Origin of the sequence: Pleomorphovibrio marinus, assembly GCF_003347495.1 — a bacterium.
Taxonomy (GTDB): domain Bacteria; phylum Bacteroidota; class Bacteroidia; order Cytophagales; family Cyclobacteriaceae; genus Pleomorphovibrio; species Pleomorphovibrio marinus.
The window spans coordinates 346,030-403,700 of record NZ_QCXY01000004.1; the positions used below are offsets into that span (position 1 = coordinate 346,030).

Sequence of the window (57,671 nt, forward strand, 5' to 3'; positions counted from 1 at the left end):
CTCCATGCATCCTTCCTGTGTACCAAACTTGTTCAATATTCTTCCTGTTTTCATCGGGTTTTTCCCTGAATTCCGCACAATCCCCAATGGCAAACACATTGGGGATATTTGTCCTAAAATAGGGATCCACGAGAACTCCGGTCTCTATCTCCAAAGAGGTGTTTTGGAAGAGGGCAACATTCGGGGTCACCCCAATAGCCAATCCCACAAATTGGGTGTTTATGGTTTCTCCCTTATCGGTTTTGATGCGGGAAACCTTGCCATTTCCCTCACCTTCCATTGCTTCCATAGTGGTGGACAAACGAAGATCAACCCCATGTTCTCTAATGTGCCTGTCCACTAAACTTCCTTCTTCTTCCGGCAACACAGAGCCCCAAAAATGCTTGTCCTTCACCAAAAAGGTTACAGATATATCCCTGCTATGAAGCATTTCACATAATTCAATCCCAATCAACCCGCCACCCACTACCGTCGCATGCTTTATGTCCTTGGTATTGACTTCCATTTCATTCAAATCCTGTAGCCCATAAAAGCCCTGTACTCCGGACAATTCCTCTCCCTTCCAGCCAAATTTCTTGGGTATGGAGCCAGTGGCTATTATTAATATATCGTAAGTAATGTCTGTGGATTGCTTAAAAAAAAGTTTCTTTTCAGCCAGGTCAACTTTTGTCACCCAGTCATGAATAAGGGAAAACCTGTTTTTTTCCCAGAAAAAATCCTCATAGGGTTTGACGTTTTCATATCTCATGTGACCCATATACAGATACATAAGGGCAGTTCGGGAATAGAAATGCTGGGACTCCCCCGAAATGATGGTGATTTTGGCGTGATGATCCCTTTTTCTGATGGTTCTGGCACAGGTGATCCCGGAAATACCGTTGCCAATTATGACTATATGCCTGTCCCTGGAATGATTGCAATAGTTGGCTGCTTCGATCATTGTATTAAGGTTTCCCAAACAATGTTAAGCAATAATAACAGAAAATCCTTTGTTACCGTAAATAAACTCAGCAAATAGTAATGGAGGGTTCTTTTAGGAGTGGCTCATTTCGGAAGAGTCAATAAAGTATCGGCTTAAAACGGAAGAGAGTGCGTTGATTTGAATGGGTTTAACCAAAAAGTCCTGCATTCCAGCCTTCAAACATTTTTCTCTTTCCTCCTTCAAGGCCCCTGCAGTTAGGGCTATAATTGGAAGGTCCCTAATTTCCTCTTTACCCATATTTCGGATTGAACGGGTGGCTTCCACTCCATCCATCTCGGGCATTTGTATATCCATTAGGATCAAATCCACTTTTTCTCTCCCAACTATCTCCGCAGCCTGCAATCCCGTGTTTGCTTCTAGGATCTTTGCCTGGGGTATAAGCTGGCCAATCAGTGTTTTAACCAACATCATATTCAAGGGCACATCTTCGGCCACCAAAATGGTAACCCTTTTACGAACCTTTAGGGGCTGAAGTGATTTATGTTCGAACTTCTTCTTGGAAATTGGCTTATTGGTTTTTGTTTTTTGGTAGAGATAATGGGTAGATATCGCAAATGAAAAAGTTGAACCCACTCCTACCTCACTCTCCAAATGAATGTGCCCTCCCATTTTTTCAGCGAGTAAGTTAGAAATCACCAATCCGAGTCCAGAACCCCCAAATTTTCGTGTGGTGGATCCATCCGCTTGAGAAAAGGCCTTAAAAAGGTTTTTTCGCTGATCCAGGGAAATTCCAATCCCCGTATCCCTTACCACAAATACGAATTTAGCAAAAGTGTCCTTATAGGGATAAAACCTAATTTCCAGCTCTACCCGGCCCTTAGGTGTAAACTTTATGGCATTGGTCAAAAGGTTCATTAGGATTTGCTTTAACCTAACGGGGTCCACCTTGACAATATCTGGTAGGTCATCAGGTAGGGACAATTCAAGTTGCAACCCTTTTTCCTTGGCCTGGAAGTTGATGATTTCTATGGTTTCATTCAGTAGGACCTTAATGTCGGTATCAATAAGTTCCAAGTCTAATTTCCCTGCTTCGATCTTTGAAAAATCAAGAATGTCGTTGATAATCTCCAGCAAGGCTTTGCCTGAAGTATTGGCATTCTCCACGTATTTTCGCTGTACATCATCCATAGGGGTTTTCATCAATAAATCGGTGAACCCTATCACCCCGTTTAGTGGAGTGCGGATTTCATGACTCATATTGGCCAAAAACTGCGACTTGGACTTGCTAGCGGATTCCGCCTTGATCTTTGCCTTCTGTAATTCCTGTACATTCAGCTTTCTTTCCGTAATGTCCTGTATCGTGCCAAAGACACGGACACAAAGCCCCCATTTACGCTCCGTTTTCCCCATTACCCTTACCCACTTTTCCTCCTTTTCCTTGGGCTTTAGCAACAACTCCAGGTCAAACTCACTCCCGAAATTTACGGCCTGCTCAATTGCCGTTTTGAGCTTTCTGCGATGGCTCTTTCCTTTCAAGCAGGCAATGGCGAAATCAAGACTTGGCACGAAGTTCTCCTCTACTGCATAAATCTCTTTGGTAACCCTGGACCATACTTGTGTGAAATCAAAGGGATTTAATTCCCAGGCACCTACTTTGGCCAGGCTGCCGGCCTGCTCCAGAAGATCCTTGGTTCTTAGCAGTTCCTCCCTTGCCAATTGGGCATCAGTGATGTCCTGGGCAGCCGCATAGATTAGCCCCTCTTTCTGACAAGCGTTCCATTCAATGTGCCTAAATTCCCCATCTGCCCTTCTAAACCTGTTGCAAAAAAAGACCACTTTTTGACCAGAAGATAGCATTTTCATAGCTTTCTGGGTGGCGACATAATCGCTGGGATGGACTAAATCCATAAAAGGTTTTCCAACCAGCATTTCTAAAGAATGACCCAAGGTCATTTCCCACTTGGAATTTAGCTTGATAAATCTACCATCTGCACTTGCTACACATAAAAGACTCTGGGCTACTTCAAAAAAATGGGCCAGTTCTTCATTTTTTGACTGCAATTGCTGGTTGAGGCGATGCAGGGTTTCGGTTTTTTTCCTTAACTCCAGCATGCCCGCAACTTGTCTGGCAAGCACTTTCAAGCCTTCCAGTTGAACCTCTGATAGTTTTCTGGGAATACGGTCCATCACACATAGAGCACCTAAAGAATGCCCAGCTTCAGTGACCAGAGGTGCCCCTGCATAAAACACCACCTTCGGATCCTTATGGACCATAATGGTATCCTTGAACCTTTCGTCCTTCCTCGCATCAGATACCTCAAAAACTTGCCCACCAAAGTCAAGAGTATATGCACAGAAGGATTGATCTCTACCCATTTCCATGGGTGACATCCCTTGTGGCTGAAATAAATTTTGGGTATTATCGTCTAGAATAGAAATGACGGAAATGCTGGTTTGACAAAGTGTCTGCGCCATTTTCGTCAGGTCATTTAACTCTTTATCTTCCTTTACAAGCAAACTCTTATAGGATTCCGTTACTTTCCTAAGGCTAAGCTCCGATTCCTCCAACCACAGATCCTCCATAACACATTAATAAAACAATAATCAGAAAGCCAGCATCTGAAAAATAATATACCTGCGGCTACAAATGTAAGAATTTTTTATTCTTATTATAAATCATTTATATCACAATTTTATTTTTGACTATCAAATACATAAAACAAAATTTGAAATTAATAAACCTGATTAAATCATATGTTTTTCACCCTTATGGAGTTCCCAATTGCTAGAAGTGCTACTCCTACATCGGCAAAAATAGCCTCCCAAAGAGAAGCCATTCCGGAGGCGCCCAAGGCCAATACCAACAGTTTGACACCTAAAGCCAAGAGAATGTTTTGCCAAACAATAACCCTGGTTTTTCTTCCAATCCCAATGGCCAGAGGAATTTTCTCCAGACTATCATCTTGGATCACCACATCGGCCGCCTCCACTGCGATATCCGTACCTGACTGCCCCATGGCAATCCCAACATCGGCCAGTGTGAGAACTGGTGCATCATTGATGCCGTCACCAACATAAGCCAAGGTTTTGGAGGTCTTCTTTTCTTTTTCCAACAGCCGTAGCTTATCCTCAGGCAACAAGCCTCCAAAAGCTTGATCCATTTCCAGTGCATTTCTCATCCACTCCACCTTGGAGGGGGAATCTCCAGAAAGAATCATACTTTTTTGCACTCCCAATTCTCTTAATTTTAGGAGGGTGGCAAACGCCTCCTTTTTAATTTTCTCATTAACGGAAAAATATCCCATCCAAACGCCATCTACTGCCACACCGGTCCATGAATTTTCCTTTAGCTCCATATGCTCAGGAATAGTTACGCCCTCCCTTTGCAGCAACTTTGTGTTACCCAGCAAAAAGACCTTTTCTCCTAAAGTAGCACGCAATCCCAATCCAGCAACCTCGGTAATCCCTACCTTTCCATCTGAATTACCTTTGTCCAATCTTTTAGCAATGGCTTGGGAAATGGGATGAGAGGAATGAGAGGCAATGGTAAACACACCTTTCTCCACCTCTTCAGATGAAAGCGGCCCCTCGTTAAAGCTAATATGACTGATTTCAAATTTCTTTTCTGTCAAAGTGCCCGTCTTGTCAAAAAGCATGGTGTCTACCTTGGCCAAAACATCCAGGTAATTAGCACCCTTCAAGAAAATACCATTTTTTGCAGCAGCCCCAAGCCCCCCAAAATACCCTAATGGAATGGAAATCACCAGTGCACAGGGGCAAGAAATCACCAAAAATACCATCGCCCTGTATAGCCAAAGCTCAAAATCATAATAATCCAGCAACAAGGAGGGAAGAAAAACAAGACATATGGCAGCCATCACCACGATAGGGGTATAAACCCTGGCAAAAGCCCGAATAAAACGTTGAGATTTGGACTTGCGTTCGGCGGCAGTTTCCACCATTTTCACGATTTTGGCGGTGGCACTTTCATCCCATTTATGGGTAACTTCCACATGTATGGATTTATCCAACACTAGAAATCCGGCAGATACAGAATCTCCTGGTGAAATACGTTTGGGCATTGATTCCCCAGTACTACTGGAGGTATCAAAGGCAGCCTCCTCTCCCATTAAAATACCATCCAAGGCCACCTTTTCTCCAGGTCGGTATACTACCGTTTCTCCTATACTCACCTGCTTTGCAGGCTTACTTATAGTGCCTTCATCATGCAGCAGTGTCAATTCCTCCGGGCCTTGGTCCAATAGGTCCTTGATGTTTTTTCTGGCACGGTGTACAGCCCTATGTTGAATCTGCTCTCCGACTGTATAAAATAGCATGACAGCTACTGCCTCTGCATACTCCCCAAGATACAATGCCCCAAAAGTGGCTAAAGACATTAGGAAAAATTCGTTAAATACACCTCCTTTAAATAAAAGTTTAATCGCAGATAGTACTACATCTTTCCCAACAATAAAGTATGCCAATAAATACCAAAAAAGCCTAAGCTCAGCTACAAACCAAGACACCTCAAAATAATCCAGCAATAACCCGGCAAATAGCAAGAAAGAGCAGGTTAAAGTTGCCCAATACGTAATCAAAAAGACTCTTAAATCCCTGCTTTTTCCCATACCCTACAATATAACCATTACCCTTAGAATTTCCATTTGATTAGAATAAAGAAACTGAAAATTAGTAAAGAAAACACAAACTTGGATACTCTTACATTTATTATTTAATATGAGCTCATTGTGTCAATGCAACAGCTAGGCTTTTACTTTTAACCTCACACCTAAACTGAATAAAGGATATAGAATTGGTTTTAACTTTTTAATGAAATTAATCAAATATATTTTAACAAATTATTTGTATTGCTTAATACATTAGTATACATTTGTATAAACAAAGTGTGTTTTAATTTCACCAACTAAATTAACTATAATGAGCACAATCAAAGATTTTATCAAAGATTACAGTCATTTATCCAGTGTCGAATCACCCTTCGTATATGAAGATGCAGATGGTAAAAGGTATAAGTCTGTAGAAGATGCGTACAAAAGTGGGAAAGAAGTAAAAGTGAAAAACATTAACGATTCAGCACTGGAAGACCTCAAGCAGTTAGGTGTGGAATCTAAAGGAGATGCTAACAAATTAATAGAACTAGTAAGCAGCCTTTACGGAATAGAGGGTTCCACAAAAAAACCTGGAACCCGAACAAGAAAAACCTATTCTGATGCTGAAAAATCCAGTATTCTAGAGAAATGGTTCAAGGCAGAAAAGCAAAATGTAAGCAAAGCCGATTTTGCTAGACAGGAAGATTTAACCTATCAAACCCTGATTAAATGGATTAAAGATGGGAAGTAATTCCTAAAATGCTATAAAAAAATCCAACCTGTCAACAGGTTGGATTTTTTATTTAATAAAAGTTAATAGTAATTATAGAATAATAGATCACCCTGAAAATGAATGTATTAAAGCATTTTTCTTCTTATATTAAAGAATTATAACTCAGTATAAAGTCTGCTTTTTTATTTAGTTAAATCTATCATCAGGTTTTCCCTAGAAGAATGGTAGATACCTAATATTAATGCCAGGGACCTTCTTGCATCCCCTCCCGTCACCATTGGGTCTTTCCCCTCAAGAATAGCATCAACCATGTCTTGGACTTGTCCTAAATGAAGTCTATAGTCAATAGCCATTGGATCTGAAGCTCCGGATCCCCCTATCTTGTTATCTACAGATTCAGGTTTCAATCCTTTCACGTTCCAGGTGGTAATTTCACCAGCCTCCAAGACCACATTACCCTTTTCCCCATAGATCTCCAACCTTTCTGGACTTCCCGGATAAAGGGAGGTGCCCCCTGTAATGGTTCCCAAGGCACCACTTTCAAAGTTTACCACTGCAACCCCCAGGTCTTCTCCTTCTATATCGTGCACCATCGTTCTTACCTGACCAAAAACAGAATTAGGCTGACCCATAATATCCAACAATAAATCAATGGTATGAACCCCTTGGTTGATCAATGCAGCTCCTCCATCTCCGGAGATTGTCCCCTTCCAGGCACTGCTGTTGTAATAATCCGGATCTCTATACCAGTTAATAGCGGCAGTTCCCAATAATAACTTGCCTAAATGACCTTCTTTTACAGCTTTCTTCAAATGGAGGTAGCCAGGCTTAAGGCGATTTTGAAAGATTACCCCAAGTTTAACCCCGGCCTCTTCACAAGCTGCAATTAATTCATCTGCCCTGGCCAAGCTGACTTCAATGGGCTTTTCCAACAAAATATGTTTACCCGCCTTGGCAGCCTCCAATGCCGGTTCCAGGTGATTTCCACTGTGTGTGCAAATTGCCACTACATCTATGTTACCATTGGCCAAAAACTCCTTTACACTTGAATAGGCAGGTACTGAAAATTTTTCTTCGGCCAGTTTTGCCCTATCCACCGAGCTACTGCAAACTCCTACTAGCTCGCTGCCCTCACATGCCTCTATTGCCTTTGCATGCATTCCTGCTATGGCTCCTGTACCGATTATCCCAAAACGTAGTTTCTTCTTTTCCATGAAATAAGATCTGTTTATAGTTTTATGGTTGATAGGTTTTAGTCATTTCCTCCATTACCCAGTTCGTCCTGGCGGCGCTTTGCCCGGTACTTGGGCAATCTCCCCTCCCCAAAAGTGTCTCTACCACCCGTTCAATGAGGGGGTATTGGATATGATCTGGCATCTCAAAGTTAAGTTTCTGCTCACCAAACCTGTCGGTTTTCATTTCTATAAAGGATCCATCAAAAGTAGGAAAGGATATCTCTCCTTCTGAGCCAATAATTTGAGTCTGATCGATTCTGGAAGTTTTGGAACTGGTGAAACACCATGAACCCGTGCCCACAATTCCATTTTGAAAACCGAATACTCCTGTCACAAAATCCTCAGCAGGATATTGCCCTGCCTGGTTCCTCGCAATCCCATCCACAGACTCAATAGGGCCAAATAGGTAATCCAGTAGATCCAGTTGATGAGAGGCCAGGTCGTAAAAATACCCACCTCCTGAAAGGTCCGGATCCACTCTCCAATTGTCCTGGACCTGAGCCACCACATCCGGATGCAAGGGCTGGCGCATGGTGACCTGCACATGTCGGATTTCTCCAATAGCACCTTCCATGATCCATGATTTGAGCTTTAGGAAATTAGGTAGCATTCTACGATAATAGGCCACAAAGAGGGGGACGCCAGCCTGCTCACAGACTTCAATCATTTCCCTACACTCAGCATATGTTCTGGCCATTGGCTTCTCCACATAAATGGCCTTCCCAACAGCGGCGGCCTTTTTTACATAAGAAAGATGTGCGTATGGGGGAGTTGCTATGTAAATGGCATTGATTTCCGGGTCTTGGATCAAAAGATCCGCATCATCATACCACTTAGGGACATTATGTCTATTTGCGTAATCCCTGGCCTTTTCCCCATCCCTGCGCATGACAGCCAACAGCTCGGAGTTTTTAATCTTCTGCATGGCAGGAGCGCTTTTTTTCTCGCAAACATCACCAACACCGATAACTCCCCATTTTACTTTTGTTAATTTATGCTCTTTTAGATTCATTTTAAAAAGGTTAGCGTATAGGCTGTAGAATTATTTCTTTAAGGTCAAGAAGTGCACCTTCACTTCCAAAATCCTCTTTGGGCTTAAAAATCAATTTATTATATCCTTTCCTTAAATATAGTTCTCCAATGTTAACGGTCTTAAAGGTCTCCCAACTTCCGGAAGGTTTAATTATCCCCTCGAGCTGCTGACCCTGGGTTTCAAAAACAAAGGTTTTTCCTGCTTCTTCATCGGATACAGACCATTCGAGGATAGCCTGGTATTTGCCGAAATTGGGTGCTTCAATTTCCCACTCCACCTGGTCTTTTCCCGTGAACCATCCAAATGCTTTCCAATCCGCCATGTATTCTATCCTTGGACCAACCCCTCTTCCCTTTTCGGCGGTCAATACGAATCGACCATTCTCATCGGGCCTTACTAAAGAAGGTATATTAACCGTATCCTCCATGGCTTTGCGTGTTTCAGCTACATATTCTGCTACCTCACCCATTGGTGCAAGCCAGATTCCATTTTCCTCCTCCCGCACATATTCCATTAACTGCCTAAGCATTTGTAGGTAGGTGGTTTGCCTGCCTTCATCCCCTATATCATGACCAGCCAAAATGAGCCATTGGCCATTTTCTTTGGCCGAGTTAATATGGGTGAGTATTTCATCAAAATCCTTATTGTCCATTTCCATGCCATTCAATAACCCCAAATCTCCATAAAAGGGGTCAATCGGAGCCTCATTCAACCAGTTCCTTCCTGCCAAAAAATGCTTTGCCACAAGTGGCACATAACTCTGCTGATGCAGACCCGCACCTACATATGGCTGTCCACAGGGATAGGCAAAAACCCTTGGTTTTGTCCCAAGGTTTTCCTCCAGCCATTCACTGGCTTTAAGTAATTCGGCTTCCATCTTTCCCAAGGTGTAATTCTCCAATGCTTTGTGTCTCGACCAAGGGAAATTTCCACTGCAGGGATGCTCAAAAGTATGGTTGCCCATTTCATGACCATGCTCTGCGGCAGCCTTCCAAGCTGCCAATTCCTTCTCCACTGCATTGGGCACCAGAAAAAATGTGGCCTTCACATCAAATTCGTCAAAAAGGGGTATGCCATTTAGGATATTACTCCCCCTCGCATCATCAAAGGTTAGGCTCAAAGCCATATTCTTGCCATCCGGCCAAGGAAAATCAGGGGTTTGTGCATGGGAAGTGAAAATATGGGAAGTCGCACTAAAAAGGAGTGCCATGCAAATCAGTCTTGCGTTCATTTTGGGCAATTAAACATTGAAAATAAAACCAGCAAATTTTTTACGATGTATAAACTTAGCTAAATTAGGAGTAAGGCGCAATGAAAAAATGATCAATATGAATGAGGGGCAGGCCACTGGTTATGGTTAAATTGCAAGAATGGAAAACCTGACTTTTAAAGTATCATCCACAAACAAGGAAAATAATATCCCCTCTTACTTTTCCTCGTGAAAAAAGTTTTCTGTTGAAAAAAAAATTACATCCTAAGAGACACTATGAAAAACATCAATGCAAGCTGGAAAATTACCATCACGTGTAATCCTTCCTTGAAAAAAAAGACAATATCATGCCTATTTATATGGATAGGTTTAGCATGGTTGTTCCCCAATGTTTGTGTTTTTGGGCAAGCAGGTCAAGAGGATATATATATTCCACCCATTAAAGCCAATACCACGCTCGAATTCCCTGCCGCAGTACCCACTCATGATAATGTACGTGAGCTTATTGAATTTAGCAGAAGCACACAGATCAGTTATGAAAAGGATGTCGAATACATCAATAGAGAGGATAACCCACTGCATTTGCAGGTAATTCGAGCAAGGGACATGAATAATAGGAAAATGCCGGCCTTGGTGTTTGTCCCTGGTTCTGCCTGGAAAAAACAAAATGTATATGCGTCTATACCAAAATTGAGTGCTTTTGCGGAAAGGGGATTCACCGTGTTTATCGTGGAATACCGGGCCACGGACATTCCTCCATATCATCCTTTTCCGGCCCAAGTTCAAGATGTCAAAACCGCAATTCGATTTATTAGGAAAAATTCAGAAAGATTTGACATCGACCCTGATCAGCTGTTTCTCTGGGGCACCTCTTCTGGAGGGCATACAGCAGTAATGGTAGGAGTCACTGAAGATAAAGAGGACTTGGATACGGATGATTACAGTGACTACTCCTCAAAAGTGAATGCAATTGTAAATTATTTTGGTCCCACGGACATAGCCAAAATGAATGCCGTACCTTCTACAATGGATCACGTGTCACCAGAAAGTCCGGAAGGATTACTTATCGGAGGTAAAAATGTTATGGGACATCCGGAATTGGTAAAAGCAAGTAATCCAATCACCTATCTCGATGAAGCAAAAAGTATCCCTCCCCTACTAATCATGCACGGCAATAGGGATAGGTTGGTTCCTTTTAATCAAAGTGAGTTGCTTGCCGACGCTATGAAGGATTTGGGTAAAGAATATACTTTTTATATGCTGAAAGATGCCGACCATGGATCCTATGAATTTTGGACAGAAGGAACACTGGATATTGTTGAGGCTTTTTTAAGAAGCCACTTTAAATAGCCCTACGGCTTTCCCTTCGGCTTCAGATAGGTTTAAATGCCAGGGCGCCTTTTTTTTATCCTGCAGGTGGTATGTGGGGCATTGCCCCGATAGCCCGATAGCTATCGGTGGAGCCTCCCAATGTGTAAGGTTTTCGCCATGCTCGATTTCATTTAGATATAAATTGAGTAACTTAGTTGGTGAGTTAAACAGAAATTGATGGAATAATGGCAAAAAATGTTTTTGGAGAACAAATGTTGGTATGCAGCAAATCCCCAATTACCGGGTATTTCAGGGATGGATGCTGTGAAACCGGTGAGGATGATTTTGGTACCCATACGGTTTGTGCGGTGATGACAGATGAATTCCTTAATTTTAGTAAAAGTATGGGCAATGACCTAATCACCCCAAATCCTGTTTTCCAGTTTCCAGGACTTAAGTCTGGGGACAGGTGGTGTCTCTGTGCCAGCAGATGGCTGGAGGCCTATCAGGCAGGAGTTGCTCCAAAGGTGGTATTGGAGGCCACCCATGAAAAAACTCTGAGTTACGTTCCTCTTGAGGAATTGGTCAAATATGCAGTAAAAGAAAAGGATTCAAAGGATATTGAGTAACTGCTCTTTGATTTTTTCCAATTCGTCCTTCATTTGAATCACTTCTTGCTGGATTTTCACATCATTGGCCTTGGAGCCAATGGTATTTATCTCCCTGCCCATTTCTTGGCTGATAAATCCCAGCTTTTTTCCTTGTCCCTGTCCGGAATCCAAAACCTTTTTGAAATAGTTCAGGTGAGTTTCTAGCCTGACAATTTCTTCCGTAATATCCAGTTTTTCAAAGTAATAGATTAATTCCTGCTCAAACCTGTTTTGGTCTATCTCGAGGTCATCCAACCATTCTTTGAAGTGGTTTTTGATTTTGTCTTTTATCTTTTCTTTTCGCCTTGGTTCCTCCACTTTGATCGTTTCCAGCCTGGCGATAATTTCTTGGGTATTTTCTTCCAGCTTCACCAATAGGGAGCTGCCCTCATCCTCCCTGAACTCATTGCACTTTTGCATTGCAATAAGTAGTTGATTCTTCAGGGCTTCCCATTCCTCCGGATGTTGGGATTTTTCTGGATTAGTAACGGATACATTTGGGGACTGCAGTGCCAACTTGAAAATCTCCGTTTCCGCCTCTCCAATTTGCTCCGCCAGGTTTTTATAGGTTTTTACATAAGCATTGAACAACCCCTGGTTAATGGTTACCGGAAGTTCATTGCTATCTTTAGTGGTAAAATCTATGGAAAGACTTACCTTACCTCTCACCAGGTGTTCGGCTATCAGGTTACGGATTTCAATTTCCTTATCCGAAAATTGCTTCGGATATTTCATGTTTAGGTCTAAAAATTTCGAATTAAGAGTCTTGATTTCCACGTGAATAATGTTGAAATCATCCTCAAAATTGGCCATCCCGTAGCCCGTCATTGATTTTATCATGCCGCAATATACCTATTGACCATTAAAAGTTGTAACCTAAGGTCACATAAAACCGGGTTTTCTCCGTGGTATAGTTCCTAATAGGTCTAGCCGCGTCAAATTTTACATAATAGTTTAGAAGCACAGTCCTCAAGCCTGCACCATAACTTTGAAGCCAAGGGTTATTAAAGTTATTAAGTGTAATCAAAAAGGGTGAACCCTCTGTACTGATTACCTCCGTATTCTGGTCATTTACCCTTTCCCAAGGTGGATTGTTGGTCCAAGAAGATCCCGCATCATAAAAGCCTACGAGTTGGAAATTTCTAATGAAGTTTGAGGTTATATTACCCCTGGATAAGTAGGAGAATAGGGGTATTCTCAATTCGGAAGTGAAGGTGATCACGTTACTCCCCCGTATCTCGTCATAATTATAACCCCTCAAGTCAACAAATTCGGCAAAAAGAATATTGGTGTTCTCCACTCCAGCCTGGTTCCTGACAGGGGAAACCTCTGGTCGGTTGCTGGGAGGTTGATGAAATTCATTGAAAAGCCAATTGTCCATTCCTCCTACAAGATATCTTTGTGGGTTTTGCCCAAAAAAGCTTCCGGCAAAAACCCTGGTTGCCAAGGTAATATTCTTGTGGATCTTTTGGTAATTCCTCAAGTCCACAAATGCATTACTAAAGGATCTCTCAGAATGGTTCAAGCCTTGATAATGCACCATGCCGATTTTACCCTTAAACCCTTGTTCCATGTACAAGCCCAAAAGGCGGGTTTTATCTACAATAATTTCTGCCCTGCCCCCAGCATAATTTACGTCAAAACGGTTTTGGGGGCCGTCAGACCCTCTTAGCACAGAATCTGGATTCAGGTTGAAAAATTGGGTTTTAGCCACAAAAGGACTAAGGGAAAAGCGGGTGCTTACGGAGAAGGGATAAGAAATTCCCAGTTCTGATTTGGTAAGAACATATCGCTGGCGATTCTGGTCTCCCTCATCCCTTCTAATGGATCTACGGTCAAACCTTCCCCGCAAATCAATCCTGCTCTTACGGTATTCGTATTCAAAATAAACATCACTTCCAGATTGGAAATCCAATGAGGCCATGATACCTCCCTGCACAGAATGGTTATCCAGGAGATCTCTCATACTACCTTCCAGATTAATACCGAAACCCCTCAATGGGTCGACCACAAAGTTGGTGTTAAGACTGGAGGTAGAAAACAAAGGCGTATAGTTCCTTGGTCCCTGCACCCTTTTCACCATAGTCTGTTGCCTAAAAGCATCCAGGATATCACTCCTTCCAGAAGGAGTTCGAGGCTCTCTTTGCTGAGCTTGCTGCTGGGACCGTTGTCGGGTGTCCATAATGGAAGGTATGGTGTCAAAGGTATAGCTGTCCGTATCTATCCCCCCCTCTCTTTCAAACCGCAACCTATCCAGGCTTATAGTACCTGTCATCTCTGGGCTGGGTACTGTGTCCTGAGCAATTTGTTCTTCTAATCCTTCCTCAGGAATTTCTATAGATGGACTCTCCGTAGTATCAGGCGCTGTAGTTGGTGGAGCAGTAGGCCTTGGACTGGGGGAAGGCCTTGCCCCGCCGATCAGTAAGCTTTCCAGGTCTACACCTAGAACTGTGGTGTCAGCTTCACTAGGTTCCATTCCCTGTTCGGGTGAAAGTTCAGGGGCTTGACTAGTAAGAGTATCTCCACCTACCATCATGTCCTCCAGATCTTCCTCGATTTCAATGGTATCCGCATCAATAATTTCTTCCTGAGTTGGTGGATCGTCTTCGAGTTCCTCATCTTCGTCGTCTCTTTGGATTCTCCTAGAAGAAATCCTTTCATTCAAAAGCTTTGCCTGTTGAAGTTGTAACCTGGGGGTACTTGGAGTAAACTGATCTATGTTAGGGAAATTCTCCAATACCAGTTGGCTCTGTCTCCCATCTCTCACTGCATAAGCCCATTTATTTGTAGAAAGATTGTAATCAAAGGATTCCAAACTCTTATTAAATGCCGAAACCTGACTGCTAACATTATTGCCCAAACTAAATCGCATCAGGTTCATGATTCCGCTTTGTTCACTGAGGTGCAGCACAGTGGTGCTGTTTAGCACCCTGGGTAAAATATTGATGTGGTTGACATTTGTAAGCTTGGTATGCACCAAGGAATCCCCAAGATCAAGTTGAAAAAGGTTGTAATAATCCGGAAGGTTATTTACATCTATATTTCCTTGGAGGAGGCTATCCGGCAAGTCAGTTTTGTTAGATGCGTAAATTATGGTGGAATCGTTTAGATAAATGGGAGTCCTATTATCAAAAACATCGTTGGTGATTCTCCTCCCCTGGCCCCGCATATTCAGGGAGTATAGGTCATTTTTTCCATTGGAAATTGCAGACATCACCATGGTTCTCCCGTTGGGGGCGAAGTTTAGCTCTAAAATTTGGGTGATGTTTCTTAAATAGATTTTATCCTGACTACTCCCATCAATAGCCCTCATCCTCAAGGTGGTGACTCCTCTTCTAAATCCGGCCATAACCAGGTTCAAGGTGTCCCTCCAAGCGATAGCAGGGGTAGAGAAGTCCCCTCTTTGGTCATAGGCCGAGTAGCCACCTTTAAAAATTGTTCTTTCCCTATTTGTTCCTAAATCCCTGATAATTACCCGGTAACGTCCATCATTATTAAGCACATAAGCCAAGTTCTTGCCGTCCGGGCTGAATTTAATTTGAGAAATAGAGCCATATTTATTGTTCCTGGTAGCATTTATAATATTGCTTTCGTTGATACTTTTAAAATTGTCCAATACTTGGTCGTTCAGACCGGTGTAGAAGGTCCTCCACTCGGTGGAAAAATCCCTAAACCTTCTTCCTAGTGTATTGGCGATACTGTTTTCCTCATTCCTGTTAATTCGGCTAAGGTTAAGGATACTAGAAATGTATCTTTTACCAAACCTTTCTACAATAAAGTTCCAAATGGATTGACCTACCAATGCCGCCTCTTCCTTTTGCAGCCTCCAAATCCTAGGGTTTTCGTTATCATCCAAGTAATGCCTTACAAAGTCGTCCATTTCCATGCTCCAACCATGAGACAGATACATTGCGGCACCATCAATAAACCAATCCGGGAAATTATTGATAAGGTTAGACTGAAAGGCATCCGAAATGCTGGAACCGTACAGCATTTCTTCAATAATTATTTTCGAGGTGTGAAAAAGCAGTTCTTTTTTAAAAGATTCCCAGGATCCTGTATAAGCCACCTCCGCCAAAAGTTTGGAAAAGTAGGTTTGCCCATCTACAGTGAAATTGTCGTCATTTAGATTTAGGTTACTTTCTAAAAGTTCTTGGTGGGAATTGTAAATGAAAATTTTAGGCTTTGTATATGCCACATACCCTATGGTTTGGGTTAAGCGATCGAATTCACTTTCCAAGAAATCAATTGCCATTCTAGCATTGGCCATTCCCCCTCCATAGTAATAGACTTCAAAGTTGTTGGAGGTAAACATGTACCAATCCTTGGGGGTATGCTGAATCCTGTTTTTCCCAAATCGCTCTTGGTCAAATTGTCCCATCACCGATCCGGAATAAAAGAAGCAAAGGACTAAACCTAATAGGGTGATAAATTTCAATTTCATTTACTTTCCTTCATGTGTGAACCTATCTTTTAAATATACTTAAAAAAACGATTGATGTTTACTTCTTTTTGCAGTTCCCGATTTTTTAGGAGTAAATCGCTCATTTCTTTACTGAAATAGGGTGCAAGTGAAACTCCCTTGGCACCAAGACCATTAAAGATATAAACTTGATTGTGGTGCGGATGTTTACCCAAAAAGGGCTTTCTGTCACGGGTCGCAGGCCGTATGCCCACCTGATGTTTTAGAATCTTATCTACAGGCAAATTTATTAGATTTGCTAACTTTTCCAATAATTCCTTTTTCCCTTTTTCAGTTTCTCCAGCTTCCAGGTCTATCCTGTCATAAGTTGCCCCCAATTTTTTTGTCCCATCGGGTAGCTCTATCCTAAAGACACCTCTGTTGATGATGCAATTGGAGTCCAACCCTTGCCGGATAGTGAGGATTTCCCCCCTTACCGGACTGAATGGAAGAAAGGAGAAAAACCTGCTGTTTTTGGCTTGATTTCCATTTGCATATACAATGGCCTTTGCTTCTACGTCTTTATAGGTAAGCCCTCCTTCAAAAAGGGTCAGCTTATCCTCTTCGTACAGCTCCTGCCTAAGTCTTCCTGCCTCTAATAACCAAATACCGTATTTATCCAATAGACTTCCTATATCCAGGTATCCCGAATGATTCAGCAAAATCCCTCCATAGGGGTCGTTTACCTCCTCAATCTTACTTTGGGTATGAATTTCGCCCAAATAATCTCTGTATTGAGGATCTGCACTTTTTCCCATCCATTCATTTTGGTCTTCTATGGACAAGAAAGGTCGGTAAATTGGTGTTGGGTAAAGAAACCTGCTCGTTAGCAATTTTTCCAGATGTGAATAAAACGGTTCAATCTCCTTAAAAAGTATATCTGCCTGCCAGGTCTTTACCATTTTTCTGCCGGTGATGGGATTATATAGCCCTGCCGCTACCCTGCTACTGGAATTTTCCCTAGGGGTATCAATCAACAGCACGGATTTTCCTTGGCTTATTAGTCTATAGGATAATACAGTCCCGGCCAATCCCTGACCTATGAGTAAAAAATCTACTTTCATGCCCAAAATTAATTCTATTGTCGTTATTTTGATACATCATTCAACGATTTATGCTATGCAGATTAAATCCTTTACTTTTAATCCTTTCATGGAAAACACCTATGTCCTTTATGATGAGACCAAAGAAGCCGTGATCATAGACCCTGGCTGTCATGAAAAATCCGAAAAGGCGGCACTAATGGAGTTCATAAAGGAAAATAGACTTGTGCCGGTGAAATTGCTAAATACCCATTGCCACATTGACCATGTATTGGGAAACGCCTTCGTGAAAACCACATATGATATACCGTTATGGTTTCACCGGGATGAACTTCCTATTTTGGAATCCATACCTGCTTATGCAAGCAATTATGGCTTTGCCAATTACCAACCAAGTCAACCCGATCACTTTATTAGTGAAGGTGAAGTGATCAAATTTGGGAAAGTGGCTCTTAAAACCCTTTTTGTACCGGGTCATTCCCCTGGCCACTTGGTGTTTTATCATGAGCCCAGTAAGGTTTGTATTGCAGGTGACACCCTCTTCGATGGAAGTATAGGTAGAACTGATTTGCCTGGAGGAGATCATGATACTCTTTTGCGTTACATTAAAAAAAACCTCTTTGAACTTCCGGATGAGGTAGAGGTGTATCCCGGACATGGGCCAAGTACACAGATTGGAAAAGAAAAAGACAGCAACCCCTTTGTGGGAAAATTGGCAAGATTTTGAACATCAAAAGCCACATACCCAATGCCATTACCTGCCTCAACCTACTTGCAGGAATGATAGGCATTTACCTGGTGATTCAGGGAAAAATCCAATGGGCTGCTTATGTGGTCCTACTGGCTGCTTTATTCGATTTTTTGGATGGACTGGTGGCAAGGCTGCTTTCGGCTCATAGTGAAATTGGAAAACAACTGGATTCACTTGCAGATATGGTGACATTCGGGGTTTTACCGTCCTTTATGGTTTTTATGATGCTGAAAGAAATCAGCACATCCTCTTACACACCTTACATTGCCTTCCTTATTGGGACACAATCCGCATTACGCCTTGCGAAATTCAATGTGGACACCCGTCAGAGCGAAAGGTTTATAGGCCTTCCCACCCCGGCAAATGCACTTTTTTTTTGCACCTTGCCTCAGCTGATGCAAGCGGTTCCCTGGACCAAGCCCATTTTGCTTAATCCTGTGGTTTTCATGGTAATCACCCTTTTGTTCGCCTTTTTGCTTACTGCGGAAATACCGCTTATAGCTCTAAAATTTAAAAATTTTTCGCTGATGCAAAATATTTATAGGTACCTGGTGATGGTTTTAGGCCTTATTAGCGTTTTGATAGTTGGGATTGGAGGCATTCCCTTTGTGATCCTTCTTTATATTTTATTTTCTCTGCTTGAAAACTGGCTAACACCGGGTGAATTTACGGGCTAACATACTTTGGACAGTGATTTTCTTTTGCTTAACGAAACATGGTTGGGCACAGGAATCCTACAAATTCCCCATTTTTAAGGAAGGGGTTTACAAAATTACTTCCCAACAAGCCGAAGATTGGGGCTTAGGAGCACTGGAAAAACTGGCTATTTATGGCTACCCTGGAATGATACCGCAAACCTTGGACAGTTCCGCTTTCGGGGGAAGGCAGATTCCCTCCCTGCTCCAAGATGAGGTGCTCTATTTCTTTCTTACCGCCGCAGATCAAGTTCATTTAGAAGAGGATGGCCCTGTCTTTTGCCCACACCTGTATACCGATACCTTGTATTACGGAATCAAAACAGGCCAAGAAAATGTCCTTAGACTGGAAAGCAACCAAGCTTCCCAAAATGCTTCTCCAGCGCAAACCTCCCAAGAAGCTGTTTGGTATGAACTGCTCAGTCACAAAAAAGAAGAGGTAAACCTATTGAGCTCAGGCAGGAGCTGGTATGGGTATCGGATGCTGAATGGACAAAGTGCCACTATAGGGTTTGAAGGGCAGGGTGATCCCGATTACCCAATGTATCTTCAAGCCACCCTACTATCTCAGTCCCTTTCTGAAGCCACCTTCTCTATAAATATCAATGGGGACAATTGGAAGTCCCTTGCCATAGCCCCTATCCCAAATACCACCTATGGCATAAAAGGAAGGGAGGGAAGGATAGGAGGTTATCCTCCTTCAGTGACAACAGGCTCCATTTCCCTTCAAGTAGGCTTAAGCACCTCAGACAGAAATGGAATGGGATACCTTAAGCATTTGCTGGTGGGGTTGCCACGAAAACTATCTGATGCCACCTATGGCACTTATTATCGTTGGAAAACAGAAAAACTCTCCTACCTACCACAGGGTATTGGTTTAGAGATTTGGGATGTAAGTGATTTTTTTTCACCCCAAGTAGTAAAAGAAGGTGTTATTCCCAAGGAGGTCAAAAAAGTTGCAATGTTCAGTGAGCCCGCAACACCTGCCATTCCCAGACCCACTTCCATAGACCAGGCGCTAGCACAAAATTCTTCCCAGGTTTCCTTGTTGATCATCGCTCCTCCACTTTTAAAGAATCAAGCCCAGCGGCTCGCCAATCACAAAACTGGAAAAGGCCTGCCAACCCAGGTAGTGGAAGTGCAGCAAATCTATGACGCATACGCCAATGGCAACCCGGATATCAGTGCCATTCGAAACTTTATTGCAGACCATCATCATCAATATGGCACCCTGAAAAACGTCCTGTTTTTTGGAAAAGGTACCTTTGATTATAAAGGAAAGTTGGGAGGACGACCCAATTTGGTGCCTACCTATACCTCACGTTCCAGTCTAAACCCTTTGACCACCTATAGTTCGGATGATTATTTTGGCTTTGTCGAATATGGACAGGGAGAATGGGGAGAAAATACCGAAGGAGACCTGAAATTGTCCATAGGGGTAGGGAGAATCCCCGCCACCACTGTGGCAGAAGCACGAGAGATAGTGAATAAGATCATTGCCTACGAAAACCCCAGCCTTACCAAAGGGGATTGGAAAAGAAAGGTCATGCTGATTGCGGATGACGGGGACAACAACATCCATTTAAGGGATGCGGAGAGCCATGCAAGCTACCTATCCGAAAACCATCCGGAGTTTGTGTTGGAAAAAGTGTACCTGGACAGGTTCGAGCAGGTAAATGTAGGCAATGCGCAACGCTCGCCACAAGCCCAAGAGTCCATTCTCGAATGGGTGAAAGAGGGAGGGGCACTTATTAACTTCATTGGGCATGGCAATGAGACTACCTTGACGGCAGAAGAGATCATTACTGCGGCAGATATCAAAGATTGGCCCGAAAACGTGAAATTACCCATCTTCGTAACGGCCACCTGTGAATTTGGAAGGCATGACAGTCCCTTTATCCGCTCAGGTGCAGAAGACTTGCTTTTTGCCTCTGGAAAAGGAGCAATAGGCCTGCTCACCACAGGAAGGCCAGTGTTCAGTAGTATCAATTTTTCTTTAAACAAGGCATTTATTGAGGCGGTCTTTACAAAGGCAGAAGGGGAATACCTTAGCTTGGGGGAGATTTTCATGCTTACCAAAAACAACAGCCTAAATGGGCCCCTCAACCGGAACTTTTCCTTATTGGGGGATCCATCACTTAGGATACCTCTTCCCTCTTACCAGGCCCAGCCGAAAGAATTGCAGGACGTCCAAATGGAACTTAAGGTGGACACCCTGAAAGCCATGCAGCGCATAAGAGTGGAGGGTCGCATCCTGGATCCCTTGACAGGTGCCTTGATAGACAATTTTGAGGGAAAATATGAATTGAGCATTGCGGATAAGCCCATACAGCTGGAGACGTTAGGGGATGAAAGTCCCGTAACCACCTTTTCAGAGCCCAATGTGTACCTTTTCAGGGGTAAAGGAAGTGTAAAAAACGGGCAGTTTACTTCTGAGTTGCTAATGCCAAAACAAATCCAATTTCAACACGAAAAAGGGGTAGTCCGTATTTTTGCGAAAGAGAGTACGGGAAACAGGGAGGCAATGGGAGCGGAACGGCTGCTGATTGGTGGCACCTATGCCCACCCAGAAGTGGATCAAAAAGGCCCGCAAATCTCCGTGTTTGTGCAGGACAGTAGCCGCAATGAATTCACCACCTCTTCTAGGCAGGTAAGGTTAATCCTTGGTTTTGAAGATAAGGCAGGGATAAATATCTCCACCCTTAACCTCGCCCAGCAACTCACCCTAACCTTAAATGAGGATTCTCCGAAATATTTCGGCAACTACTTTTATGCTTTGGAGGGTGGAAATAAGGTAGGGATTGCAGACTTCGAACTTAGGGGTTTGGAAGAAGGTATCAACGAAGTAAGGGTACAAGCATTTGACAATCTAGGGAACCGTTCCGAAAAAAGATTCCAAATTGAGGTGAGAGGCAGTGACAAAATTATACTGGAATCCTTTACAGCTTACCCAAACCCCGCATCCGAAAAAATCCGCTTTAAATGGTGGCACAACAGGGCAGGTGAGAATTTAGTTGCGAATTTACGCATATTTTCTGTTAGCGGTCATGAAATATTTTCAATGGTCAGGCGTTTTCCTAACGCTACGGCTCAACTTGATGGGTTGGAGTGGTTTTTTTTGCATAACAAAACAAATTATCCGATAAAAGGGACTTATCTTTACAGGGTGGAATTGCAATCTGAAGCTGACGGCAGTGTTGCCCAAAAAGGTGGTAAAATTATTATTCAATGAACGCACCAAGATTTATTATTGACAAATTTATTTTTTCAGGTATCCTATACCTGTTTACTTTTCAGCTTATGGCTCAAAATTCAGTAACCTTATCCAGGCAAGACCCCAACCGTAGGGTTATTACCACCGCGGTGCCCTTTTTGAATTTTGCCCCGGATAGCAGGCATTCGGCCATGGGCGACGTGGGAGTAGCCACCTCCGCAGATGCCAATTCCGCGCATTGGAATGCAGGTAAACTGGCCTTTGTAGAAGATGACATTGGATTTTCGGTTTCTTATTCTCCTTGGTTGGGAAGGTTAGTGCCTGACATGTCCCTGAATTATCTTACCGGATATAAACGCATTGACAATGTCTCCACCTTTGGAATAGACTTGAGGTATTTCGATATGGGCTCCATACAGCTTACCGACCAATGGGGAAACGAACTCGGGGATTTCAACCCCAGGGATATAGCCATTGGAGGCACCTATGCTCGTAAGCTATCCGACAACTTGTCCTTGGGCATATCTGCTCGTTTTATCCATTCCAACCTATCGGGTAATATCTCTTCAGCTGGAGGAAATGAAAGTAGGCCCGGAGTAAGTGTGGGTACAGATGTAGGCATTTATTATAATACGGAGGTTTTGGTATCTGGCAGAGAGTCTTTGTGGTCCTGGGGAGCAAATATTTCCAATATAGGCCCCAAGATTACCTACAACAGTGCAGATGACTTGGATTACCTTCCAACAAATTTCAGGATCGGTACTGCACTGAAAATCCCAATGGATGATTATAACAATATCACTTTTGCCTTAGACTTTAACAAATTGATGGTTCCTACCCCTCCCATTTATGAGGAAAATGAAAATGGACAAATAGTAACGGATGGGGATGGTAACCCCATAATTGCTCCCAATGGCGGTAGGGACCCAAATAGACCCTTGCTAAGTGGGATGTTCGGTTCATTTGTTGATGCCCCTGGAGGTATCAGGGAGGAATTTCAGGAAGTAATGGTCTCTTTTGGGGTGGAGTATGACTACGATGATAAATTTGCAGTAAGAACAGGGTACTTTTACGAAAACCCCAGAAAAGGGGGAAGGCGCTATTTTACTATGGGAGTGGGCTTTAAGTGGCAGCGACTTGGTTTTGACTTTTCCTATTTAGTTCCCCAAATGCAAAACCATCCCTTGGCAGAAACCTTGAGGTTTTCACTCGCATATAATGTACAGAGATAATGCTTGACCGTTCGATAGGCCCTGAGCTAAAGGTTCCAGATCCGATATCTCTGAAAGCACCCATAAAGCGGACACTAAAAACTGGTGTCCCTTTGTATTTTATACCCACTCCCGGTATAAAAGCCATTAAGTGTGAGGTAATCATGCCCCTACACAATTCCAGTTATGTAGCTGAAGATGCACTGGTTCCATTCTTTACCCTAAACATGCTCCTGGAAGGAATTAAAGGAATGAACTCTTCAGAATTGGATGATTTTTTTGATTATTACGCCTCAGAAGTAGAGGTTCATGTGGGCCATGACCGACAGGGACTTTCCCTTCTCTCCACCAAGAAACGGTTTGACAATGTCCTACCGGTATTTCGCGCCTTGTTTACAGAGGCAACTTTACCACCGAAAGAACTTAAAAAACGAAAATCTCAAAAGAAACTTGGCATTGCCCTGCAAAGGGAACAGGCATCTGGCAGGGCAAACCAACTGATCCGGCAAGCACTTTTTGGGGAGAACCATCCTTTTGGCTATACGGCTACTGAAGCACACGTGGACGGCATCAGCGCTGACAAAATCAGGGCTTACTATCAAGATCATTTCCGCATCCTTCCCGAAATATTTGTCACCGGGGACCTTGAAGAGGAGGAATTGCAAACTCTAGAAAAGACTTTTGAGGACCTTCCCTTTAGAGACAACTATCAACGGGCTGGCGAAATAAACCCTTTTCCGGGTAAAAGGATGATAGAACCCAGGCCCCAGGCCATGCAGGAAAGCATGCGATTGGGGGTTTTGGCCCTTCCCAAATCGCATCCCGATTATTTTCCGCTTTGGGTTTTTAATACCACCTATGGAGGGTACTTTGGGAGCCGGATCATCAAGAACATCCGGGAAGATAAAGGATATACCTATGGAATCTATAGTTTTCTAAGCAGTATTTCCAAAAACGATTACTGGATGGTAATGGCAGATGTGAAAAAAGGGCATGCTGAAGAGGTAATAGCAGAATGCTATAAGGAACTGAAAATACTTGCAAATACCCCCTTATATGGAGAAGAATTGGAAACCTTAAGGAACTATATGACTGGAAGTTTCTTGTCTGAATTTAGTTCAGCTTTTGATCTTATGGGGAAATTCAAGAGGGTACACCATCAAGGGTTAGATTTTGACTTTTATAATAAGCAACTTCAGTATATAAAGACCTTTGACCCTGAGGAGGTAAGTACGGTAGGAGGAAAATACTTACAGGAAAACCGCATCAAAGAAGTTATCGTCGGAAGTTAAGGGAATTCCATTTTCTGTAAAAAAAGGAGAGGTCCACCTTGGATGCCTGCCAAAATAGGTAAAACCAGTATCGTAAGTTGTTGGCATTTAGCTCCCTTGCCAATTCAAGTAGTTTCCCGGCAGTTTCAAAATTTGCTGAAGCCAGTGCATGTTTGGATTCATGCATCACCCTTTCCAGCAATGCCTTTTGCTCTTTGGCACTTCGGTTTATCAATTGTATTTTTCTACATACCATGTAGGTGGAAGGCAACATGACAGAATGCCTGGCTTGGTACTGTGTGGAAGAGTAGGATTGCGGAAGTATGCGTTTTTCCACCCCTACCCAATCCCCATAAACAAATCGGTGGCTTCTTGCCATGCGCACCATTACATCAAAATCCTCATAACTAAGGCTCTCATCATAGCCGCCCATCTTTTTCAGGGCCATAGACCTGAATACCAATGTCGCGGAACACAGTGCATATCTTCTGACCAAGATTTCATACATATCCCCTTGTGGAACGGCTTCAAGTGCTTTTCCATCCTCCCCCACCTTATAAAAATACTTTTGATCACCATTTGTCCCTTTCAACAGGGCATTGCAAAAATAAGCTCCAGAATGGGACTTCTCCAAGGCATGTACCGCTTTCGTTATGTGCTCTTGCAGCAGAATATCATCGGCGGCCAAGTCAACTACATATTTTCCGGTACTGCTGAAGAGGGCCTTATTGAAAGAGGAACAATATCCCAGTGGTTCCTCATGAAAAAACACATGTAATGGTTTAACATAGTCATGCAGCCAAAGCCAATTCTGGATTACTTCCCTGGAATTGTCAGAACTGGCATTATCGATGATGATTAACTCCAAAGGCGAATAGCATTGATTCACCACACTATTCAGGGAGTCAAACACGTAATCGGCGTGATTATAACAAGTGCAAATAACAGTTACTAAAGGGTTGTCCATGAGAAAAACAGATTTTCTATTTACCACTTTCACTTGTAGATTTACAAAAAAAAGCCATATTCATCAGTTTAGTAAAATTAATTTCCTGACTTTCGAAAAGGAAAAAGAAATGGCACAAATGCCCTTATCCTAAAATGATGAAGTCAAGCATGACGAAAACGTCACGCAGCTTTTTGATTTTCATCATGTGGGATTCCCCGAATCCTGGTAATTAAGGGGAATGGGGGAAGGCCGGGACAAGTTAGGGCCTTTGAAAATCGATATATAATCCTATAGAATTCCTCTTGAAAGGGATAAGTGTCTTTTTCAAGAATAAAATTAAGCAAAATGCTCGACAACTACAGGACCCTTAATAAAGAATCCAAGGGGGAATATAAAGAAAAAGGCAGCAAATTTTTATCTTTTGCAATTCCTGTAAAAAACATAGAGGAAATCAAGTTTTCTCTTGAGGCCATAAAAAAAACATATTATGATGCTAGGCACCACTGCTATGCCTACATGCTAGGGAAAGAAGGGGATGTTTTCAGGGCTAATGACGATGGTGAACCCAATCATTCCGCCGGGGATCCCATTCTAGGACAAATAAGAGCATTTGATGTTACGAATATTCTCGTAGTCGTGGTCAGGTACTTTGGGGGTACCAAGTTGGGAGTGGGTGGATTGATTAACGCTTACCGAACAGCAGCAAAGGAAGCCCTGCAGAATAGTGAAATAATTGAGGCCATGGAAACCGCACCCATAACCTTTACCTTTGGTTACGAAGAAACCAACAAGGTAATGGCAATCATCGGGGAGTATCAAGTTTCCATTCTCAGCCAGGAATTTACCGAACAATGCAAAATTAGCATCGATTGTCCAAAAAGTAGGCTTTCTGAGATAAGGGAAGCAATTTCTGAACTAAGCTCGACAAAAATACTTTTCAAATAGAAAATATTGAATCCAAATACCCTTGCTTGTATAATACCAAAAAAACCTTTAAACAGGCCCAGGCATCGGTAGCTGCATATAATTGCTGCTTTTCGGTAAGGCTTTCTGCTTCCCAATTGGATACTTGCTCAGATTTAGAAATCCGGATATTCAATACCATGGCACTTAAATTCCTTACCCCCACATTTTGAAAACCCACTTTCTTCAGTTCTTCGTTCAGGTCAAAAAACCCATCGGGCACAAAGCTAGGTTCCAACTTTCTGAGGGCTTTCAGGTCATCCCTTACAGCTGCTCCAATCTTCACCACATCCGGATTTTCGAGAATCCTTCTTACTGCCTTTGGGAACCCAAGTTTGTTGAGCCTTAGCAGATATGCCTTTTCGGGTGTGGCCAATTGCAGTAATGCTACATCGTAACTCACCCCTCTCCTAAAGGCAGGCCTTGTCTCTGTATCAAACCCGAGAAATTTTCGATGATAAAGGTCTTTGACCATCCCCTCAATATCTTCCTCTTTTTCCACCAAAGTAATTTCACCATCGAAGGCTCCGATCTCCAGTTGATTTACTTCTTCTTTTGTAATTTTAAAAGGTATCATGCGGCAACTTCTTCTTTGATTGCATTCATTTCCTCTTTCGTGTAATAGTTAATTCCCCATCTCATATATCCGAATAAAATGGTCATAAATGGACTTAGGATATTAAAGAAACAATAGGGGGCATAGGTCAAGGTCGCCACACCCAATACAGAAGCTTGGGTGGCACCACAGGTATTCCAAGGCACAAGGACTGAGGTTACTGTGGCGCTGTCTTCCAATGTTCTACTGAGATTTTCCCCTTTCAATCCTCTTTTCTTATAGATATCAGCGTACATCCTTCCTGGTACCAATATGGCCAAATACTGGTCAGAGGTGGTCACATTGAAGAAAAGTCCTGTACCTGCCGTGGATGCAATCAGCGATCCTACTGAGGTTACCCTTCTTATTAGGGCTTCAGCAATAACGCGAAGCATTCCACTTACTTCCATGATACCTCCAAAAACCATGGCACAAAGAATCAGCCAAACAGTATTGAGCATACCTGCCATACCACCTGTTATCAGTAATTCGTTCACCACCTCGTTTGAAGTCGCAATGCTTGTCTCTCCATACAAGGAAACCATCACAACCTGAAAAGCATTAAAAGCAAAGGATTGTTCGGCATCCCAAGCCAAACTTTCAATTAATGCGGGTTGAAATAAAATGGCAAATACACCACCCAACAAAGCACCTGCCAATAAAGTGGGGATGGCGGGCACTTTTTTCAATATCATGAATAAAACGATGGCAGGAACCAAAAACAACCACAAGGATATCTCAAACCTTTGCTGTATGACAGAGGAAATTTCCTGGACTTGCCCTACAGAGCCTTCTGCCTCCCGCAGAAACCCTATAATTCCAAAAATGACTATTGTGATTAGGATGGTTGGCACCGTAGTCTTGGTCATATGCCGAATATGGGTAAACAAATCCGTGCCGGCCATGGCAGGTGCAAGGTTAGTGGTGTCTGACAATGGTGACATCTTATCTCCAAAATAGGCTCCTGAAATGATGGCGCCGGCAATGATCCCCTCTTCAAAACCCAGTGCCTTCCCTATGCCCAAAAGAGCCACTCCCACCGTGGCCACGGTCGTCCAGGAGCTGCCTGTTGCAACGGACACGATCGCACTTACTATGCAGGCTGCAATTAAAAAAATGGTAGGATTCAGTACCTGTAATCCATAATAGATCATAGCAGGAACAATACCACTTAACATCCAGGTCCCGGCCAATGCACCTATGAGCAACAGGATCAATATAGAAGACATGGCCGCTGAGATGCTCTTCACGATACCGTCCTGCAAGGATTCCCATCTTAAATTCAACCTATACTTAGCCACCAACCCCGCCACACCTGCAGAAAAGATCAAAACCATTTGGTTTGAACCCATTAAACCCTCGGTACCGAATATACTGATATTAACCACCAATAGAACAATCAAAAATAAAATGGGGAAGAGGGCCTCGGGCAAACTAGGCTCCTTGATAACTTTGGACATCTTTATGTTTCTATAAGTGGCTATTAGGAAAGGCTAAAATTAAAAAAAAATATATACTTTTCAGCTTTGGGGTCACAAATGAGACAAGGGCATATTTTTTTTGTAGAAAGTGTAGCAAACTCAGGTTGATTCCCGTCTTGTAAATATATCACAAACCAGAATACGCTATGAGAGGAAAATGTTCATTATTACTCGCATTAATTTGGTTGGCTTCCTGCGACTGGGGCGGAGGATCAGAAGATATCAACACACCTAAGCTCAGAACCTTACAGGTTTATGAAAGGGAAATGGTATTTAGTTCTTCGAAATTTGCCATTGACCTATTTCATCAATTGATGGAGGCAGAGGAAGAAAACCACTTTTTCAGCCCCTATAGTATTCACCAAGCACTCTCCATGACCATGAATGGCAACGAGGGAGAAGTATTGGAGGAGTTTATCCAATTGTTAAGATACGAAGGGCTAAGCACAGCGGAAGCCAACAAAGCCGCAAAAGAGCTTACCCAGTTTCTCAAAGAATTGGACAACAAGGTAAAGTTGAATATTGCCAATGCCATTTGGTACAAACAAGGTTACAGCATTTTCCCGGATTTTAAAGAAACTGTGAGGAACTATTATAGGGCAGAGGTTGCCGATCTGGATATGCTAGATCCACAATCGGTAAATGTGATCAACAACTGGATCGCCAATCAAACGGAAGGATTGATTCAAGAAATGGTAGATGAAATCCCATCGAATGCCGTCATGTATTTGGTGAATGCCATTTATTTCAAGGGGGATTGGAAATACCGCTTTGATACCGAAAAAACCCAGAAAGCCCCCTTTTATATCAGCCCGTCCCGAGAGGTAGAAGTGGATATGATGGAGCTGAATGAAGCTGCTACCTTCAGGTATTATGCAGAAAACAACTTGAGGTATATAGAGGTGCCCTATAGTACAGGGCAGTTTTCTATGGGCATACTCACCGGCACAAACCACAATCTGGATGAAGTCATTGAAGCATTTACCTTTGACAACTTAGAAAATTGGAGGGAGCAGGCCATGGAGGCAAATTTCATTTTGAAAATGCCAAAGTTTAAAATGTCCAAAAAAATGGAAAACATGAAGGAAGACCTCATAGCCATGGGGCTGGAAAGGCCATTTTTCTTTCATCCCGACAACTTCACCCTGCTTTTTGACAATCCCCACGATGAACTAAAGATAAGCAGGGTAATTCATGATGCTTTTTTGGAAGTGGATGAAGTCGGGACGGAAGCTGCGGCAGCCACAGTGGTAGAAATAGTGGAAAGGGTCTCCATGCCATCAGGACCTACCATTATCACCTTGGATCAGCCTTTTGTGTTTTTCATTCAGGAAAAGCACAGTGGAGCGCTATTGTTTATGGGTAAAATGGGTAATCCGGAACTTCTTTAATTGAATTGAGTTGAATAGGGATAAACTCGATTATGGCTTGCTATTTGTGGTTATACACGATAGTAAGCCTTTTTGTTTCTAACGAAAACCATCACCATGACACACCTGATTTTAATCCTGCTACAGGCGTTTATTTATCCTTTCGTCACAATTTTAGGACAAATGCAGCCGGATATCCCCAAACCCCGTGGACCCGTTGATTTAAGTGATCCGGTTAATGTAGTGATTTTCATTCTGCTCCCTCTTATTGTGATCATTGCTTTCCTGTTTTGGAGGAAAGCAATGCAGAAAAAGCGACAGGAAGAGGAAGAAAATAAGAAAAACCAAAAGTAAACTAAATTGCTTCTTTAATCTTATTTGCTGATTGTTTCAATATTTCCATCAGCTTATCGGTTTCCAGCGGCTTGGAAATATACCCATCCATACCTGCGGCTAGGCAGTGTTGCTTGTCTTCGTACATAGCTCCAGCTGTCATTGCGACAATTTTTGGAGAGTTTTCCTTTTTTTTCTCCCGGATTCTCCTGGATGCCTCTAAACCATCCATTTCGGGCATTTGAACATCCATAAAAACCAAGTCGTAACTATTTTGGAGTACCATTTCAAGCGCCTCTATTCCATTTTTTACTAATGCAGGGTGATATCCCAACCTATTTAGGATAGTTAAAACCAGCTTTTGGTTGATAGGCGTGTCCTCTGCTACCAGAATACGTAGAGGATATTTTTCAGAAAAATTCGAATCCAGTTTCTTTTTAGGTTGCTGCATAATTTGAGATTTTGCCGATTTGCTTTGAAACCCTGAATGCAATGCCTGTATTAGCAGGTTATATTTTACTGGTTTATTGAGCACCGAAGTAAACAATCCCGGGTTTTTCCTTTTTGATTGATCACCTATGGAGCTCAACAATACGATAGGTTTATCCCGGAAACGTTTCCGTATTTCCATTGCCAATTGCACTCCGTTTTTATGGGGCATCTCCATATCCGTTATGACCAATTCAATGTCGTCTCGTGTTTCCAAAATTTTGAGGGCAGCATCTGCCGATTCTGCAGGAAAAGGCCGCATACTAAGGTTTTCCAATTGCAGTCCCAAAATTTTCAAATTGGTGAAATTATCGTCCACAATAAGCACCTTTCTCCCCATTAGGACACTGTCATCCGGCTGTTTCTCAAGTGGCAATTCCTTTGCCTTGGATTCCTTCATGGGCAGGGTGAAATAAAAGGTACTCCCATTTCCCTCACTACTTTCCACTCCTATTTCGCCATCCATAAGGGTAACCAAATGCTGGCAAATTGCCAATCCCAATCCTGTACCTCCATATTTTCTTGTGGTAGTCGCATCCACCTGGGAGAATGATTTGAATAGTTGGGAGATCTTGTCCGATGGGATACCTATACCAGTATCAACGACAGAAAATTTAAGCATCCAATCCCTTTCTTTTTGCGCAATTACGATCACCTCTATAAGAACTTCTCCCTTAATAGTGAACTTAATGGCATTACTTACCAAATTCATCAATACCTGTTTCACCCTCATACCATCCCCCCACATTTGAGCAGGAAAATCCTTGGGAAGGTGGTATATCAGGTCTATGCCTTTTTTGGAGGCCTGTCTTGAAAACAAATCCAGCACATCCTCAATGCAATTGCGAAGGTTAAAATCATGTGGGTCTATTTCCACATCCCCAGATTCCAACTTGGAAAAATCGAGTATGTCGTTAATGACATTTAATAGGGTTTCGCCGCTGTTACAAATGATTTCCGTAAATTCTCTCTGTTCCTCGTTCAGTGCAGTATCTTTCAGTAAACCCGCCATTCCCAAAACCCCATTCATTGGTGTTCTGATTTCATGACTCATGGTGGCAAGAAAAGTACTTTTGGCCCTATTGGCAATTTCCGCCTTTTCCCTAGCCTTTTGTTCTGCCTGCTTTTGCTGTTTCAATTTTATATTCGACTCCTTTAAATCTTTAGATTGCGCAATAAGGCTGGCCTTTTGAACCTTTAGGGTCTTAGACTGATGGGACAATTTTAGGATGGACCGGACTAGGGCGTCTTTAATCAACAACAAAGAGATGGAGGCTACTATAAATAAATAGGTCAAAACAGAAATAAATACCAATTCGCCTCCATCGTACCCATAAAAGAGATCACTATATTGGTAGTTTTTATAGGTGAAGTACCCCCAACATAAAGGAACGGTGCTAAGTATAAAATAAAGTACCGTCCAGCGTTGCCTAAGGATAATAATACTAAAAATCAATATGTTAAAAAAAGCAGCAACGTCCAAGGCCCACAAAACCCTATCTTGCATAATAAAGGCATTCATTAATATGGGTGCGAGCAGAAGGGCAATTTTCACATGTGTTAAGGAAGTCAACCATTGCTTGTAAATAAGCAAAAAGTAAAGTCCTATATGCAGTATTAAAATGGGTAAAAACAAATAGGAGTTTTCTTGAAGCTCTCCAAATAGCAAAACCAATACTATACACTGAATATAGCAGAGTGCAGTAGATAAATAACTCCACGATAGTATGGTCAACCTCGTTCTACGAATAGGGTCCTCCGACTCATCCAAATTTCGAAGAAACAATGAATCTAAAATCTTCTCCCGCATCTCTCCCCTTTTTTAAAAAATTAAAACCTCTGTCCCTGTATTTTTTATCCTTCAAAAACCACTATTTTGGATTTAAAAGATAAAAGCATCCTGTATTGCCAAAGTTGACACTTATTTTTTAATTTTTATACAAAATTTTTGTTTTTAACATAATTTTTTTTTGCGTTGGGGTAAATGATCAAAAAAACTTTAGGAATGGCCTTTATATAAAAACCTGGCAACTCTTCCCTTCGAAAGTACATACTGAATTAGGCTTCAAGGGTATAGTCTCAGTCCCAGCTTCTATATGCGGGAAACCCCTAAAGTGATGTACGTTACTAAAGGTACTGAATGACAACAGGTAAGAAAGAACTCTAAAAGTCATTTTTGAATAACTCTCAGGCTGCCCCCGCTATGAAGCATATAATTTATGGATTTTCACCCTTGTATTGCTATGGATCTCTTTTTTAAGAATCAAGTACCCTATTATTCCAGAAAATAAGGAAGCCAATAATATACCCATTTTAGCCTGTTCAGTATATAATTCAACCTCAAAGGCCAGCGAATTGATAAACAAGGACATGGTAAACCCAATCGCTGCCAAAAAAGACACCCCTAAAATCATCTTCATGGTTAAAAACTCCGGCATTTTAAACCAATTTAATTTGAGTCCAATAAAACAAAGTCCAAAAATCCCAAGGATTTTACCAAGGAATAACCCCAAAAACACACCTAAGGCAACAGGGCTTGTAAGCATATCCAGCCATCTATTATCAATGACTATACCCGCATTGGCAAGTGCGAAAATTGGCATCACTAGATATAAGACCAAACCATGCATACTATTTTCGAGCCTTTGTAACGGGGACATTGCTCCTATAGATAGGCGATGAATTTCACCTATAATATTTTGCTCATCAGTTGACAGCAGATATTGTTCTTTCTCCGCTCTTTTGGCCGTTTTAAAATTCTTGGTCAAGGATTCTATTGAAGATAAATAATTTTCTTTATCGATAGATCGGTTTACCGGGATGGCAAATGCAGCCAATACAGCTGCTATGGTAGCATGCACCCCAGATAACAAGAAAGCTAGCCAAACACCTCCTATACCTAAAATAGCATAGATGAAAACTTGTCGTACCCCCAATTTATTCAACAGAAACATGACACTTAAAATACTACCCCCAATGATCAAATTAGAAAAGGATATTTCTGAAGTATAAAACAAAGCCACCACTGACACTGCTCCTATGTCATCTATTATGGCCAAAGCGGTTAAAAACACCTTTAGTTGAACGGGAACTTTAGGGCCTAACAAATACAATACTCCAAGGGCAAAGGCTATATCGGTAGCCATTGGTATTCCCCACCCATTTAAAGATTGAGGACCGGTTGACCAATTGATGAGCAAATAAATAGCAGCAGGCAACACCATGCCTCCTATGGCTCCGACCATGGGCATGATAACATTTTGCGGTTTTGAAAGCTCACCGGCAATAAGCTCACGCTTTAGCTCCAACCCAACAACAAAAAAGAAAATGGACATCAGCCCGTCATTGATCCAAAGCAAAACCGATTTGTATACCTGGAAATTTCCAACACTAAACCCAATTATTTTCCCTAAGAACTCTTGTATCGGCCCATGGGCTGGAGTATTGGCTAAAATTAAAGCCAAAAATGCACTGAAAAACAGTAAAATAGCACCGAATGAACTTCTCCTTACAAATTGAAGAATAGGACTCAAATGCGTAAAACTAAAGGATTTCGTTTCCATTTATCTGTGATTAACAAATTGATCAAATACCCTAACTCTTGGCAAATTTCACATTCCCTTTTTATGTTCGTGAATGATGGTTTGGACCATATAAAGATTTTTTTATGATGGACCACAAATCAATTATCCTTATTAAGACTTTTTCTAAATACGATGGGTGAAAAAATTTGTTCTGTTTTACTCCTGTCCTTTGCAGAAACTAAGGATAAAAATATTCACAAAAGCAACAATCTGCCTACAAGGATATCATATTCCTCTACTTTGAGAGAGTTCAAAGTGAAAGCAATTTTTGGTGTACCTGCTACCGCCGCTTTTTAAATAAAGTAAAATGTTATAAAGGGGTTAGTTCGGATTGTTTTAAAACCAACTGAAACAAAACAGTACCATCTTCCTCAATCAGCCTAAAAACCAATTCGGGATCCTCGGAATCCAAATGCTGAAAGGTAAATTCCCCAAAGGCATAAACATTATCGAATCCAAACAATTGTGTATCCCATTCCTTATCCTTGGCAGGAGGCCCGTGCCGCCCTCCCAAACTGGCAGGTTCGAACTCATAAAAGACATGGCCTGATTCCCTGGGAATGCGGAACCCTCTGGCTCCATGCCTGTCCCCTGAAATAAGCACTACCCCAGGAATCTTGTGTTTTTCTATCCATTGAAAGATTCGCTCCCTTCCTTCCGGGTCCCATACCCCCCAAGAGTCCTTACCCCCGGAAACATAGTCGCTCCACATGGTCCCACATGATAAAATGGTAAAAGGAGCTTCTATTTCCAGCAATTGCTCCTCCAGCCACTTCATCTGGTTATCCCCTAAAAATTCCCCTGTATCCTCATCCCTAAAAAAACGGTTATCCACCATTATTACTTCGGCCGGACCTATACGGGTACGGAAAAATACTCCTTCTTCCCTGTCCTCAAATCCATATTTCGGGTTGACCCAAGATTGGGTAAAAACCTCTCGAATACCCATTCTGTCTTCCTCTGTGTAGCCCTCAGGAATGCCCCACCAATCATCATCCATATAATCGTGATCGTCCCAAGTGGCATACACAGGAACTCGAGATGTCAATTGCTGCCATGCTGGAAAAAAATCCCTCATCAGGTAATCAAAGCGGTGCATGCCCAGCTGATCCCTCCTGTCCTGCACAGCCATGTCTCCACCAAACAATATGGCATGTGGTTGCCTAGATACAATTTGGTTGGCAAGTTCCCTATTTCCGAGACCCCACCTATGAAAACAGGTGCCAAATGCAATGCGGACCGGTTGCTGGCTACTATCGTTGGGAAGTGTGGTAAGAACTGGCTTAGGATCCAAGGATGGCACCTTGCCATCGACCGTAAGCCTAAAGGCATAGTTGGTTCCTGCCTGCAAGCCCCTGATGGGAATAACCGTACTGAGATCCCCTTCTAAACTGGTCTTCACCGGGCCGAACTGTTTGGGAGTTTCGCCATCTATCAATTCCACGCTTACCTCCCCTGGCTTAGCGGTCCTCACCCAAATATCCCCTCCCTCCTCACTGATGTTCCCTATCATGGGGCCACCCAGAAGCTGGACATCGTGAAGTTGGATAAAGTTGAGGTATTCTTGGTTTTCCAACAAGTCCCCATATCCAGCATGCTTGGATGCTGAAAATACCTTATGGACAATTTCTGCTAAAGAGGATGAAATCCGCATACTTTCTTCATCTAGATCTTCCCAAGTGTGGAGCATAAAAAGGCTGTTCTCCAGGGATCTGTCCTTGGCCATTTCTCTGTGTGTTTTTCCTCCCAAAGTTTGGGCCATCAGTATGCCAAAACACCCATTATCACACAATACCGAGAACAAAACAAAAATCAAGATCGATTTCGGGTAAGGGTTTTCTAAAGCAATCATAAGAGGTAATTGGTTTATAGTTATTAAAAGCTCAGATTGAATATAAGAAAAAAATCCTTTTCACTCCTAGGTCCAAAAAAAACAAACTCGTCTGAATCGCTGTTTTAAAAAGTCTATAATTAGCTTTTCATAAGCCATAACCTGTCCCGGATTTCGGGAATGTATTGTTACTGCCTGCCCGTCCCGTAGCTAACGGGGAGGCATCCCTCGGTCTGTCGTCCTCGTCATGCCCTGACTGCCGTCAGGACAGGCTCGATTTCATAGGCAAAAGTAAAATCTTCTTCGCCTTTACTAATTTCATTCCCTTTTTGGCATTAGCCAAGGGATGTATTTGAACCTTCTAAATCATCGATAATTCTTTTCAACATCCTTGGGACGATTAGTTTATGAAAAGGTCTTACCGGGATAAAATATAACCTCCCAAACCAATTTTTAAACACAACGGTAGTAGAAAGTATCAACTTTTTATGCGTTGACCCTTTCGTATGCGGTGTCAAAAATATCGAAATCCTAAAATTCAAATGTTTGTCGTCCTCTCCCAAAATGACCTCTGTTTCAGTTTTGGCAAACACTTGGAAAAGTCCAACGCGATCCCCTGGTTCACATTTGAAATTTTCCAGTTGAGCTTCACTTTCGGAGAAATTCCCCGGAGTTTTCAGTCCCAATAGGGAAACAACTTTGTTTCGCATTTCAAATAATTTTTCAACCCATTTTGGGCCTCCTGAAAAAAAAGCTTTTCCTACATCCTCCGAAGTGAATTTGTTTTCGGAGTCGTTAATAACCCCCTGAAAACTGTCCACATAGTGGTATTCAGTGTGCGATGAATTTAAAATCGAACTTTTGGGTAAGTGGGTTCTAATCACCTTCATTGGCCTCTTTTATGTGATGTCCTTCCAGCATTTTGCCTATTTTAAAATCCTAAACCTACCAAAACTTCGAGACCTGGAAAACAAACTTTTCCAGATTTACATAAATAACTGCTATTTTAGGTTGGGTAAAAATCCCCTCATTAGATAACCCCTTAAAGTAATGATCAATTTACCTTTATTTCAGTTTTTATTGATCGAATTACGGAGGTATCCAGTTATTTTTAGCTGCTTTGGGGAATAAGATTCCACAAAACTGTAATTTTACTTCCCCATCAAGGAGACCTTTCATCCTCTGTAAAGAGGGGGAGGATCCGAACGTAAAATTAACTATTAAAACCATGAATTCTCAAAAATCTGTGGTTGGGATTCTTGAACTGGATTGAGCCATGGCTACCCGCATCAACAAATACCTCAGTGAAATCGGTTACTGCTCCAGGCGCGAAGCCGACAGGCTGATTGAACAGGGCAAAGTAAAAATCAATGGTCAGGTCCCGGAGATTGGAACAAAAGTGGAGGAGTCCGATACAGTAACAGTGGACGACAAACCTGTGGGTCCTCCCAAAGAGGAGCATGTGTACTTAGCACTTAACAAGCCTGTTGGCATCGTCTGCACCACTGACACAGCCAACGAAAAGGACAATATCATCGACTTCATCGGTCACCCCCGGAGGATTTTCCACATCGGCAGGCTGGACAAACCCAGCGAAGGGCTGATCCTTCTGACCAGTGACGGAGACATTGTCAACAAAATCCTGCGGGCCGGAAACAACCACGAAAAGGAATACATTGTGACCGTAAATCGGCCCATTGATGCCAATTTTGTGGACCGCATGAGCCGTGGGGTTCCCATACTTGACACGGTAACAGCTCCCTGCCAGGTCAGGCAGCTAGGCAAAAAAACCTTTAACATCGTACTTACCCAGGGCCTAAACCGACAAATCAGGAGAATGTGCACTCACCTAGGATACGAGGTTTTAACGCTAAAGAGAATCCGTATTATGAATATCCGGCTGGACCTTCCCGTGGGCAAGTGGAGAGAGCTGACGGCCAAAGAGCTTTTGGAAATCCATAGGCTGCTTGCGGATTCAAAAAAGACGGTTTGAAAAAGTTTCAAGGCACTGAACAGTTCGCCTACCTACACCTTTCCTAAATAAAAACGGATATAAATGTAAAGGAAAGGTTTAATACTAATATTTTACGGAAAATTAACCCATTCTTTTAAAGCAGTAAAAATTTTCCAAATGATCATAATGGAAGCACCCTTATTAATAGAAATATTTCCCATATCCAATTAACCCTACTATCCATTCACATTTTTTTGCCAATTTGATTTTAGGGAATTTAACCTTCTGCACCAATCGACACCGTAACACAATTTTCAAAAAAGGTCCAATCCCCTACTCTACTCAGTATCCAGAGTAATATTTTGTTGGTATTATACACTGCAATAATTCAAACAATATAAATTGAACAAGGCAATTATCTAGCACCAGGGAATTAAATGGATTGGTTTATTAACCTGGAAATGCCAGACCAATGCAAACACATGTGAAAAAATTTAGCTGAAATCGGGCATGAGGAAATCGTCACATACTAGGATGCCCCGAGGGTCAGGGCATGACGAAAACGTCACACACAGGGATGATTATAGATTGCGAGATTCCCCCGAAACGAGTTCCCCGAAACAAGTTCGGGGCAGGCAGGGGCAGGCTATGTGACCAATTAAAAGCAACTATAAACACATGAAATCGAGCATGACGCGAGCGACACACGAGGGGATGATTATCGTTGCGAGATTCCCCCGAAACGAGTTCCCCGAAACAAGTTCGGGGCAGGCAGGGGCAGGCTATATGACCGCTGAAAAGAAATTATAAACATATGAAATCGAGCCTGTCCTGACGGCAGTCAGGGCATGACGAGCACGTCACACACTGGGATGATTATAGACTGCGAGATTCCCCCGAATCGAGTTCGGGGCAGGCTATATGGCCTTTAAAAAACAAATTATAATCATATGAAATAAAAAAGGACAGCATGGCTGTCCTTTTTTGAGCCTCCTGTCGGGATCGAACCAACGACCTACTGATTACAAGTCAGTTGCTCTACCAGCTGAGCTAAGGAGGCTTTTGAAAGCTTAAGTTGCTCTACCACCCCGATTAGTCTCCGGGGTAATAAATTTTCAATTGTTCATAATCACGGATTTATTCGTGACAATTAGTGCATTCGTGGCTTAGAAAAGACCTTTTGTCTAATTGCGAGTGCAAATATAGGCTTTACTTTATTTTTGGCAAACCCTTCGTTGGGATTTTTTCCGAAAAAAAGTTAGCATTCTTAGGATGAATCAGTTAAAACTCCCTGATAATGGACAGCTTCTTCTTCAACCTGTCTACCTCCTGCTCGGCTTTGTCTATTTTCTCCTCAAACTGGTCTTTGAGCTTGTCTGCGGTCTTTGATGCGGCGAAAAACTCCAGGTTGTTTTTCCATAAAGTGATGTTGTTTTCCAGGTCGGAAATCTGCTTTCGAATACCGTGTTCCTTTTTGTTTAGTACCCTGGTACTGTTTGGGTCGTTTTGAATTTTGTTCAGGTTAAGGCGAAAAAGGAACTCCTCCTTGTTCTCGCCTTCCACTCCAAGTTTTTCCACAAAGTAATCCACTGCCTTGTTGAATTTGGCTGCTATTTCCTTGATGTTTTTTCTTGGCACAAAGCCTATCTGGTTGTAGTTGGCGATATGCGCCTCCAACATTCCCTCGGTCAATTCCTTCCCTGAGTTCGCCTCATCCATTATTTGTTGACAAAGCTCCTGCTTCTTCTGGAGGTTTTCATCAAATTCCTGTGTTACTTCCTTATTGGCCTCACGTCGGTTTTGGAAAAAGGTGTCGCATGCGGATTTAAACCTATTATACAAATCGTCCCTGACCTTCTCCGGCATGGGGCCAAGGTTTTTCCACTCCTTCTGCAAATTGATCAGGTCATTGGATGTGTTCTTCCAATCGTTACTGTCTTTGATGGCTTCTGCCTCCTGAATAAGCTTTTCGGCCTTCTCCTTATTTTCTTTTCTTACCTCATCCAGTTCCTTGAAAAACTGGTTTTTATGATGGAAAAATTGCTTAAATAACCCCCAAAACGCTTTGTTTATCTCCCTGCCATGTTCTCTAGGAACAGGGCCAATGGCTTCCCAGGCCTTCTGTATTTCGAGGATTTCTTTGGTTTTATGGTTCCAATCCCGGATCCTTTCGGCTTTGAAGTCTTTGAAGGACCCAAGTAGGGCAATCAACTTCTCCTTTTGGTCTTGATTGACCTTAAGTAGCTCCTTTTGACCTTCATAAAACTCCTTTCTCCTGGAATAAACGGCGTCTGAAGCTGCCTTGAAACGTTGCCAGACCGCTTCTTGTTCCTCCCTGGGAACGGGGCCTAAATGCTTGAATTCTTCATGGAGCTCATTAAGGGTCTTGATGGCCTCCTTTAAATCCTCCACCTTCGCAAGGGCTTCTGCTTTTTCACAAAGTTCAAGCTTACTCTCCAGGTTTTTTTTCCTGTCCAGTTCCTTCAGCTCAAAATAAATGCTTCGGTTGTCGTAATACCGGTCCATCAAGGCATTGTAAGATGCCCAAAGGTTTTTGTTTTGGTTGGAGGGAACAGGGCCAATGCTCTTCCATTCTTTTTGGATCTCCTTTATAGTATCAATACTGGAGGTGGTCTCCTCATTGTCCACCAAATCCCTTAACCTGTCCAGAATTTGGTTTTTGGTCTGGGCATTTCTTTCTTTTGCCTTTTCCAATTCCTTGTATTGCCGGGATTTCCTGTCTTTGAAGTCGTTAAAGGCCTGAAAAAACTCCCTGTCCAGGTCCTCTCCCCTATATTCAAACCCATCTTCAGTTCCTCCCTCTTCCAGGAATTTTTTTAAGGCTGCTTCCTTTTCCTTGCCGTGGTACTCGTCAAAATGGGTTTTGATTTCGTTTACCACGGAGTCATTTTTTATATAATCTTCCTCTTTGAGCAACTCCTTCAAGCTTTGGAGAAGTTGCCTTTTGGTGAAATTGCTAAAATCATGATTTTCTTCATCCGCTTCCTCCTGCTCCTCCTGGTTTTCTTCGGCATCACTTGGCTTTTCCGAGGTCGCATCAGTACCCAGTTTTTCATCTTGTTGTGATTCCTGGGTCACCTTTTCATCATTCGATGACATATCTTTATCCTTATCCATAACTAACGTGGGTACAACCTACTTTAATTGGGTTAAAACAAAAGTAGTAATTTTGGTTTAATTTAATCTTGGGTCTATGGGATAATTTGCCAAAACCTGAAACTCGCCCCCCATATTCTTCAAAATTTCTCTCCATAATTCTTCCGGTTCTGAATAGAAGATCTTCTTTGTATAAATATTGTTACAAACTATCCAGGTCTTTGTGGCAATCTCTTCCTCAAGTTGTCCTTCACTCCACCCTGAATAGCCTATAAAAAACTTGAAATTATCTAATTCTGCTGTCCCGTTCCTCAATTTACTTAAAAGTTCCTCAAAATTACCCCCCCACCAAAGTTGGGGAGTCAACTCTATACTTCCTTCGAGCATTCTGTCTCCAAAATAGATAAAGTGAAGGGTGTTTTGTTCCACAGGGCCACCTACGTAGATTTCACTGTTCAAGAACTCGAACCCCTCTAGTAGTTCGCCAAGCTTGAAGATGGATAGTTTGTTCAGGACAAGCCCAAAAGATCCCTTTTCGTTGGTATCACACAAAAGAATGACTGACCTCACAAAATTCTCATCCTGTAAGAAAGGCTCTGATATCAGCAGGCTTCCAGCATGAGGTGGTATGTTATTGTTTTCCTTCATGAAAAATATATTTCAGTCAACGGCGGTTAAGTTAAATCAAAAATCATTAATATCAATACCTTTGTAATTTAAAATTAAATTTATCAGCAAAATCCCATTTATATGGATTTGAAAGGCATTAGAAAGGAGTATTCTTCCAAAAAATTAGAAATTAACGAGGTAGACAAGAACCCCATAGCACAATTTAAACTATGGCTTAAAGAAGCGTTGGAAAGCCAAGTTAACGAACCCAACGCCATGCATTTGGCTACTGTGGGCACGGATGGCAAACCCTCCGGAAGGGTGGTCTTGCTTAAAGGAGTAGAAGAAGGATTCGACTTTTTTACCAATTACCAAAGTCAAAAATCCAAGGAGTTGGAACATACCCCTTATGCATCCCTTACCTTCTTTTGGCCTGAACTCGAACGGCAGGTACGAGTTGAGGGCCATGTTGAAAAAATAAGTAAAGAGGAGTCAGAAGCTTATTTTCTGTCCCGCCCCATCGAGAGCCAAATCGGAGCCTGGTCTTCCCCACAAAGTGAAGAAATCCCAGACAGGGAGTATCTGGAAAGGATAAAACGGGAAATGGAAATAAAGTTTTCCAAGGAACCCCTTGAAAAACCCGACCATTGGGGAGGGTTTAGGCTCTATCCTCATCGTTTGGAATTCTGGCAAGGGAGACCAGGCAGGTTGCACGACAGGATTTTGTTTTCCAAAAACACAGATGGTGCTTGGAAGATCGGCAGGCTTGCCCCCTAACCGGAACATCCTCCGTCCTTACCCAAGCAAGATTTCCTTTAAACCAGGTCGAAAAGATTTTTTACGCCTGGCACCCTTTCCACGGTAAAGCCCTCGCCGTATTTTACCCCAATTTTGTGTCCATATTCCTTGGCCCTTGCCTCGATAAAATCCAAGAAACCGGGGGCAGAAATAAAACTCTCGGGCTCCTTGCTGTCAGGATCATGAAATTGTGATTTGAAAGCCTTAATAGAAGCCATTTTCTTTTCCCAAAAGGCCGTAATGTCCAGCACTATGTCTGGATTAATATGATTATTTTGGATATAGTGATAGATGACCTTAGGCCTCCACGGCTCTTGGTTTTTACCCTCGAGCTCTGTCTCCAGCATTCTCAATCCACTTACAAAACAAGCCTTGCTGGCCAAAGCCCCTCCTTTGCCATGGTCCGGGTGCCTGTCGGATATAGCGTTTGCCAATACCATTTCAGGTTTATATTTTCTAATGACCCTTGCAATGGCTTTCTGGTGCTCCTCATCATCCTGAAAAAACACGTCCCTAAAACCCAAATTCTCCCGCATATTCAGACCGAGGATTTCGGCAGACTTCTGGGCTTCTTGCAGTCGGATGGCTGGAGTGCCCCTGGTTCCCATTTCACCTTGGGTGAAATCCAAAATCCCTACTTTATATCCTGCGGCTATTTGTGCCGCTATCGTTCCGGAGCAGGATAATTCCGCATCGTCCGGATGCGCTGCCATAACCAATATGTCTAGTTTTTCCATACCATCAAATTACCTGATCCTTAATCTTTGCCCTATTCTGAGGACAGAATGCTTGTTTAAATTGTTCATTTTCGTGATATGAGCCAATGAAACACCATACTTTCTGCCTATCAACGAAAGGTTTTCGCCACTTTTCACGCTATGATAAATCGATTCTCGGGCTTCTTTCAAATGGGCAAAGTGCTGAGCATGGAGCCTAAATGTTGGGCTCTTCGGTTTGCCTGCATCAAAATCAAACACCTCCTCCGGATCCAAACTCACCCCGTGGTATCTTACCTCAAAATGCAAGTGTGGCCCTGTACTCCTTCCGGTATTGCCTCCAAAGCCTATTATGCTGCCTGCGGTGAGCTCCTGGCCAACTTCCACCTCTGTTTTGGACAAGTGCCCATATAGGGTTTCGAGACCATTGAGGTGGCGCACCAAGACAAAGTGACCATATCCGTACCTGTCAAAGGATTTGACCCTTACAATTCCATCAAAAACGCAATATACCGGTTCGCCCTGGTTCAACCGAAGATCCACGCCATGGTGCCAGCGGTATCCCCTTCTGCCAAATTTCGAACTCACCTCCCTTTTAGGCAACGGAAGGCTCCACCCCCCGGGTGCCCTTACCTCATAAAGCTTTAGGGAAATTGTATCCCTTAACTGCATTGGGTCAAACTCGTAAATATCGATCTTCCAACTGTCCCACAAGGAGAAATATTCGTGAGCGGTAACCCAAATACTGTCTATCCGTATTTTCTCGGATACCTGCACCATCTGTCTGGTAGGTACCCATTCATTTACCAGTGGTGCCTCATCGAGTATACCCAATTTCTTCTTCAGATCTACCGGCTCAAAAAGATAGGCATCTGTTTGCTTTCTAAGCTTGTTCAAGAAACTGGGGTCCTGGAAGGGCCCCGAAACCAAATGGTCAGGAGAGCGGATTATCACCTGCTCATTTTCATTTATGACAGGATTTGGAACCTGGGCGAACGCCTCGAAACTTGCCAATACAAGTCCGATCAATAAACCTTTACGGATAAGCCCTAGCAGGACCATGGCCTTTCTTAGGTAAGCTCCTTAGTGGCCAAATATCTTTCTGCTTCTAATGCAGCCATGCATCCCGTGCCAGCAGCGGTGACTGCCTGCCTGTACACGTGATCCTGGGCATCCCCAGAGGCGAAAACCCCGGGAACATTGGTTTTTGTGGTCCCTTTTTGGGTAATTATATATCCGTTTTCATCCATATCTAGGATACCCTTGAAGATTTCGGTATTTGGTTGATGACCTATGGCCACAAAAAACCCTCCCACAGAAAGGTCTTTTACAGTACCTGTTTTGTTGTTTTCAATCCTGACTCCAGATACCTCTTCCTCTCCTAGCACCTCCTGGGTTTCGTGGTTCCAGAGGATTTCTATCTTGCTGTTGTTCATGACGCGCTTCTGCATGATCTGCGAAGCCCTCAGCTCATCCCTCCTCACGATCATGTAAACCCTACTGCATATATTGGCCAGATAGGAGGCTTCCTCACATGCAGTGTCCCCACCACCGACGATGGCCACTTCTTGTCCCCTGAAAAAGAACCCATCACAAACTGCACAGGCCGAAACTCCCTTACCGTTTAGTCTCGTCTCACTTTCCAACCCCAGCCATTTTGCAGATGCACCTGTGCTGATGATTACAGTGTCCGCTAGGATTTCATTGCTTTCGTCAACTATTGCCTTGTGGATACCTTCTTGGCTAAAATCAACCTTTGTCACCAGACCATATCTCACCTGAGTACCGAAACGCTCTGCTTGTTTTCTAAAATCCTCCATCATTTGGGGACCCATTACCCCATCGGGGTATCCGGGGTAATTTTCCACATCATTGGTGATGGTCAACTGTCCTCCAGGCTGGGAACCTGTATATAAAACGGGATTGAGGCCGGCTCTTGCCGCATATATGGCTGCTGTATATCCTGCCGGCCCGGAGCCTATAATCAATACCTTTACCTTTTCGGTCTTATCGCTCATGAATGTAAAGTTTAGTAATAAGAGTATCCAAATAACCAATCGAAGGTAGCCCCATTCAACTTTTTGGGCCTCCCTTTTACAAAAAGAGGGGTACCTCTACCCCTCTTATGTTATTTACAAATAATTTAGAAATGCTAACCCAAATAAGGCTTCAAGGTTTTGCTTCTAGAGGTGTGCCTTAACCTGCGAATTGCTTTCTCTTTGATCTGACGAACTCTTTCTCTGGTGAGGTTGAACTTTTCTCCAATTTCCTCCAAGGTCATTGCGTGTTCTCCGTTAAGGCCAAAATACAAGGTGATCACATCGGCCTCCCTTTGTGTAAGGGTAGAAAGTGCACGCTGAACTTCCTTTCTCAAGGAGTCGTTCATCAGCCCATCATCGGGTTTTATCTCACCATCATTTTCAAGTACGTCGAGCAAGCTGTTTTCCTCTCCTTGAACGAAAGGGGCATCCATGGAAACGTGCCTTCCGGAAATTTTCATGGTATCCACCACCTCTCCAGGGGTTACTTCCAGAACTTCAGCCAGTTCCTCTGGAGAAGGCTCCCTTTCAAACTTCTGCTCAAGCTCGGAGAAAGTCTTGCTTATCTTATTGAGTGAACCGACCCTGTTCAGGGGAAGCCTCACAATCCGAGACTGCTCCGCCAAAGCCTGAAGGATAGATTGCCTGATCCACCACACGGCGTAAGATATAAATTTAAAGCCCCGGGTTTCATCAAACCTTTGAGCTGCCTTAATCAACCCCAAGTTACCTTCATTGATCAAATCTCCCAAGGAAAGACCCTGGTTTTGATACTGTTTGGCAACAGAAACCACAAACCTCAGGTTAGCTTTGGTAAGCTTTTCCAAGGCAAGTTGATCTCCTTCTCTGATTCGCTTGGCCAATACAACTTCCTCGTCGGCCGTAAGAAGATCCACTTTGCCAATTTCCTGTAGGTATTTGTCCAGGGATTGGCTTTCCCTGTTGGTAATCTGTTTGCTAATTTTGAGCTGCCTCATTCAAGTATCTTATTTTTTTAACGCAAGTATAACAGATGCAATCCAAAGATTAGTTCAAAATATGGATAAAGATTGAACCTCTTTTAGGATTTTTTTGGTGATTTTTCCGTCTTGGGCAGTAAAACTTTCCTTGAAAGTTTAAACTTACCTGTCTTTTTGTCCACGTCTATCAGTTTCACCTGGATTTCCTCACCGGATTCCAACACACCATCCATAGTTTCCAGACGCTCCCATTTGATTTCGGAAATGTGAAGCAATCCGTCCTTTCCTGGCATGAACTCTACAAACGCACCAAAGGGCATAATATTTTTAACTTTCCCTGTATATACTTCGCCAATCTCAGGTTGGGCTACTATTGCCTTCACCCTTTGTATGGCACCATCCATTGCTTCTTGGTTGTTTGCGAAGAAATTAATCTTACCAACGTTATCCACTTCCTCTATAATAATGGTAGCTCCAGTGTCTTTTTGAATCTCTTGAATCACCTTACCACCTGGCCCTATCACGGCTCCAATCAGTTCCTTAGGTATCTCCATGTTCTTGGACCTTGGGGCATGTGGTTTGTAATCAGGCTTGGGCGCGGAAAGCGTTTTGGAAATTTCCTCCAAAATATGTAACCTTCCTTCCTTGGCTTGATAAAGGGCCTCCTTCAGCACACTGTAATCCAGACCCTCCACTTTCAAGTCCATTTGGCAGGCTGTAATTCCCTTTTCCGTGCCAGTAACTTTGAAATCCATGTCACCAAGATGATCCTCATCTCCTAAAATATCCGAGAGTATGGTGTAGTTTCCAGTTTTTGCATCCGAGATCATTCCCATGGCAATCCCGGTAACGGGTGCTTTGATAGGAATTCCCGCGTCCATAAGAGCCAATGACCCAGCACATACAGTGGCCATGGATGAAGAACCGTTGGATTCCAAAATATCTGAAACCACCCGGATGGTGTAAGGGTTCTCCGATTCCGGGGGAAGGACTTTTTTCAAGGCTCTCATGGCCAAGTTACCATGCCCCACTTCCCTCCTTCCAGGTCCTCTTGCAAACTTCACCTCTCCTGTGGAAAAGCCGGGGAAGTTATAGTGAAGGTAAAACTTGTTGAATCCGGAGTGTACTGCCCCATCCACCATTTGTTCATCCAATTTGGTGCCAAGGGTACATGTAGTAAGTGCCTGGGTTTCACCACGGGTGAATACCGCAGAACCATGCGCCGATGGAAGGTAGTCCACAGCAGACCATATAGGCCTGATTTCATTTGGGTTCCTTCCGTCTAGACGTTTTTTCTCATTGAGCGTGAAATTCCTCGCCGCATCCTTGTGGATCTTCCCAAAGTATTGGTTAATCAAAAACTCATCGTATTCATGTTCCTCTCCAAGACTTTCGACAAAATCTTCCTTAATGGCTTTGGTGAGCTCAGATCTCTCGTTTTTGTTGGGGATTTGCCGACTTACTACCTCATATATTTTGTCATAAAGTTCCCCCTTCATTTTGTCGAACAGGCCTTCATCATGACTCTCATGGGAGTATTCCCTCTTTGTCTCTTTACCCACAGCTTTGGTGAGTTCCTTCTGCACCTGGCAGTGCCGCTTGATTTCTTCATGGGCAAATTGAAGGGCTTCCACCATTTCGTCTTCCGAAATTTCGTCCCCTTCCCCTTCTACCATAAGAATAAACTCTTCGGATCCGGCCACGATAAATTCCATCCTGGCTTTGGCAAGTTGTGTAGGGGTGGGGTTGATAAGAAGTTCACCGTCCACCTTTGCAACTCTTACTTCCGAAATTGGGCCGTTAAACGGGATATCCGAAACTGCCAAGGCAGCGGATGCAGCAAGCCCGGCCAAGCAATCTGGAAGCACATCATCGTCTGAAGAAATTAGGTTGATAGTGATATTGCTGTCTGCGTGGTAATCATCAGGAAAAATAGGCCTTATGGCTCTGTCCACCATCCTGCTGATCAATATTTCGTAATCGGAAAGCCTTCCTTCCCGCTTTAAAAAGCCGCCTGGGATTTTTCCCGAAGCAGCAAATTTTTCTTGGTAGTCCACAGAAAGGGGAAGAAAATCCACTCCTTCACCTGCTTCTTTTTTTGTGACCACCGTGGCAAGTAACATGGCTTTACCCATTTTGACCACCACTGCGCCGTCGGCTTGTTTGGCCAGGGCACCTGTCTCAATTACAATTTCTCTACCATCCAACAGGGTGATAGTTTTTGAAATAACGTTTGGTAACATAAAATCTAATGATTCTGATATGTGAATAGTTGTAAAAGTAAGGCTTAATAAAGGACTAAATAAAAAAGTAAGGTTCCCCAAAAAGAGGAACCTCACGAAACACTTCGTATTATTTTCGAATCCCTAGTTCGGAAATTATTGATCTATACCTTTCAATGTCTTTCTTCACCAGGTAATTCAATAAACTTCTTCGTTTTCCTACCAACTTCAACAACCCCATTCTCGAGGAGTGGTCTTTCTTGTTGGTTTTCAAATGCTCGGTAAGGTGCTGAATCCTGTAAGTGAACAGGGCAATCTGGGATTCTGGTGACCCCGTATCGTTTTCAGCTTTTAACCGACCATGATTCTTAAACAATTCTTCTTTCTTGTCTTTTGTTAAATACATGCTTAGCTAAATTAAAACTGATTTTTAAATAAACCAGACGCAAAGGTAGCGAATTTTATTTAAATCATAAAACTTCCTCTTTCAACTTTTTACGTAGCCGGATCTCAGGTATCATCGCCTTCACCTTCTCAAATAGGCCAACATAAAAGTCAGGTTCAAATAGCCTGGCGTCTTTTCTAGCCTGCTTCAGGAAAAACAACCCAAAGGGCAACAGCATGAGAATGGAAAAACTGGTGCCAAAAAGTGGGTCTGCCAACCCTTCCTTTGCCCATTTTTCACCAGTGATGGTGAGCATGTAGTAAAGGATGAAAAAGATTATGGACACCAAAACGGGCATACCAAGTCCACCTTTTTTGATAATGGCACCCAGTGGAGCCCCTATCAGGAACATCACAAAACAGGCGATAGCTTGGGTGTATTTTTGATACATGGAAATCTGAAATCTCCTGTACTCTCTCACCAGATTGTCAATCCTGGTTTTGTTGGTGCTGAAGTTGTTCTTGATGTTCCTGGCATTCGTCAAAGCTCCGGAGGCCGCAGAAATTTGATATCGCTGTGTGCCCCGCAAAGAATCCAGTTTTGCCTTTTCTTCCTCTGTGACTTTGGCAAGTTGCTCCATTTGGATAGGTGTAATACCTGGACTATTGGCCTGCATGGAAGGTAGTGGCACCTGCTCCATGGTGTCTACCATGGCCTGTACGGAATCCTTGGCACTAATACCTCCGGCCTCCGCCACAAGGGTATCCACTAGTTGTTCCTCGGTAATCTCCTCCACAGCAATCTCCTCTCCTGCATTTCCCTGTCTATCCGAATTTGAGGCTTGTTGGTCTGAAGCACTTGCCCTTTCTTCCTCTTTGGTTTGGGGTCGGTTTTTCATGTTTTCTTCCAAAATAGCCTGATTTTCTTCCAGGTACTTTAGGTTTCTCAGGGAGTCGGCTCTTTGTTTTTTCACCATTATATCCCTAGGGGGGGTTAGCTTCCGTACTTTTCCAAAATAGGGGTAGGAGGCTTCCGTATTTGCATAGTTCACAAAAAGCCACTGATTATGCTCTCTGTCCATGGAGTCCAAGTCCAGCTTAATTTCACTTATGTTTTTGATGGAGCGGTTGTTTGACCATAGGTCCTCAGGGGTTCGGTTCATTTCAAAAGCGTCCAGACTAAAAACCATTTTATTGGTGGAGAACTTGGTGCGGTCAAACGTAACAGGCTTTTCCCTAACCCCTCTCTGCCCTCCACCTTCTTGGTAACTGTACCCATTATAAAGAGTAAGCTGCATGTAGCGGTCATTGAAAAAAGGCTCCATACGCCCTGAATCCGCCAAAATGATGTGTATGTTCCCCTGCCCCTTGGTGTGGTCGTAGATCAGCACGTCCCTAAGCCTCACCTCATCCAGTTTTTTGTTGACCTTGATGCTGTAATTGGGGATGCCATTATAAAAAACTCCTTCCTTGATGTCTAGGGCGGGCGACTTCATCCTGATATCATAGAGCAGGCTAAAAGTTTTCAAGTTCACCCGTGGAACCAGGTAATTGTTGGAATAAAATGCTAGGAAGGTAAGAAAAACCACAAATACCCCAATAGGAAGCAAGGCCCTGATCAGTGAAATACCACTGCTTTTAATGGCTGTGAGTTCAAAGTGTTCCCCCAAGTTCCCGAAGGTCATCAGGGATGACAGCAAAACTGCCAGAGGTAAGGCCATAGGGGAAATACTAATGACAAAGTACCCTATCAACTCCATGTAAACCATGAAAGGAAGGTCTTTCCCAAATATCTCGTCAAAATATTTGAGCATATTTACCGTGAGGAGGATAAAATCCACCACGATGAAAGTGAGCAAGAAAGGACCTAGAAAAGTACCTAGGATAAGTTTATCTAATTTTTTCATTCTGGCAACGCACTCCTCTACCTGTACGCAAAGACGAGGCAAAGGTCAGGATATTATGTCAAAACCAATAATTTTAACAAATTTTATCCGCCAATGATTTCCTTGAGGTTGTTGATCAACCCTTCCCATATGGAATTCTGCTCCTGTTCGTCGAAGGAGTCACCATACTCAATTACACGCAAATAAAAAGTTTGCGTAAGCTCATTTTCCTCTAGCTTAAATTCGATAAAGGAATGGTCCACTCCGTTTTCCTCCCCTTCTTCAGGCTCAAGGAACTCGAACTTCACATGTCGGTTGGTTCGCATGATGGTGGGTCGGGCAAAATGGTTTTCCCCATCGTAGATGAAATTGTATACCTTATCCTCATTGATGACAACATCGTCAGCAAACCACTGCGAGAGTCCACTGGCCGTACTCAGATAAGGATAAATGATCTTCCTAGAGGTATTTATCTGGTAATCAGAAACAAATTTTAATTTACCCATAGCAGTTTATTTTGGATTTGTAAAAAGTATCAATTTTTAATACCCACGTTTGGAAATTCTGGATGAACCACCCATATTTGCATTCCCAATCGGCGAGGTAGCTCAGATGGTTAGAGCGCAGGATTCATAACCCTGAGGTCAGGGGTTCAATTCCCCTCCTCGCTACATGACCCCAGTTCTGGGGTTTTTTTTTGCCCCTCCATCCCCTTTTTCTTACAAAGAACTAACTCCATATCACCTTGTTCCAAATTAAGGGTGTTTACGTAGTCCAAAACCTGGAAAAGGTCCTTCATGTGAACTGGTATCTTGGTTTTTAATTAACCTTAATCTAAGATAAAAACCAAATGTTTTCGTTAATATAAACAAATTTTTGATAAAAGATTTTTTTGACAAAAAAATAAAAAAACCCTCCGAAGAGGGTTTTGATGGTATATTAGGCGAAAAACCTATTTAACTTTTTCAACTACAGCTTTGAATGCCTCAGGGTGGTTCATGGCCAAGTCTGCCAATACCTTCCTGTTTAATTCTATTTCCGCCTTTTTCAAAAGGCCCATCAAATTTGAATAGGACAAGCCATGCAGTCTTGCACCGGCATTAATCCTTTGAATCCACAATTTCCTGAATTCCCTTTTTTTGGCTTTTCTATCTCTGTATGCGTATTGAAGGCCTTTTTCATATTTGTTTTTGGCCACTGTCCATACATTTTTTCCTCTTCCAAAATAACCTTTGGTGGCTTTGAGGACTTTTTTTCTTCTAGCTCTTGAAGCTACAGCATTTACTGATCTTGGCATTTTTTTTGATTTTTTGACCCTTGGCGCCTATTGGACTTTATTACCAAGCATCTGGTGAATGATTAACCTTAACTTTTTAGAGGATTTAGATCCAAAGCATGTTCCTTACTCTGCCTTCATCCCTCTTGTGAACTTCCCCCATTTTGGTAAGGTTTTTCTTCCTTTTGGTGGATTTCTTGGTCAGGATGTGGCTTTTGAAAGCATGTTTCCTTCGAATCTTGCCGGTTCCGGTAAGCTTAAACCGCTTCTTGGCACTTGACTTTGTTTTTACTTTTGGCATTACGTTATATAAATTAGTTGAAATTGTTTCTTACTTCTTGCCTGCCTTGGGCGATACGAAGATGTTCATTCGCTTGCCTTCCATCTTGGGCAGTTGCTCCACTTGACCGTATTCCTCAAGTGCCTGCGCAAATTTCAGCAGCAACATTTCTCCTCTTTCCTTGAAGACGATGGTTCTACCCACAAAATGCACATAGGCTTTCACCTTGGCACCATCTTTCAGAAAGTTGATCGCGTGCTTCAGCTTAAAATCAAAATCATGATCGTCCGTGTTTGGACCAAACCTGATTTCTTTCACAACTGTTTTTGCAGCATTTGCCTTAATTTCCTTTTGCTTCTTTTTCTGCTCGTATTTAAACTTCGCATAATCAATGATCTTGCAAACTGGAGGGCTTGCTGAAGGAGAAATTTCAACGAGATCGAGGCCATTCTCCTCCGCTAGCTTTACTGCTTTGTCAGTAGGCATTACTGCATTACCTCCTTCCACAACATCACCAACGACCCTAACCTCCCTGGCTCTGATCCTTGAATTTACGCGATATGGTTCCTCTTGTCTCGGACTGTAAGATCTTTTTCCTCTCAAAATGTTTATTATTGTGTGATTCTATGAAAGTGCAAATATCGAATAATTTTTTAATTATTAAAAATCCGATATTTATTCCTGTTTATTTTATTTTCCTAAAGATGAGGCGATAATTCCTTGAAAATACGCCACAAAGTCTTCCATGGTGTAGCTTCCCATGTCCCCTTCTCCATGTTTGCGGAGCGAAAGCTTTCCTTCTTCTTGCTCCTTTTCTCCCGCAATAATCATGAAAGGAATCTTTTTCACCTCAGCATCCCTGATTTTTCGGCCAATTTTTTCGTCTCTGTTGTCAATTTCTCCGCTTATTCCTGCTTCATCCAAACGAGCCTTGATATTCTCTGCGTAATCTAGGTACTTTTCAGATATGGGGAGAATAATTACCTGCTCAGGTGCCAACCATAAGGGAAAGTTGCCTGCACAGTGCTCTATCAGTACAGCCACAAACCTTTCCAGGGACCCGAAGGGGGCACGGTGAATCATCACCGGTCTGTGGCGCTTGTTATCCGCCCCTACATACTCCAACTCAAACCTATCAGGCAACTGATAGTCCACCTGAATGGTTCCCAACTGCCAGCTTCTGCCAAGGGCATCCTTCACCATGAAATCTAGCTTAGGCCCATAAAATGCCGCCTCTCCCGTTACTGTGGTGGTTTTCATCCCTTTTTCGGCTGAGGCTTCAATAATAGCTTGCTCTGCCTTGTCCCAAGCTGCGTCCTCACCGATGTACTTCTCTTTGTTACCCGGATCCCTTAGGGAAATCTGAGCAGTAAAATGATCAAACCCCAGTGCCCTGAATACATACAACACCAAATCGATCACCTTTATAAACTCCTCTTTTACCTGATCCTGCCTGCAAAATATATGTGCATCGTCTTGGGTAAAACCCCTGACCCTGGTCAGTCCATGTAATTCACCGCTTTGCTCATACCTGTACACTGTGCCAAATTCCGCATACCTTACCGGAAGGTCCTTGTAAGACCTGGGCTTACTCTTGTAAATCTCACAATGGTGCGGACAGTTCATAGGCTTTAGAAGGAAACTCTCACCCTCGTGGGGAGTGGTTATGGGCTGAAAACTGTCCTTTCCATATTTTTCATAGTGACCGGAAGTCTCATATAGTGCCTTATGCCCAATATGGGGTGTGATAACTTGCTGATAACCTGACCGGTCCTGTTCCTTTTTTAAAAAATTCACCAATCTTTCCCGTAGCAAGGTACCTTTCGGAAGCCATAATGGCAGTCCCATCCCCACTTTTTCGGAAAAGGTAAAAAGCTCAAGCTCCTTTCCCAACTTGCGGTGGTCACGCTTTTTCGCCTCCTCCAGCATTTCCAGGTGCTCCTTAAGCTCCTTGGCTTTGGGAAAGGTGATGCCGTAAATCCGGGTAAGCATTTTATTCTTTTCGTCACCCCGCCAATATGCCCCGGCAATGTTCAACAGTTTGACGGCCTTTATGGCTCCTGTATGGGGAATATGTGGGCCTCTGCAAAGGTCCACAAAATTACCCTGCTCATAAAAGGTGATTTCCCCATCCTCAAGGCCTTCTAGGAGATCCAGTTTATATTCATCCCCTTTTTTCTTATAATACTCCAAGGCAGCAGGCTTGGAAATGTCCTTCCGAACAAACTCGTTCTTTTGCCGGGCAAGTTCCATCATCTTTGCCTCTATGCGCTCCAACTCTGCTCCTTCCAGGGTTTTTTCCCCGAAGTCCACATCATAGTAAAACCCATTTTCGATGGGAGGGCCAATGCCAAGTTTCACTCCAGGATAAAGAGCCTCTAAGGCCTCGGCCATCACGTGGGCAGAGGAATGCCAAAACGCTGACTTTCCTTCCTTGTCATTCCACGTAAGCAACTGAACCTCGGCATCCTTTTCAATAGGTCTTTGGGCATCCCAAACCTGGCCGTCGACCTTGGCGGCCAAAACGTTTCTGGCCAAGCCTTCGCTGATACCAAGAGCGATTTGCATGCCAGTGACACCCTTTTCGTATTCCCTTACCGAGTTGTCCGGTAAAGTGATTTTAATTTTTTGATTAGACATGAATGATAGTTGTTTTTTGTGGGAAACTTTACAAACAGCCTCCCGTTCTTTCCGCAAATATGAGGATAGATGATGGTTTTTAAAAAGTTGCTGATTATTAATTCCTGATTTTATTCGGATAGTTTCGTCAAAACACCCAAGAAATAATCGTAAAGGCAGCTAACCATAGTAACAGAACCGAAATAATATTCAGTACTATTCCCACTTTCATCATTTCCTTAATTTGAATAAACCCACTCGAGAAAAGAATGGCATTGGGAGGGGTGGATATGGGCAACATAAAGGCAAAACTGCTCGCCATGGTCACCGGAATGACGAAACTCAGCACCGGCACCCCTATCCCATCGGCAATACCCATTACCACCGGCACAAATATTGTTACCAGTGCCACATTACTCATCAATTCGGTAAGGAAAAGCATGATAAATATCAAAACCAGCAACAAAAATGCAGTGGATAGATAGGGGTTTTCCGCAACAAAGGCTCCAATGGCCTGGATTATACCTGCTGCCTCCATTCCCTTTGCAAGGCTCATTCCCCCACCAAAAAGCAGTAGGATGCCCCAGGGCAAGCGTTCGGTACTCTTCCAATCCAGAAGTTTTCTCCCCCTGAAATCCCTGGCAGGCACCACAAACATCAACAATCCACCCACCATGGCGATGATGGTATCATTCAACAGACGGGTTTGAAGAAGTTCGTTGAGGGGCTCCCTGAGTATCCAACATGAAGCCGTGAAAATCAATATAGCACTAGTGCGGATTTCGGCGGGGGAAACCGGTCCCAATTGCTTAAGCTGCTCTTCGATCACCTGGGCGGATCCAGCGATGTTTCCCAGTCGACTGGGGTATAGAAACTTAACCAAAAACAAATACATAATGGCCAGCATTACCCCCCCAATGGGAAGGCCAATTAAAAGCCAACGGTTAAAATCCAGGCTATAATCGTAAAATTGCTGCATAAACCCCACCAATACCACATTGGGAGGGGTCCCTATTATGGTAATCACCCCTCCTATATTAGCCGCATAAGCAATGCCCAACATCAAGGCGAAGGCAAAATTGTGGAAACTCTTCTGATTGGAGAGCTGCTGATTTCCCTTTTGGATCAATTGCAGGATAGACATGGCGATGGGAAGCATCATCACAGCTGTGGCGGTATTGCTGATCCACATGCTCAGAAATGCAGTAGAAATATAAAAACCCAGGATAATCCCATCCGGGTTGGTTCCGGTAAACTTTATAAGGTTTAAGGCTATGCGAAGATGGAGCTTATTCCGCTCCATTCCTAAAGCAATGAGAAAGCCCCCCATGAATAAATATATAATGGGATCAGAATATGGAGCAGTGGCCTCCCTCATATCAAACACCCCCAAGAGAGGGAAAAGCACCATAGGTAATAAGGCAGTTACAGGAATAGGCACTGCCTCGGTTACCCACCAAATAATCATCCATAGTGCGGCAGCCACCACCTTTACCCAATTTTCCTCAGGAACCATCCCTGACCAGACTAGGCCCAGTATAAAAATAAAGAAAAGTGGCCCCAGGAGGAGTCCCAACATGTTTGCCTTTCTGGGAGTTTTCCCACTTTTTATTCCATCCAAGTTAAGTCGATTTACCTATCTCAATAAAACTATTAACATACTTGTACAGGGCCCAACAGGTACTCCTTATTTTCCCACCAAAATTTGAATCAGTTCCTTGTCTTCCTCTCCCCCACGGATTATCCCAAATCCTCCCTTATAATCCCAGGTGGACCAGGCAATGTCGTATTTATGGAGAACCTCAAGGACATCTTTGTACCAGGCAAACCTAATTTCGTCCGAAACGGTGGGATATACTCCCCATTCTCCGCAATGCAAAGGCAGGTTGAGTTCCTGCGCACGGGCAATGGCCTTACCAAAATGGTGCTCTATGGTCACCTTGTCGTAAAATAGGTCCTGCTCCCTGACTAACTGTGCCAATTCCCCGGAAAGTTTATTCCTTTCATCCTCTGATACAATAGTGCCTGGGTAGTTTACTTCTCCTTCAAAATCCCTGGTTTTGGTCCAAGATGCTTTGTAATGGGTAATCAGCATTGGTTCATACATGTGAAAACTCAGGATAAAGTTAGGGTCATCCTCCGGGACACGTAGGTCCACAAAGGTTTGAGGCTTGTTCCAAAGGTTGGATCCAATTATAATTGTTCGCTGAGGTTCATTTTTACGAATAACCTCCACCCCCTTGGCAATTAATTTATTCCAGTCCTCCGGGTCATCTGCCACAGGTTCATTCATTAATTCATAGGCTACCAAGGCATTGGGATATTTTTTTAGTTCTTCCGACAGGTCTTTCCAGCATTGAAGAAAACGCTCCTGCTCCTGTGGATCGACCCATAGGGGCCTTTCCCCTTCATTGAAATGGTGGGAACGAAGGATATGCAGATCCACGATCACATTCAAACCTGCTCTTCTGCTCCATTGGATGCCATTGTGCAGAAGGGCAAATGCCTCTCTTACTTTCTTTCCATCCTCCGTCCACAACTGCTCTTCGTCCACTGGAATACGTATGTGATCGAATCCCAGCCCCGCCAAATAGCGCACATCTTTTTCGGTGAAAAAAGCACTTCTCTCAGCTCCCCTGCGCTGACTTTGGGACAGCCAATGACTGATATTGGTACCTTTATCCATGGTAAAAGATGGCCCGTTCTGGGCTTTTAGAGGTTGTGGTGACAGGATCACCAACAAAAATCCGATTAGGACTAAATAGATACGCTTCAATCGATTCATGATGTCTAGGATTTTGATATTTTCCAAAAGCCTAAATATAAAAAAATCATACCCAATTTAAGGACCAGTGGTATAAAGTTC

Annotated in this window: 46 protein-coding genes and 2 tRNA genes (1 of these 48 running past the window's edge); 14 read left to right on the forward strand and 34 right to left on the reverse strand. The window is 42.9% G+C overall.

Going from position 1 to position 57,671, the window contains the following annotated elements; genetic code table 11:
- From DB520_RS13015 to DB520_RS13025, 3 genes are all read right to left on the reverse strand, one after another.
- Positions 1–940, reverse strand: partial view of an NAD(P)/FAD-dependent oxidoreductase gene (locus tag DB520_RS13015; RefSeq protein WP_114750149.1) — the 5' portion only. The gene continues 443 nt to the left of window position 1, outside the view; only the first 940 of its 1,383 coding nucleotides appear in the window; the start codon lies at positions 938–940; its stop codon lies beyond the left edge, outside the window.
- 93 nt (positions 941–1,033) lie between these two features.
- Positions 1,034–3,505: an ATP-binding protein gene (locus tag DB520_RS13020; RefSeq protein ID WP_114750150.1), complete on the reverse strand. Its 2,472-nt coding sequence runs from the start codon at positions 3,503–3,505 to the stop codon at positions 1,034–1,036.
- Positions 3,506–3,672: 167 nt separating this feature from the next.
- The gene (locus DB520_RS13025) at positions 3,673–5,550 is read right to left on the reverse strand and encodes a heavy metal translocating P-type ATPase (RefSeq protein WP_114750151.1); all 1,878 of its coding nucleotides are present in this window, start codon (positions 5,548–5,550) and stop codon (positions 3,673–3,675) included.
- A 310-nt stretch (positions 5,551–5,860) separates the two neighbouring features.
- On the opposite strand from DB520_RS13025, the gene DB520_RS13030 reads away from it, so the two are divergent.
- Positions 5,861–6,283, forward strand: a complete 423-nt coding sequence (locus DB520_RS13030; RefSeq protein WP_114750152.1) for a hypothetical protein — start codon at positions 5,861–5,863, stop codon at positions 6,281–6,283.
- Between the two features lie 164 nt (positions 6,284–6,447).
- On the opposite strand, the gene DB520_RS13035 is transcribed toward DB520_RS13030, so the two are convergent.
- From DB520_RS13035 to DB520_RS13045, 3 genes are read right to left on the reverse strand one after another with little or no spacing between them, the layout of a single operon-like run.
- The gene (locus DB520_RS13035) at positions 6,448–7,479 is read right to left on the reverse strand and encodes a Gfo/Idh/MocA family protein (protein ID WP_114750153.1); all 1,032 of its coding nucleotides are present in this window, start codon (positions 7,477–7,479) and stop codon (positions 6,448–6,450) included.
- A gap of 22 nt (positions 7,480–7,501) precedes the next feature.
- Positions 7,502–8,512: a Gfo/Idh/MocA family protein gene (locus DB520_RS13040; protein ID WP_114750154.1), complete on the reverse strand. Its 1,011-nt coding sequence runs from the start codon at positions 8,510–8,512 to the stop codon at positions 7,502–7,504.
- A 10-nt stretch (positions 8,513–8,522) separates the two neighbouring features.
- Entirely contained in the window at positions 8,523–9,764 is a 1,242-nt protein-coding gene (locus tag DB520_RS13045; RefSeq protein WP_114750155.1) for a polysaccharide deacetylase family protein, read from the reverse strand.
- Between the two features lie 255 nt (positions 9,765–10,019).
- Between DB520_RS13045 and DB520_RS13050 the strand changes: the two genes are divergently transcribed.
- Both DB520_RS13050 and DB520_RS13060 read left to right on the forward strand, forming a co-directional pair.
- Positions 10,020–11,093, forward strand: coding sequence for an alpha/beta hydrolase (locus DB520_RS13050; RefSeq protein ID WP_114750156.1), 1,074 nt, complete (start codon positions 10,020–10,022; stop codon positions 11,091–11,093).
- A gap of 206 nt (positions 11,094–11,299) precedes the next feature.
- The gene (locus tag DB520_RS13060) at positions 11,300–11,683 is read left to right on the forward strand and encodes a DUF2237 family protein (RefSeq protein ID WP_114750158.1); all 384 of its coding nucleotides are present in this window, start codon (positions 11,300–11,302) and stop codon (positions 11,681–11,683) included.
- On the opposite strand, the gene DB520_RS13065 is transcribed toward DB520_RS13060, so the two are convergent.
- From DB520_RS13065 to DB520_RS13075, 3 genes are read right to left on the reverse strand one after another with little or no spacing between them, the layout of a single operon-like run.
- Positions 11,666–12,544: a YicC/YloC family endoribonuclease gene (locus tag DB520_RS13065; RefSeq protein ID WP_114750159.1), complete on the reverse strand. Its 879-nt coding sequence runs from the start codon at positions 12,542–12,544 to the stop codon at positions 11,666–11,668. The genes DB520_RS13060 and DB520_RS13065 overlap by 18 nt on opposite strands.
- 22 nt (positions 12,545–12,566) lie before the next feature.
- Positions 12,567–16,148 carry a PD40 domain-containing protein gene (locus DB520_RS13070; RefSeq protein ID WP_114750160.1) on the reverse strand — a complete coding sequence of 1,194 codons (3,582 nt, stop codon included), beginning with the start codon at positions 16,146–16,148 and terminating at the stop codon, positions 12,567–12,569.
- A gap of 29 nt (positions 16,149–16,177) precedes the next feature.
- On the reverse strand, positions 16,178–17,230 hold the full coding sequence (locus tag DB520_RS13075) for an NAD(P)/FAD-dependent oxidoreductase (RefSeq protein WP_114750161.1): 1,053 nt from the start codon (positions 17,228–17,230) through the stop codon (positions 16,178–16,180).
- Between DB520_RS13075 and DB520_RS13080 the strand changes: the two genes are divergently transcribed.
- The 5 genes from DB520_RS13080 to DB520_RS13100 all read left to right on the forward strand — a co-directional run bounded on the left by DB520_RS13080 (position 17,229) and on the right by DB520_RS13100 (position 24,372).
- Positions 17,229–17,936 carry an MBL fold metallo-hydrolase gene (locus DB520_RS13080; protein ID WP_232834958.1) on the forward strand — a complete coding sequence of 236 codons (708 nt, stop codon included), beginning with the start codon at positions 17,229–17,231 and terminating at the stop codon, positions 17,934–17,936. The two genes, DB520_RS13075 and DB520_RS13080, sit on opposite strands and share 2 nt — an antisense overlap.
- The gene (pssA, locus tag DB520_RS13085; protein ID WP_114750163.1) at positions 17,933–18,637 is read left to right on the forward strand and encodes a CDP-diacylglycerol--serine O-phosphatidyltransferase; all 705 of its coding nucleotides are present in this window, start codon (positions 17,933–17,935) and stop codon (positions 18,635–18,637) included. The genes DB520_RS13080 and pssA overlap by 4 nt, the downstream gene beginning before the upstream one ends.
- Positions 18,621–21,887 (forward strand): type IX secretion system sortase PorU, encoded by a 3,267-nt coding sequence (gene porU, locus DB520_RS13090; RefSeq protein WP_157972070.1) that lies wholly within the window; start codon positions 18,621–18,623, stop codon positions 21,885–21,887. Before pssA ends, porU begins: the two co-directional genes overlap by 17 nt.
- Positions 21,888–21,955: 68 nt before the next feature.
- Complete coding sequence (porV, locus tag DB520_RS13095; protein WP_232834974.1) at positions 21,956–23,101, forward strand: type IX secretion system outer membrane channel protein PorV; 1,146 nt, start codon at positions 21,956–21,958, stop codon at positions 23,099–23,101.
- Complete coding sequence (locus DB520_RS13100) at positions 23,101–24,372, forward strand: M16 family metallopeptidase (RefSeq protein WP_317047762.1); 1,272 nt, start codon at positions 23,101–23,103, stop codon at positions 24,370–24,372. The genes porV and DB520_RS13100 overlap by 1 nt, the downstream gene beginning before the upstream one ends.
- Here DB520_RS13100 and DB520_RS13105 read toward each other — a convergent pair.
- Positions 24,356–25,318, reverse strand: a complete 963-nt coding sequence (locus tag DB520_RS13105) for a glycosyltransferase family 2 protein (RefSeq protein WP_114750167.1) — start codon at positions 25,316–25,318, stop codon at positions 24,356–24,358. The two genes, DB520_RS13100 and DB520_RS13105, sit on opposite strands and share 17 nt — an antisense overlap.
- 327 nt (positions 25,319–25,645) lie before the next feature.
- Here DB520_RS13105 and DB520_RS13110 point away from each other — a divergent pair, with 327 nt between their 5' ends.
- A complete protein-coding gene (locus tag DB520_RS13110) occupies positions 25,646–26,245 on the forward strand; it encodes an IMPACT family protein (protein ID WP_114750168.1) in 600 nt (199 codons plus the stop codon).
- On the opposite strand, the gene DB520_RS13115 is transcribed toward DB520_RS13110, so the two are convergent.
- Positions 26,238–26,840: a 3'-5' exonuclease gene (locus DB520_RS13115; protein ID WP_114750169.1), complete on the reverse strand. Its 603-nt coding sequence runs from the start codon at positions 26,838–26,840 to the stop codon at positions 26,238–26,240. The two genes, DB520_RS13110 and DB520_RS13115, sit on opposite strands and share 8 nt — an antisense overlap.
- On the reverse strand, positions 26,837–28,318 hold the full coding sequence (nhaC, locus tag DB520_RS13120; protein ID WP_114750170.1) for a Na+/H+ antiporter NhaC: 1,482 nt from the start codon (positions 28,316–28,318) through the stop codon (positions 26,837–26,839). The genes DB520_RS13115 and nhaC overlap by 4 nt, the downstream gene beginning before the upstream one ends.
- 167 nt (positions 28,319–28,485) lie before the next feature.
- Between nhaC and DB520_RS13125 the strand changes: the two genes are divergently transcribed.
- Positions 28,486–29,730 (forward strand): serpin family protein, encoded by a 1,245-nt coding sequence (locus DB520_RS13125; RefSeq protein WP_114750171.1) that lies wholly within the window; start codon positions 28,486–28,488, stop codon positions 29,728–29,730.
- Positions 29,731–29,826: 96 nt separating this feature from the next.
- Positions 29,827–30,063: a hypothetical protein gene (locus DB520_RS13130; protein ID WP_114750172.1), complete on the forward strand. Its 237-nt coding sequence runs from the start codon at positions 29,827–29,829 to the stop codon at positions 30,061–30,063.
- A 1-nt stretch (position 30,064) separates the two neighbouring features.
- Here DB520_RS13130 and DB520_RS13135 read toward each other — a convergent pair whose 3' ends face one another.
- The 4 genes from DB520_RS13135 to DB520_RS13150 form a co-directional block, all read right to left on the reverse strand.
- Positions 30,065–32,341, reverse strand: a complete 2,277-nt coding sequence (locus DB520_RS13135) for a response regulator (RefSeq protein WP_114750173.1) — start codon at positions 32,339–32,341, stop codon at positions 30,065–30,067.
- Positions 32,342–32,732: 391 nt separating this feature from the next.
- Positions 32,733–34,094, reverse strand: coding sequence for a Na+/H+ antiporter NhaA (gene nhaA / locus DB520_RS13140; protein ID WP_114750174.1), 1,362 nt, complete (start codon positions 34,092–34,094; stop codon positions 32,733–32,735).
- A gap of 331 nt (positions 34,095–34,425) precedes the next feature.
- The gene (locus DB520_RS13145) at positions 34,426–35,967 is read right to left on the reverse strand and encodes an alkaline phosphatase D family protein (protein WP_114750175.1); all 1,542 of its coding nucleotides are present in this window, start codon (positions 35,965–35,967) and stop codon (positions 34,426–34,428) included.
- A gap of 314 nt (positions 35,968–36,281) precedes the next feature.
- Complete coding sequence (locus DB520_RS13150) at positions 36,282–36,836, reverse strand: DUF2867 domain-containing protein (RefSeq protein ID WP_114750176.1); 555 nt, start codon at positions 36,834–36,836, stop codon at positions 36,282–36,284.
- A gap of 386 nt (positions 36,837–37,222) precedes the next feature.
- Between DB520_RS13150 and rluF the strand changes: the two genes are divergently transcribed.
- Positions 37,223–37,939 carry a 23S rRNA pseudouridine(2604) synthase RluF gene (gene rluF / locus DB520_RS13155; RefSeq protein WP_114750177.1) on the forward strand — a complete coding sequence of 239 codons (717 nt, stop codon included), beginning with the start codon at positions 37,223–37,225 and terminating at the stop codon, positions 37,937–37,939.
- A 948-nt stretch (positions 37,940–38,887) separates the two neighbouring features.
- Here the strand turns inward: rluF and DB520_RS13160 are convergent.
- From DB520_RS13160 to DB520_RS13170, 3 genes are all read right to left on the reverse strand, one after another.
- Positions 38,888–38,960: transfer RNA gene (locus tag DB520_RS13160), tRNA-Thr, on the reverse strand.
- A 221-nt stretch (positions 38,961–39,181) separates the two neighbouring features.
- A complete protein-coding gene (locus DB520_RS13165) occupies positions 39,182–41,038 on the reverse strand; it encodes a DUF349 domain-containing protein (RefSeq protein WP_114750178.1) in 1,857 nt (618 codons plus the stop codon).
- Positions 41,039–41,095: 57 nt separating this feature from the next.
- Positions 41,096–41,665, reverse strand: a complete 570-nt coding sequence (locus tag DB520_RS13170; RefSeq protein ID WP_114750179.1) for a YqgE/AlgH family protein — start codon at positions 41,663–41,665, stop codon at positions 41,096–41,098.
- Positions 41,666–41,767: 102 nt separating this feature from the next.
- Between DB520_RS13170 and pdxH the strand changes: the two genes are divergently transcribed.
- Complete coding sequence (pdxH, locus tag DB520_RS13175; protein WP_114750180.1) at positions 41,768–42,403, forward strand: pyridoxamine 5'-phosphate oxidase; 636 nt, start codon at positions 41,768–41,770, stop codon at positions 42,401–42,403.
- 38 nt (positions 42,404–42,441) lie between these two features.
- Here the strand turns inward: pdxH and bshB1 are convergent, their stop codons facing one another.
- The 8 genes from bshB1 to DB520_RS13215 all read right to left on the reverse strand — a co-directional run bounded on the left by bshB1 (position 42,442) and on the right by DB520_RS13215 (position 51,136).
- Positions 42,442–43,161: a bacillithiol biosynthesis deacetylase BshB1 gene (gene bshB1 / locus DB520_RS13180; RefSeq protein ID WP_114750181.1), complete on the reverse strand. Its 720-nt coding sequence runs from the start codon at positions 43,159–43,161 to the stop codon at positions 42,442–42,444.
- Between the two features lie 9 nt (positions 43,162–43,170).
- On the reverse strand, positions 43,171–44,202 hold the full coding sequence (locus tag DB520_RS13185) for a peptidoglycan DD-metalloendopeptidase family protein (protein ID WP_114750182.1): 1,032 nt from the start codon (positions 44,200–44,202) through the stop codon (positions 43,171–43,173).
- A gap of 8 nt (positions 44,203–44,210) precedes the next feature.
- A complete protein-coding gene (gene trxB, locus DB520_RS13190) occupies positions 44,211–45,158 on the reverse strand; it encodes a thioredoxin-disulfide reductase (protein ID WP_114750183.1) in 948 nt (315 codons plus the stop codon).
- A 134-nt stretch (positions 45,159–45,292) separates the two neighbouring features.
- The gene (locus DB520_RS13195; protein WP_114750184.1) at positions 45,293–46,156 is read right to left on the reverse strand and encodes a sigma-70 family RNA polymerase sigma factor; all 864 of its coding nucleotides are present in this window, start codon (positions 46,154–46,156) and stop codon (positions 45,293–45,295) included.
- Positions 46,157–46,239: 83 nt separating this feature from the next.
- Positions 46,240–48,381, reverse strand: a complete 2,142-nt coding sequence (pnp, locus tag DB520_RS13200) for a polyribonucleotide nucleotidyltransferase (RefSeq protein ID WP_114750185.1) — start codon at positions 48,379–48,381, stop codon at positions 46,240–46,242.
- A 109-nt stretch (positions 48,382–48,490) separates the two neighbouring features.
- Entirely contained in the window at positions 48,491–48,766 is a 276-nt protein-coding gene (gene rpsO, locus DB520_RS13205) for a 30S ribosomal protein S15 (protein ID WP_114750186.1), read from the reverse strand.
- 64 nt (positions 48,767–48,830) lie between these two features.
- Positions 48,831–50,651, reverse strand: a complete 1,821-nt coding sequence (locus DB520_RS13210; RefSeq protein ID WP_114750187.1) for an LptF/LptG family permease — start codon at positions 50,649–50,651, stop codon at positions 48,831–48,833.
- A gap of 83 nt (positions 50,652–50,734) precedes the next feature.
- Positions 50,735–51,136 (reverse strand): START-like domain-containing protein, encoded by a 402-nt coding sequence (locus DB520_RS13215; protein WP_114750188.1) that lies wholly within the window; start codon positions 51,134–51,136, stop codon positions 50,735–50,737.
- A 91-nt stretch (positions 51,137–51,227) separates the two neighbouring features.
- Here DB520_RS13215 and DB520_RS13220 point away from each other — a divergent pair.
- Positions 51,228–51,301 (forward strand) — tRNA-Met (locus DB520_RS13220).
- Here the strand turns inward: DB520_RS13220 and DB520_RS26660 are convergent.
- The 7 genes from DB520_RS26660 to DB520_RS13250 all read right to left on the reverse strand — a co-directional run bounded on the left by DB520_RS26660 (position 51,283) and on the right by DB520_RS13250 (position 57,590).
- Complete coding sequence (locus tag DB520_RS26660) at positions 51,283–51,429, reverse strand: hypothetical protein (protein ID WP_157972071.1); 147 nt, start codon at positions 51,427–51,429, stop codon at positions 51,283–51,285. The genes DB520_RS13220 and DB520_RS26660 overlap by 19 nt on opposite strands.
- 153 nt (positions 51,430–51,582) lie before the next feature.
- Positions 51,583–51,927, reverse strand: a complete 345-nt coding sequence (rplT, locus tag DB520_RS13225; protein WP_114750189.1) for a 50S ribosomal protein L20 — start codon at positions 51,925–51,927, stop codon at positions 51,583–51,585.
- 85 nt (positions 51,928–52,012) lie between these two features.
- Positions 52,013–52,207 carry a 50S ribosomal protein L35 gene (gene rpmI, locus DB520_RS13230; RefSeq protein WP_114750190.1) on the reverse strand — a complete coding sequence of 65 codons (195 nt, stop codon included), beginning with the start codon at positions 52,205–52,207 and terminating at the stop codon, positions 52,013–52,015.
- 30 nt (positions 52,208–52,237) lie between these two features.
- Entirely contained in the window at positions 52,238–52,789 is a 552-nt protein-coding gene (infC, locus tag DB520_RS13235) for a translation initiation factor IF-3 (RefSeq protein WP_114750191.1), read from the reverse strand.
- 87 nt (positions 52,790–52,876) lie between these two features.
- Positions 52,877–54,826: a threonine--tRNA ligase gene (gene thrS / locus DB520_RS13240; RefSeq protein ID WP_114750192.1), complete on the reverse strand. Its 1,950-nt coding sequence runs from the start codon at positions 54,824–54,826 to the stop codon at positions 52,877–52,879.
- A 127-nt stretch (positions 54,827–54,953) separates the two neighbouring features.
- Complete coding sequence (locus DB520_RS13245) at positions 54,954–56,426, reverse strand: SLC13 family permease (RefSeq protein ID WP_232834959.1); 1,473 nt, start codon at positions 56,424–56,426, stop codon at positions 54,954–54,956.
- Between the two features lie 66 nt (positions 56,427–56,492).
- On the reverse strand, positions 56,493–57,590 hold the full coding sequence (locus DB520_RS13250) for a glycoside hydrolase family 5 protein (RefSeq protein ID WP_114750303.1): 1,098 nt from the start codon (positions 57,588–57,590) through the stop codon (positions 56,493–56,495).
- Positions 57,591–57,671: the final 81 nt, after the last annotated feature.

Bases quoted from the DNA above. Each gene is read 5' to 3' on its own strand.
- DB520_RS13020 (WP_114750150.1), bottom strand. From the start codon at position 3,505: ATGGAGGATCTGTGGTTGGAGGAATCGGAGCTTAGCCTTAGGAAAGTA.
- DB520_RS13025 (WP_114750151.1), bottom strand. From the start codon at position 5,550: ATGGGAAAAAGCAGGGATTTAAGAGTCTTTTTGATTACGTATTGGGCA.
- DB520_RS13030 (WP_114750152.1), top strand. From the start codon at position 5,861: ATGAGCACAATCAAAGATTTTATCAAAGATTACAGTCATTTATCCAGT.
- DB520_RS13035 (WP_114750153.1), bottom strand. From the start codon at position 7,479: ATGGAAAAGAAGAAACTACGTTTTGGGATAATCGGTACAGGAGCCATA.
- DB520_RS13040 (WP_114750154.1), bottom strand. From the start codon at position 8,512: ATGAATCTAAAAGAGCATAAATTAACAAAAGTAAAATGGGGAGTTATC.
- DB520_RS13045 (WP_114750155.1), bottom strand. From the start codon at position 9,764: ATGAACGCAAGACTGATTTGCATGGCACTCCTTTTTAGTGCGACTTCC.
- DB520_RS13050 (WP_114750156.1), top strand. From the start codon at position 10,020: ATGAAAAACATCAATGCAAGCTGGAAAATTACCATCACGTGTAATCCT.
- DB520_RS13060 (WP_114750158.1), top strand. From the start codon at position 11,300: ATGGCAAAAAATGTTTTTGGAGAACAAATGTTGGTATGCAGCAAATCC.
- DB520_RS13065 (WP_114750159.1), bottom strand. From the start codon at position 12,544: ATGATAAAATCAATGACGGGCTACGGGATGGCCAATTTTGAGGATGAT.
- DB520_RS13070 (WP_114750160.1), bottom strand. From the start codon at position 16,148: ATGAAATTGAAATTTATCACCCTATTAGGTTTAGTCCTTTGCTTCTTT.
- DB520_RS13080 (WP_232834958.1), top strand. From the start codon at position 17,229: ATGCCCAAAATTAATTCTATTGTCGTTATTTTGATACATCATTCAACG.
- DB520_RS13075 (WP_114750161.1), bottom strand. From the start codon at position 17,230: ATGAAAGTAGATTTTTTACTCATAGGTCAGGGATTGGCCGGGACTGTA.
- porV (WP_232834974.1), top strand. From the start codon at position 21,956: ATGGCTCAAAATTCAGTAACCTTATCCAGGCAAGACCCCAACCGTAGG.
- DB520_RS13100 (WP_317047762.1), top strand. From the start codon at position 23,101: ATGCTTGACCGTTCGATAGGCCCTGAGCTAAAGGTTCCAGATCCGATA.
- DB520_RS13105 (WP_114750167.1), bottom strand. From the start codon at position 25,318: ATGGACAACCCTTTAGTAACTGTTATTTGCACTTGTTATAATCACGCC.
- DB520_RS13110 (WP_114750168.1), top strand. From the start codon at position 25,646: ATGCTCGACAACTACAGGACCCTTAATAAAGAATCCAAGGGGGAATAT.
- DB520_RS13115 (WP_114750169.1), bottom strand. From the start codon at position 26,840: ATGATACCTTTTAAAATTACAAAAGAAGAAGTAAATCAACTGGAGATC.
- nhaC (WP_114750170.1), bottom strand. From the start codon at position 28,318: ATGTCCAAAGTTATCAAGGAGCCTAGTTTGCCCGAGGCCCTCTTCCCC.
- DB520_RS13125 (WP_114750171.1), top strand. From the start codon at position 28,486: ATGAGAGGAAAATGTTCATTATTACTCGCATTAATTTGGTTGGCTTCC.
- DB520_RS13130 (WP_114750172.1), top strand. From the start codon at position 29,827: ATGACACACCTGATTTTAATCCTGCTACAGGCGTTTATTTATCCTTTC.
- DB520_RS13135 (WP_114750173.1), bottom strand. From the start codon at position 32,341: ATGCGGGAGAAGATTTTAGATTCATTGTTTCTTCGAAATTTGGATGAG.
- nhaA (WP_114750174.1), bottom strand. From the start codon at position 34,094: ATGGAAACGAAATCCTTTAGTTTTACGCATTTGAGTCCTATTCTTCAA.
- DB520_RS13145 (WP_114750175.1), bottom strand. From the start codon at position 35,967: ATGATTGCTTTAGAAAACCCTTACCCGAAATCGATCTTGATTTTTGTT.
- DB520_RS13150 (WP_114750176.1), bottom strand. From the start codon at position 36,836: ATGAAGGTGATTAGAACCCACTTACCCAAAAGTTCGATTTTAAATTCA.
- rluF (WP_114750177.1), top strand. From the start codon at position 37,223: ATGGCTACCCGCATCAACAAATACCTCAGTGAAATCGGTTACTGCTCC.
- DB520_RS13165 (WP_114750178.1), bottom strand. From the start codon at position 41,038: ATGGATAAGGATAAAGATATGTCATCGAATGATGAAAAGGTGACCCAG.
- DB520_RS13170 (WP_114750179.1), bottom strand. From the start codon at position 41,665: ATGAAGGAAAACAATAACATACCACCTCATGCTGGAAGCCTGCTGATA.
- pdxH (WP_114750180.1), top strand. From the start codon at position 41,768: ATGGATTTGAAAGGCATTAGAAAGGAGTATTCTTCCAAAAAATTAGAA.
- bshB1 (WP_114750181.1), bottom strand. From the start codon at position 43,161: ATGGAAAAACTAGACATATTGGTTATGGCAGCGCATCCGGACGATGCG.
- DB520_RS13185 (WP_114750182.1), bottom strand. From the start codon at position 44,202: ATGGTCCTGCTAGGGCTTATCCGTAAAGGTTTATTGATCGGACTTGTA.
- trxB (WP_114750183.1), bottom strand. From the start codon at position 45,158: ATGAGCGATAAGACCGAAAAGGTAAAGGTATTGATTATAGGCTCCGGG.
- DB520_RS13195 (WP_114750184.1), bottom strand. From the start codon at position 46,156: ATGAGGCAGCTCAAAATTAGCAAACAGATTACCAACAGGGAAAGCCAA.
- pnp (WP_114750185.1), bottom strand. From the start codon at position 48,381: ATGTTACCAAACGTTATTTCAAAAACTATCACCCTGTTGGATGGTAGA.
- rpsO (WP_114750186.1), bottom strand. From the start codon at position 48,766: ATGTATTTAACAAAAGACAAGAAAGAAGAATTGTTTAAGAATCATGGT.
- DB520_RS13210 (WP_114750187.1), bottom strand. From the start codon at position 50,651: ATGAAAAAATTAGATAAACTTATCCTAGGTACTTTTCTAGGTCCTTTC.
- DB520_RS13215 (WP_114750188.1), bottom strand. From the start codon at position 51,136: ATGGGTAAATTAAAATTTGTTTCTGATTACCAGATAAATACCTCTAGG.
- DB520_RS26660 (WP_157972071.1), bottom strand. From the start codon at position 51,429: ATGAAGGACCTTTTCCAGGTTTTGGACTACGTAAACACCCTTAATTTG.
- rplT (WP_114750189.1), bottom strand. From the start codon at position 51,927: ATGCCAAGATCAGTAAATGCTGTAGCTTCAAGAGCTAGAAGAAAAAAA.
- rpmI (WP_114750190.1), bottom strand. From the start codon at position 52,207: ATGCCAAAAGTAAAAACAAAGTCAAGTGCCAAGAAGCGGTTTAAGCTT.
- thrS (WP_114750192.1), bottom strand. From the start codon at position 54,826: ATGTCTAATCAAAAAATTAAAATCACTTTACCGGACAACTCGGTAAGG.
- DB520_RS13250 (WP_114750303.1), bottom strand. From the start codon at position 57,590: ATGAATCGATTGAAGCGTATCTATTTAGTCCTAATCGGATTTTTGTTG.